We start from the raw sequence: 57,671 nt of genomic DNA on the forward strand, positions 1-57,671 counted from the left end.
TGGCTTTTACCTTGGTAAGATTTGCGCCGTCGATGACGATCTTCTTTGCCTTAGAGCCGGAAGCTTTTGATCCGATCACAGTTACTGGCAGCTCTTTACCGCCTATCTTAACTGTTGCTGCAAATGTTGTCTTTTTCTTGTTGACTGCTTTAACAAGGGTTACGGATTTGCAGTCTTTTGAAGTCTTAACTGTTTCTCCGGAGTCACTTGTGTATGATTTGCCGCCTTCTACTGTAATCTCTGTCTCAGTTCCGCTTTCTGTGGTAGTTCCTGTCTTGGACTCGTTTTCTGTTTTATTGTCCTTTTCATTGTCTTTGGACTTTTCCTTAACAGTAACTGTTGCTGATGCCTTAAGCTGAGTATTGTCTGCATATACAACGCTTACTGTAAGTGTCTTTGCGCTTTCATCTGCAGCAACTGTAAGGACTCCATCATCGCTTATCCTGGTGCCTTTACTTGATGCTCCTTCAACGCTCCAGATAAATTTGCTCTCGTTTTGAGTAATTGTTCCGCTCGTAACTTCCTGCTCTACAGAAGCATAATTGATGTCACTGTTTACAGATACTGTTTCCGTAGATTCTTCATTTGATGAATCGGAAGAAAGACTTTCACCTGCTGCATTGCCATTTTCTGATGAACCATCACCCCCTTTGTCTTCTTCGGAAGCAGTATTATCAGAAGGTTCTGCATTATCAGGTGTTTCAGGAGTATCTTCTTTCTGCTCACTGTTTTCTGAAGGCTGACCTTGTGCATTATCCGGATTTTCACCTGAGTTATCACCCTGCTGAGCATCAGGATTTTCTTCGGGAGCTGCATCAGGATCTGCTTCCGGATCTTTGTTTTCTTCTCCATTTTGCGTTTCTTCAGGAGTAGCATCGGGATTCTGCTCGGGAGTTGTTTCAGGAGTTACTTCAGGATCTGTTTCATCTCCGTTCTTATCTGCTTCATCTGCATCATCTGTTTCTATCGGATCTGACCACGTATCAACGTAGCAACTTGTTGAGAATTCCTGTCCGCTCTCTTTGTCCTTAGCTTTGACATTGACACCATATGAACTCTCATTTTTGGAAATATGCAGTAATCCGTTTTCATCTATTTTTGTTTCTGAATCAAGAGTGCCTCCCCAAAGACCTGAGATAGTCCAGTCAAACTTAGTTCCTTCTACCGCTTCATTAGTTTTCTTATTTACAACTGCAAACTGAACTTTTTCACCTCGTCTATGATCATCCCAGCCCTGCGGTGTAATCTGGTAAAGATCCTCTACTTTAACTGTCTTTTCAAAGCGTGCTCCGCTCTCATCAACCGCAGTTACCTTAAGATTTGTATTCTGCTCTGCAGCATCTACTGTAAGAATGCCCTGTTCTGAAACCTGTGTGTTTGCTCCAAGGTCTTTCAAATCACCATAGTAATACGCTCTTTCTGCTGCAACGCTCCATGTAAACCCTGCCGCATCAAGTTTTTCACTGGTTAAGTTATTCTTTACATAGAACTGAGTCTGTTCTCCCTTATATACACTTTCGCTTTCTGCTTCAAGAGTGTACATGGGAACAATAGCTATCTCTACTTCGCCATATGTCTTTTTGTCTGTTGCAAGAGAAGCTCTTACTTTTATGCTCTGTGCAGTTTCTTTTTCACTTACTGTAAGAAGACCAGTCTCGTCAATCTTAGTATTTTCTTTGTCACTTGAACCTGAGACGCTCCAAACAACAGCATTTTCTTCTTCATTTTCAGAACCATTGCTTACTTTTGCAGTAAAGCTAATGCTTCCGCCTGCTGCCACCTGCTTTTCACTGCACTCTACTTTGATGGTCGTCCTGTTTCCTATTACTACTTCTTCAGACATATTTCCGGCATAGTCTTCAAGCACAACTGCAATCTTGTCCACATCATCGCCTATAGTCTGGAAAACAGACCAGTCATTGTTAAGTTCGCCGTGGCTCTTTTTGCCTCTTGTGTAGGTGCCTTCTTCGCCTCTTGTCTCATTTCCTTCATCGTCAACATCTATATACCAGTAATGAAGGACGTACCAGTCTCTTGAAGACGGGCCTGTAAAGCACTTTCTCTCGGGATCGACTTTTCCGTCATAAGGAGCGCTGTAGCTATCATCAAGTCTTCCCTGATAATTTGTAAATGAACTGCCATTTGATATAGTCAGCTTATATCTTGCGCCGTCAGCTTCTTTTCCTGATGCAACAGCTATGTCACAGCTTCCATCGCCGGAGCCTGTCCAGGTGCGAGGCTCTTCCTCACAACTTGTTGTAACGGTTACATCCCCATATCCGCCATCCCATGTAACATGGAGATTACCGTCAGTAGCTTCAACTGACACATTAGAGGGCGCATTTACAAAATCGTGAGAAGCTTTTGCACCGGCACTTTCTAAGCCGTCTTTTCCAACTGCGCAAACTTCGATAGTAACTTTTCCTGCTTCGATATCCTCTACAAGTTCCTTTGCTGAAAAAGCTATGCTGCCGCCTTTCTCAACTTCTGCCTGAGCGGGAGTAATCTCAATTCCTGTGACTGCAGCTCCGTTTTCAGAAGCCATGCCCTCAGTATCCTTAACGTAAAAGATGTCATCATAGGTTCCGCCAAGCCAGATTTTTTTGCCATCCTTATTAGCATAGATGTTATATTCCTGAACCTGATCGTAAGGAGCGATGTCCCATGTTACCACCATTTCTCCTGTGTCATAAGCTTCTTTTACACTTACTCCTGTGGGAGCATCGGGTGCAACGGCGCTTCCATTTGAAAGTCTCAGCTTACCGATGTTTATCTGGTAATCATCTGCTTCACCAGTAACTTTCAATCCGATACTTGCGATACTTCTTCCAGCATGATCTGAGAGGGAAATCTTAGCTGTATTCCAGTCGCCCTTTTCGTCACTTCCTTCTACAGGGATATCTACTGTTTCCTCCGGATTGTCCTTAAACACAAGCGAAAGCATAAGTTTTGCCGCATCCTCGGAGGATTTTTTGTAAGTGATCTCCATGTCAGATGATGCCTGAACCGAAAGGTCTGTCTTATAGAGCCTTACGTAGTTTTCGCTGTCAACTTTTCCGAAGAGGACAAGTGAGCTTCCGCCATCATAAGCGCCAACCTGATCATAGGAAAGTTCATGGGCTGACCCGTCTGTCTTTTTCCAGTTGGCTACGCCGTAGTCAAAATCTGCGCCTATCTCATTTCCGCTCTCTGAGGTGATCCACCACTGCCATGTAGGAAGATAGTCCTGCACGTTAATGTTTGACCACTCAGCACTGCTTGAAACAGTTCCGTTTTTCCTGTATTCAAGACCATGTCCGGTATTAAAATCTGTTTCAAAAACATCGCCATTTATTGCAGAGCGCTCAGCGATATAATTTGCTACGCCCTTGAAGCTGCCGTTTGATGCGTCGAGGTCAGATCTTCCTGCATCGGATACCGACTGTGTTACCGTAGGATCAAATGAAGGTCCTGTCCACCACATGCGCTCTCTGTCAAATGCTATCCACTGATATTCATCTTCTTCGCGCTGCATTGTGTTTTCATAAAAGCCTGTCTGCACGAAGTCTGTTCCAAGTGATGCAATTGACATGACCATATTTCCGCTTGAATCAAGGAACTTGTCATAATTGTTGTTCCATCTGTTTCCGCCGGCTTCGATTCCGCCAAAAACAGCTTTATACGGATCAAGTCCTACTTTTTTTGCATTGTCTGCGGCATCCTGACTCCAGTTATAGTCAAGGAAAACAGACTGTGCTCTCATCTGTGCATCTTCTGTGTTGCCCTCAGTTGCTGATGTAAGAAGAGGCGCGGTATTTGAAAGAGAAAATGAACCGTCCGCTGTATACCACTGTATGTAAAGTCCTTCATTTCTCATCTGAGCAAAGAACCTGCCAAGAAGCTCTCTTTGCTCATCGCTTATGCTTCTTCCTTCCATGTTGAAGAACCAGCCATCGAATCCAAAATATCTGCAGATTTCCACAAGCTTATCTGCGCAAGGGAAATTGCCGTCCTCATCCTGTACAAGAAGAGTGTCAAAATGCTGATATGCTCTTGGCTGGAAAATACATCCAATAGAAAGAACGCCGTTTTTATGCGCTGCATTGGTATATCCGGGATTTGGAAGATTCATCATTCCAAACTCAAAGCTTCTTTGCTGCCAGTCCGATGTTCCATTTCTCTCTCCATCAGAATTATAGAGTCTCTGCGGAACTTCCTCTGTCGGCATACCGTGCCATGATCCGTAATAATCTACATATTGCCAGAAATTGAAAAGATGCTGGCTGAATTCATTTGTATAAGGATAACTGTCAAAGAAAGCGTTGCCGTAATCACCTGTAAGTGTGAAATATTCAGGTGCTGTGCTCAGATTCGGATGTGCCTGCGTTGCAGCAAAAGCCTCATTCCTGTTCTGAAGCGGCACTCTTGCTCTTAAGAGTTCAGCATAAGGATCTGTCTTATAAGACCAGCTTAATAAGTCTTCTCCTCTGTAGCCATGCTGATATGGCTGGTTTACACCACGTGCACTCTTGCCCTGATAGGGAAGAGTATCTCCCGCGTATACTTTGATGGAATTATCAAACGCCATTCCCCCAATTACCATTGACGCTGACAAAACACCGGCGAGAGTTTTTGTTAACACTTTTTTACCCCTAAACCTTTTCATCATATACCCTCTTTCATAAAATTGTGTTGTTGTGACATATTTAACTTTATATTTACTGAAATATCCAGTCAATATGCATAAATATTTTCTATTTTGTGCACAATTTTATGTTAACATTTTTATATATAATGATGTTAAAAGTTAAATTCGTGTTAAATTTAGATGGTTTTAATTAATTCATCAAGAACAAAGAGTCGCATCCATAGCGGAGCGTTTTTTGTTGAATAGGTATTTCTGAGAAATTTCCTATTCAACAAAAATGCCTGCCACGGCATCAATTGCTATGGCAGGCTTTATTACAATATCTTTTTAAATTCAGGTTAAGCATTAACTGCTTTCTTAAGCTCCTCTACTTTATCTGTTTTCTCCCAAGGAAGGTTAAGATCATTGCGACCAAAGTGTCCATAAGCTGCTGTCTGCTTGTAGATAGGACGACGAAGGTCGAGCATCTTGATGATTCCTGCAGGGCGAAGATCAAATACCTTACGAACAGCCTCTGTAAGCTTCTCATCAGAAACCTTACCTGTGCCGAATGTATCAACAAGGATTGATGTGGGCTGTGCAACACCGATAGCATATGAAAGCTGGATTTCAGCCTTGTCAGCAAGACCTGCAGCTACAATATTCTTTGCAACGTAGCGGGCTGCATATGCACCTGAACGGTCAACCTTAGTGCAATCCTTACCTGAAAATGCGCCGCCGCCGTGACGAGCAGCTCCGCCATAAGTATCAACGATGATCTTACGACCTGTAAGACCTGCATCACCCTGAGGTCCGCCGATTACAAAACGGCCTGTGGGATTGATGTAAATCTTGGTATTTTCATCAACCATAGCTGCATCTACAACTGCATCAATAACATATTTTCTGATGTCTGTGTGGATTTGCTCCTGAGTAACCTTCTCATCATGCTGAGTTGAAACAACGATAGCTTCAAGTCTAACTGGCTTACCATTCTCATCATACTCAACAGAAACCTGGCTCTTACCATCAGCTCTAAGATAAGGAAGAGTTCCGTTCTTACGAACCTCTGTGAGCTTTCTTGTAAGCTTGTGTGCAAGAGATATAGCGTAAGGCATAAGCTCCTCTGTCTCATTTGTAGCATAACCGAACATCATACCCTGATCTCCGGCACCGATTGCCTCGATCTCCTCATCAGTCATCTTGTTCTCTCTAGCCTCAATAGCCTTGTCAACACCCATAGCGATGTCAGCTGACTGCTGATCAAGAGCTACCATAATTGCACATGTGTTACCATCAAAGCCCTTCTCTGAGCTGTCATAACCGATCTCACAGATAGTCTGTCTTGCAATCTTAGCATAATCAACAACAGCCTTGGTTGTGATCTCACCTGTGATAAGTGCAAAACCTGTGCAAGCAGCTGTCTCACAAGCAACACGGCTCATAGGATCCTGCTCAAGGCAAGCATCAAGGATAGCATCAGAGATGTTATCGCAAATTTTATCGGGGTGTCCCTCAGTAACTGACTCAGAAGTAAAAATAAACTTTTCTGCCATTTTAAAAATCCTTTCTGCGCTCTTAGCGCAATCAAAACTAAATTCAAGATTTGTTTGTAAATCTTGCGCACAACTGCGAAATTGCAGTGCAATCTTCCTCTCTGCAGTTCGTGCATACTACGTAGTGCTATCTATTCCTTTTGGAACAAATAGAAAAGTCCGCTTAGCGACGCCAAGCGGACCTGATATCAGATAATCAAATCCTCTTATTGCTCGCAGATCCTGCCGCTAATATAAAAGCAATGCGGCACTTGATCACTTACTCACTACGCTCAGGTTGGCACCTTCCGGATGTCCGGGGTTGCCGTGGCTTCACAGATCCTATGTATCTCCACCACTCTGAATAAGAGAAATGTCACAATATGGAATTGTCATATCTTTAAGATACACTACTATATAAATTTCATTCTTGCAAGATGTTTTAACAAAAATTTATAAATCTTCCAGTTTTTTCATTCCTCGGGCGCTTGCTTCAAAAGCAAAAAAGCAACAAGTACCCCCGTTTTCATGCCAACTTGGGGCTTTTTCATTCCACGGACGCACGTTCCAAAAGCGAAAAAGCAACAAGTACCCCTGTTTTCATGCCGACTTGGGGCTTTTTCATTCCACGGACGCCCGCTCCAAGAGCGAAAAAGCAACAAGTACCCCCGTTTTCATGCCGACTTGGGGCTTTTTCATTCCCCAGACGTATGCTCCAAAAGCGAAAATGCAACAAGTACCCCTGTTTTCATGCCGACTTGGGGCTTTTTCATTCCACGGACGCCCGCTCCAAGAGCGAAAAAGCAACAAGTACCCCCGTTTTCATGCCGACTTGGGGCTTTTTCATTCCTCAGACGTCTGCTTCAGAAGCGAAAATGCAACAAGTACCCCTGTTTTCATGCCGACTTGGGGCTTTTTCATTCCTCAGACGTCTGCTTCAGAAGCGAAAATGCAACAAGTACCCCTGTTTTCATGCCGACTTGGGGCTTTTTCATTCCACAGACGTCTGCTTCAAAAGCGAAAATGCAACAAGTACCCCTGTTCTCATGCCGACTTGGGGCTTTTTCATTCCCCGGGCGCCCCCTCCAAATACGCATGAAGAATTCTTACTGTCAGCGCATCTTCACTTATTTCTTTATCTTCATTGTGAGGCCGATCCTCTGCTTCTTCACATCTACTTCGAGGACCTGGACATCAACGATGTCTCCGACGCTTACAGCATCGAGGGGATGCTTGATGTAGCGGTCTGTGATCTGAGAGATGTGAACAAGGCCGTCCTGGTGGACACCTATGTCAACGAACGCACCGAAGTCTACGATGTTTCTGACCGTTCCCTTAAGAACCATTCCGGGCTTTAAGTCCTTCATGTCCATGACATCGCTTCTAAGAATAGGAGCGGGCATGCTCTCTCTGGGGTCACGGGAAGGCTTCTCAAGCTCTGAGAGGATGTCTGTAAGAGTTATCTCACCAACTCCAAGTTCCTCAGCGAGTTTCTTCTTGTCGCCTACCTTCTTAAGGAGGCTTCCGCCTGCAAGAGCTGAATTTATATCACCTGCTGCATTCTTACCACTGTTTGATGCGGAATTCTTGCCATTACCGAAATCTCCGCCTTTTCCTGAAGCTGACCCGGAAGATCCATTATCTGCACTAAGAGTTACTCCGCCAAGTGCTGCTGCAAGAGCTGCTCCCATAGCTGTGCCGGTATTTTTGACAACAAATGTTTTTTCCTTCTTAGGATTCTTTCCTTTGTTTCTATCAGCAGAGCCCTTAGTTTCTGCCTTCCTGGCATCAGCCTTAGCCTTGGCGCTCTTCTTCTGAGCTTCCCTTACATCATCCATGGTAAGACCGAGCTTATCCATAAGCTTCTCTGCTGCTTCGTAGGATTCAGGATGTACACTTGTATCATCAAGAGCATTCTTACCATCATGGATCCTTAAAAATCCTGCGCACTGCTCATAAGCCTTGGGCCCGAGCTTTGGAACCTTAAGAAGTTCATCTCTGCTCTGGAACTTGCCGTTTGCTTCTCTGTATTCAACGATGTTTTTAGCAATTACCTTGCTGATACCTGAAATATATGTAAGGAGCGGAGCTGATGCTGTATTAAGATCAACACCTACCTTGTTAACACAGTCTTCTACCACGCCTGAAAGGGCTTCACCAAGCTTCTTCTGATTCATGTCGTGCTGATACTGACCAACACCGATACTCTGGGGATCGATCTTAACAAGCTCTGCAAGAGGATCCTGAAGACGTCTTGCGATTGATGCTGCACTTCTTTGTCCCACGTCAAACTGAGGGAATTCCTCAGTAGCAAGCTTACTTGCAGAATATACTGAAGCTCCTGCCTCGTTAACAATTACATACTGAACGGGTTTATCAAGCTCCTTAATAAGCTCTACGATCACCTGCTCAGACTCTCTTGAAGCAGTACCGTTTCCTACTGAAATAAGGTCAACATCATATTTCTTGATAAGCTTTTTGAGTTCTGCCTTTGCTTCCTCAACCTTGTTCTGAGGAGCTGTGGGATAAATAACCTTGGTATCAAGGACTTTTCCTGTTGCATCAACGACAGCAAGCTTGCAGCCTGTTCTGAATGCAGGGTCCCATCCAAGTACGGTCTTTCCTGCGATAGGAGGCTGCATAAGAAGCTGCTCAAGGTTCTTGCCAAATACGCCTATAGCACTGTCTTCTGCCTTCTCAGTGAGTTCATTTCTAATGTCACGTTCGATTGCAGGTGCGATAAGTCTGTCATAAGCATCCTTGCACACATTCTGAAGAATGGGAGTAGTCTCCGCATTGTCCTTAGTAATGACTTTTGTCTCAAGGAATCTGATAATCTGCTCTTCGGGAGCTGTTACCTTAACAGTAAGGAATTTCTCAGCTTCGCCGCGGTTAAGAGCAAGTACTCTGTGTCCGAGGATCTTATTTACAGGCTCCTCGAAGTTGTAGTACATCTCATATACGCTCTCTGCCTTTTCATCCTTGGCAGTAGATGTTACAAATCCCTGGTTCCAGGTCTCCTCACGGATATATGTGCGGAAGTCGGCATTATCAGAGATTTCCTCAGCGATGATATCCATAGCGCCCTGGATTGCTTCCTGTATGTTCTTAACTTCCTTCTCTGCATTGACATAAGGAGCTGCTTCCTCAACAAGAGACTTTGTGGTCTCCTGCGCTCTTATGATATCTGCAAGTCCGTCAAGTCCCTTTTCCTTTGCGACCGAAGCTCTTGTTTTTCTCTTAGGTCTGTAAGGTCTGTATAAATCATCAACCGCTACCATCGTCTCGGCAGCGATAATCTTCTCTTTCAGTTCGTCTGTAAGCTTGCCCTGCTCCTCGATGCTGGCAAGGACCTGCTCCTTCTTTTCCTCAAGGCCTCTTAAATAGGTAAGGCGTTCGCCGAGGTTTCGAAGCTGTTCGTCATTAAGTGAACCGGTCACTTCCTTACGGTATCTGGAAATAAAGGGTATGGTGTTGCCTTCGTCAATAAGCTTGACTGCTGCCTCAACCTGCCATTTCTCAACCGCCAGTTCCTCTTTGATCTTCTGAATGATATCCATAGAAATGAAAACTCCCTTGATATTTTGAAAAATGATAGTCGCAGAAAAGTCTGCAACGTCTTAAGTATACCCTATATTTCACCAAAAATTAATACACTTTGTGCTCTGTTTGCGGTACACTTATATTGAAGTATTAGAATTTTTTGACAAAAGGAGGAACTTTTTAGCATCTTATGATAGAAAGTTATGAATATAACAAGACCCACAATCCTCTAAATCCAAACGTAGTAATGGCTACGGCAGCTTCAACAGTAGGTCTTATCTCAGTGGCGCTTCTGCTGACGGTATATTTATCGATAATACTCGGAGGAATCGCCGTTGTACTTGCACTTTTATCCAGAGGATCTGATAAGAAACTCCTTCCCCAGGCAAAAAGGGGAATCATCTTTGGAACTATCGGAATGGCGATCGGCTACTTTTTACTTGTTCAGGCATTTGTGACATTTTTCACTGATCCTGAAGCGAGGACCATAGTAAACAAGTATTCCGAAGCAATTAGCGGACAGAGCCTTGATGACTCATTAAAAGAGCTTAAGGACTCTTTTGGTATCACATTTGAATAGTTTTGCTTAGCAGAGTGGGGAACTGCATAAGTACTGTCTTTCGGGACAGATCATCCCGGAGAAAGGATGGGCTTATGAGTGGAATAAGTGGTATAGGTTTTAGTGGTTTTAATCCATTTCAATACGGAGCGGCTACGGCTCAGGGTGCTGGCGCGCAGAGCACAGACAGCGCAGGAAAAGTCACCCTTAATCCCGGCGAGTCCGTAGAAAAAAAGCCAGGAATGCGTTCATCACCGGCTGAATGTGAGACCTGCAAAAACAGGAAATATCAAGACGGCTCTGATGAGAACGTTTCATTTAAGTCGGCTCAGCACATATCTCCCGAGGCTGCACCTGCAAGAGTAAGGGGTCACGAGCAGGAGCACGTTGCAAATGCATATAAAAAGGCTGCACAGGAAGACGGCAAAGTCATTCAGGCATCCGTAAAAATACAAACCGCAGTATGTCCGGAATGTGGCAGGACATACGTAGCAGGCGGTCTTACTACGACACAAATAATGTATAAAAATGAAGATAATCCATATTCCAAGGCACAGAAAGGAAGGGACGCAGCAAGCGGACTTGTCGGTGCAAATGTTGATTTCGCCGTATAGATTATCTTGAAAGGAAAACATGAGACAACCCAAAAATTCAGCGCTTATCAAGGCTACTGCAAGAGAAAGACTTCTTGGACAATACGGTACCCTCATAGGCGCTACTATTTTGTACAAAGTCATTGAATTATTCGTAAATAACTTTATCTCGCTGGCTGTAATGCCGGAGAGCATCATCACCCTCATCATCTTTTTTGTGCTGGCATTTCTTGTTTCTCTCCTTCTTAGCATATTTGAATCGGGATTCGCATATCTTTACATGAACGTGATCTATGCACAGCCAGTTTCCGTAAATGATATCTTCCACGGATTCAGGCATCACCCGGACAAGGCGCTCCTTATAAAGCTTCCTTTTGCAATCTGCTCCATAGCAGTATCGGGGCTTTTAATGGGCATAAGATATCTGGAACTTCACAGAATGACACAAAGCCCGCTTTTTATCGGCATTATCGCAGCATTTACAGTAGTTGTTCTTATCTACTTTTTTATGTATCTTAACTTTTCACAGGCATATTACATCCTGCAGGATTTCCCGGACAAATCTCCCATCGAGATCCTGAAAATGAGCACAATGATCATGAAGGGCAATAAATTCAAATTCTTCCTTTTGATTCTCAGTTTTATTCCACTTTATCTGTTTGGAATAATCGCGCTGTTTGTACCGCTTCTATGGATAAGCGTGTATATGAGCGCTTCATTTGCAGCATTCTATCAGGACAGAGTAGCACTTTTCCATCAAAACAAAGAAAGAGCAAACACAAATGGACTTAATTGACGCAATAAAAGCTATAGACAAATCTCATGAGGACGATGTCCTGCACAGACTCACAACGGTTTGGGGCGATTCCCTGAAAAAAGAAAACGTTTTACAGGAATACCCCCGTCCGCAATTTGAGAGAAAAAGCTATGAAAACCTAAACGGAGTCTGGGACTACGCGATCACCAAAAACGACGTGATACCCGCAAAGTTCCAGGGCAAGATCCTTGTTCCTTTTTCTCCGGAGGCTATACTTTCGGGAGTTGAAAAGCAGCTAAAACCCGGACAATACCTGTATTACAAGCGCTCCATCTCTCCTTCTTTTGATGAAAATAAAGAGAGAGTCCTTCTTCATTTTGGAGCAGTTGATCAGAGCGCCGTGGTATTTGTAAACGATCACCACATAGGTTCTCACAACGGCGGATACCTGCCTTTTACCATGGATATCACTAATGCCTTAAAGAAAGGCGATTCCGAAAACACACTTATCGTGCGCGTTCAGGATGACAGTGACTCTTCTTTCCACAGCAGGGGCAAACAGACCCTTAAAAGAGGCGGCATGTACTACACCGCACAGAGTGGAATCTGGCAGACCGTCTGGTACGAGGTAGTTCCGAAGGCTCACATCACAGCCTACAGAATTTTCCCAAGCACTGACCTTAAGCACGTTGAAATAAGCATTTATTCAAATGCGGCGCTTCCGGTTTCACTCAAGGTTCTTGATATGGATGGCAAAAATGTCATCGCTGAAACAGAAGGTGAAACTTCAAAAGGCGGAGAGATGCGCTATTCTCCAAGCCTAGAGCAGAAGTATTCCTCGCAGTATGTTTACACCGCAAAGATACTTATTCCAAAGCCCAACCTCTGGACCCCGGAGTCTCCGTATCTGTATAACCTCGAGATATCCGCGGGTGATGACAAGGCTCATTCCTACTTTGCGATGCGCTCATTTACAAGGCAGCTTGATAAAAACGGAACTCCTCTTTTTTATCTGAACAACAGTCCGTACTTTTTAAACGGAATCCTCGACCAGGGCTACTGGCCGGACGGACTCTACACCGCGCCTAGCGATGAGGCATTTATTTTCGACATCAAAGAGATGAAAAGACTGGGCTTTAACATGCTCAGAAAACATATAAAAATTGAAGCTGAAAGATGGTATTACCACTGCGACAGACTGGGAATGATCGTATGGCAGGATATGGTAAGCGGCGGCTCATCCTACGCAAAGCCCGTTGTAAGCTACCTTCCCACTCTTTTCCCGAATGTATTTGGTCATATGCCTGACGGCCCGATCAACTACCGCATGTTTTCAAGGCATTCAGCGCAAGGAAGACGTGAGTGGACTCATGAACTGAAAGAAACTATCCAGCACCTCATAAACGTTCCGAGCATCTCGGTGTGGGTTCTGTTTAATGAAGGCTGGGGACAGTTCAACGCATCTGCAGCTACGATAATTGCCAGAAACTTCCACGATAACAGGCTTATCGACCAGGCAAGCGGATGGTTTGACGAAAACGGCGGCGACTTTAGAAGCGTCCACAACTACTTCAGAAAGCTCGAAGTAATAAAAGATAAAAAGAAACGTGCCTTCGTAATATCCGAGTTTGGCGGATTTACCTGCTACATAAAAGGGCACTCAAGCGTAGACAGGATCTACGGTTACAAGAAATATGACACTCCCAAAGAATTCGCAGCTGCCTACAGAGATCTCATGGATAAGACGATTGCCTCCCTCAAAAAGAAGGGACTTGCAGGCTGCGTCTACACTCAGCTTAGCGACGTCGAGGAAGAAGTAAACGGAATCCTCACATACGACAGACGCCACAACAAGCTCGAGATGGCGGGAGAGAATAAATAATCGGAGTTTTTATGCAGTTAAATAAAAATAAGTTATCGCCTGATGATGCGAATTTTGATCACCACAGCATAGATGACCTTGGAAAAAGAAGAGACTATCTTACAGAAAAACTAGGTGATGATCCCTATCCAGACACCAAAAGAGCGCTTGAAATCTTTGATCTTCGCTTTAAGAAAAACGGCGATAAATGGACAGACAATTTCATGCTCGCACTTATGATGCTTTTATCTGAGGATAGCGGATCCACTTTTTCACTTTTTAAAAATAGCGGAAAAAAGAGGGTCATTACATATCTAAATAGTCTCCTCTTATGTGACAAGAGTGGAAATAAGCTTGAGCCCGATGAAGAGTTAAAATCTGAGCTTTTGGATCTTGGCGCAAGGTATCTGTATTCATGCGCAGATTCTAAAACCTACGGCTCGACTTTGTTTGGGATGATCCCGATGAAGGATAAGCAGGTCGCCATGAAAATCTATCTGGATATTAAAAAGATATCTGTAGATGTTCCTTCAAAATACGGACTTTCAGATATCGCACTTCCCCTTAAAGAAGCGCTCGAAGCATCCTTTGCAAGCCTTATTGAAAACGGGGCAGATATATTAAATTTATCGTGATATAATGGAGATACATTTTTTCGGTGGCAAAAGATGCCGCCAAACCAGTGATAATTTGTTTTTTACACCAGGTAGTGTAAAGCTGGTTATGAAAACAGTAAACCTTGGAGGAACACAATATGGAGAACAAAAAGGCAGTAGTGTCTCTGGGTCATGAGGCACTTGGATATACCACTCTTGAGCAGATGGAAGCAGTTAAGCTTACCGCAAAAGCACTCGCAGATCTTGCAGAGGCAGGCTATCAGCTCAACATCACACACAGTAATGGTCCACAGGTCAGCATGATCCACAAGGCTATGACCGAGCTGCGCAGAATCTACATCGATTACACACCCGCTCCCATGAGCGTCTGCAGCGCAATGAGTCAGGGCTACGTTGGTTACGACCTTCAGAATTCACTTAAGAGTGAGCTCACAAGCCGCGGAATATCCACACCTGTGTGCACGATCTTAACTCAGGTTGTAGTTGATCCTTACGACGAAGCCTTCTATTCTCCGACCAAGGTCATCGGCAGATACATGTCCAAGGAAGATGCTGACAACGAGATAAAGAAGGGCAATTTCGTAAAGGAAGTTCCCGGAAAAGGCTATCTTCGTATCGTTGCAGCTCCAGCTCCGCTTGAAATTGTTGAGCTTGATACTATCAAAACTCTTTCAGATGCAGGCCAGATTGTAATCGCATGCGGCGGTGGCGGAATACCTGTAATCCAGCAAAAGCACGTATTAAAGGGTGCTTCCGCAGTTATCGAGAAGGACGCAATTGCAGGAAAACTTGCTTCTGACTTATGCGCAGACAAGCTTATCATCCTTACATCCGTTCCCTGCGTTTACACTAACTTTGAAAAAGAAGATCAGGCACCTATCGAGAAGATGGATGTTGCCACTTGTGAAAAGTACATCGAAGAAAATCAGTTTGGTGAGACAAATATGCTTCCCAAGATCGAGGCAGCAATCTCATTCCTTAAGACTAATCCTCAAGGCAGCGTTCTTATCACTTCTATCGCAAAGGTATCCGATGCGCTTAAAGGTAAGGCAGGTACACTTATTACTGCGTAATGTAAATTATTATGCGCAAGCTAAACTTAAACGCATAGTTGATATGAAAAATGATTTTAGGAAAGCATTTTCCTAATGATAAAAACCGGAAGCTTATGAATTTTGTCTAGCTTCCGGTTTTATATTGTCTATTTTATCCTTGAAGACTGCAAATGCAAAACCATCCATGCATCGAATCCATTTCAGAGATGTGCTTTTAATAATCACACCTCAGTAAAATCTTCCTTCATGGGAATTGCCTTTGGCACCTCTTCACTTCTTATCTCGATCATAGGGCCGCCCTTACCTCTTATGTAGTCTCCTGTGATAGTGACGTGACCTATATTCTCATCCTTTGGAATCTCATACATAATATCAAGCATGAATTCCTCTATGATAGCGCGCAGAGCTCTTGCTCCGGTGTCTTTTTCCATGGCTTTTTCTGCGATGGCATAGAGTGCGTCATCATCAAAATCAAGCTTAACTTCATCAAGCGCAAGAAGCTTCTGGTACTGTTTAAGAATAGCATTCTTGGGCTCTTTTAATATCTCAACAAGCATATCCTTGGAAAGCCCCTGAAGCGTGCAGATGATAGGAAGTCTTCCGAGGAATTCAGGGATCATTCCAAACTTCTTAAGGTCGTCCACAGTAACCTTGGTGATAAGATCAGGATCCTTGTCCCACTTATCCTTAAGGTCAGCATCAAAACCTATGGAAGTCTGCTTGTTCAGTCTCTGCTTTATGATCTCCTCCATATCCGGGAAAGCACCACCGCAGATAAAGAGAATATTTCTTGTATTTACTGTCGTAAGCGGAACCATTGCGTTTTTGCTGCTTGCGCCGACAGGAACTTCAACATCAGCTCCCTCAAGGAGTTTGAGCATACCCTGCTGAACAGATTCGCCGCTTACATCCCTTGACGTGGTGTTCTTCTTTTTTGCGATCTTATCTATCTCGTCTATGAAGATAATTCCCTGCTCAGCTTTTTCAATGTCATTATCTGCTGCCGCAAGAAGCTTACTAACTACGCTCTCGATATCATCGCCTATATATCCGGCCTCAGTTAGAGATGTCGCATCCGTTATGGCAAGCGGCACATCAAGGAGCCTTGCAAGTGTCTTTACCAGATAGGTCTTACCACTACCTGTAGGTCCTATCATTAGAATGTTGGATTTCTCAATCTCTATGTCATCCATAGTGCCTGTCGCAACTCTCTTATAGTGGTTGTAGACAGCAACGGATATTATCTTCTTGGCCTTTTCCTGACCTACAACATAATCATCCAGCTTAGCCTTGATCTTGTGAGGTGCGGGAATGTTATGGATATCAAATTCGGGCTTTACCTTCTCCTCTTTTTCCTTCTTCTTTTTGATCTTCTGAGAGTTGGGGATTCCGCCCGTGTTCTGCATATCTCCGAAATCCATAAATCCAAATCCCGGCATGTTGGTATGCTTGTTAAGCTCGTTCATCAGAGTCGGGTTATTAAGTAGATTTTGATAATCATACTGACTTACAGTATCCATCGTCTTGTGCATACAGTCATCGCACACGCATATCCCGTTAGGAAGGTGGAACATCTTGCCAGCCTTGCTCTCAGGTCTTCTGCACATAAAGCAGACATCTTCGTACTCAGGCTTTTTTTCATCCTTGTTATCATTATTATCTTCGTTATTTATATCCTTGTTTTCAAGTTCATCATTATTCTCGTAATTATCGCTCATATTCTTCTCCAAATGTTTAGATTACTCGTACACAATTTATTATATGCATGCCCTACTCTATCATCAAGTTAAGAAAAAATAAATTAGCGCTGCATATTTTCCGGATCTGACTATATAAAAAATTAAACGAAAAAGGGAGCCGGCGCTCATATGTATGAAAACGTCTGCTCCCTAAAATCTACTGTTTTATATTAGTTGCCAAATCCAAAGGGGAATCCGAATCCGTTGTCATCGCTGAAAGGATCATAGAATCCCTGCTGCTGATCCTGGCCTTCTTCCTGCTTTGCATCTTCGTTGGGCTCACCTTCGTAAGTATCTGAGCTGTTCTCCTCAGCTGACTGAACTGTCTGCTTGCTGCCAAGAGTTACCTCAACGTCATGCTCCTGATAGCCGTTATCTGACTGTCTCATAACTGTGATGGTTACTGTCTCGCCTACTGTGTAATATGCAAGTCTGTTCTGAAGATCGTCTTTTGATGAGATCTCGTTGCCATCAAACTTGGTAATGATATCGCCTTCCTGGATACCTGCTGCCTGTGCACCGCCGTCAGCGGAAACACCTGCTACATATACGCCAAGAGGAAGTCCGTACATCTCTGAAACTTCTGAAGTTACGCTTACGATTGATACTCCAAGATAACCTCTTTCCTCATCAGATACCTTTGAACGAGTCTTTTCAGTCATCAGTTTTTCGATGATAGGCTTAGCTGTTGAGATCGGGATTGCATAACCCATACCTTCGATTGCTTCGCCGCCAATCTTGTTAGAGTTGATACCGATTACTTCGCCGCTTATGTTAAGAAGTGCACCACCTGAGTTACCGGGGTTGATAGCTGCACTTGTCTGGATGAATGTGCCCTGTTTTGAATCGCTTAAATCAATAACACGATTTACTGCGCTTATTACACCTGTTGTTACTGACTGACCATAGCCAAGAGCGTTACCTATTGCAATTGCGGGCTCGCCGAGTACCAGTGAATCTGAATCACCAAGTGTTGCTACTGCGATAGCGCCCTTAGTGTCGTCTGTGAGTGCTGTAAGCTGAACTGCGATAACTGCAAGGTCCATGTTTGAATCTGTACCCTTAACTTCTGCTGATGCTGTTGATTCATCAACGAAAGTAACTTCAAGGGAATCAGCACCTTCTATTACGTGGTAGTTAGTTGCAATCAAAAGCTCTGTATCATTTGTGCCTACAATAAAGCCTGAACCTGATGCTGTCTGCTCCTGAGAGTAGTTCTGTCCAAAGTAGTTATAGGACTCTGTAAAGTTGTTATTTATAGAAACCATTGCGGGCATTGCTGCTGCAACGACTTCTGTAACATCTGTAACTACTGTATGATCTTTTTCCATTGTCTCAGTCTTAGCTATTCCATCTGAGCTGTTTGATCCTACAGCCTCTTCAGAAGTGTTATCTTCTGCTGAAGTGCTGTCCTCTGCTGAAGCTACATCTTCATTCTGAGTTGTTTCCTCTGTCTGTTTGTCATCATTGGAAGCTATAAGCTTTCCTGCTCTTGTGATCCTTGAGTAGCTGTAGTACACACCACCTGCAAGGAGTGCTACTACTGCAACTGCTGCAACCGCGATTGCGATCACTTTGCCGGCGCCGCCTTTCTTTGGACCATTTCCGCCGTTGCCCTGAGGCATTCCACTATATGAACCATACTGGTATGAACCATAAGTTGTGCCATTTGGATTAGAGTAATTACCTGTATTTGAATTGTTGTAGTTATTTGCGTTATAGCTTGTGTAATTACCCTGGTTGTATGTCTGTGAATAATTTCCCTGAGATGAGCCTGTCTGACTATAGCTACCTGTTGTTCCGGTATGAGTTGTTCCTGCTCCCTGATAGCTTCCTGTTGCACCGTTATAGCTGCCTGTCTGATTATAGCTGCTATTTTGTGCTGAGTAACTGCCGGTTGTCTGGGAGCTGTTTCCCGTGTAGGAAGTCTGACCTGTATAGCCGGTATTCTGAACCGATGAATATGTACTTCCGGTTCCTGTGTATCCGGCATTTGTGTTACTGCTCTGACTTGTCTGATCGTCTGTGTGCTTTACAGCATCGTTTTCATTTTCATACATGAAGCATCCCTCTCTTCTATAATAAAATAATGATTTTAAAAATTTTGATTTTGAGACATAAAGTTTTTTGCAATTAACTTTCTTATCAACTTATGTTACACAGTATAAAATCAGTTTGTGACTAAATTGTGATAAAAGTATCAAAAAAATATTTCTCTAACCTAAAACGAAATTAAAAATAAAAATCGTCCTCTTCTATCACTTGGATTTCCATATAGTCAAAGGGAATCTCTTCTATGAATGCATCTTTTGTGAATCTGCATTTGTTATGCACCTGAAAATCATGAACCGTGGATTTAAGCCAGATTGGCTTTTGAAGATCCAGCTCGTAACAAGCTTTTTCGATCGCATTCATTACCTTGTGCGTCCTGGTATCCTGAGTGTCATCCTCGATCACCAGGTCGTTTTGCAGATGATTATCTTTTACAAGTCTTATCCAAAGTCTGAACATAAACTATCTCCGTTTTGCTTAAGGGAATTGTGTTTTCTATAAAAATATGTCCCGGAAAATTTTTACACTTAAAAGTATTTTATACCGGAAAAAAATGGCGGCCCATCGGACCGCCAAAATATATATCAGTCATCATAACCGTTGGGGTTATTGCTCTGCCATCTCCAGGAATCTTCGCACATTTCCCTGATTCCGTACTGAGCTTTCCAGCCAAGTTCTTTCTCAGCCTTAGCTGCACTTGAATAGCAGGTAGCGATATCGCCGGGGCGTCTTGCCTGTATTTCATAAGGAATCTTTACGCCGTTTGCTTCTTCGAAGTTCTTAACGATATCAAGAACGCTGTAACCAACGCCTGTTCCAAGGTTGTAAATTGAAAGACCGCTTCCGGGCTCGAGCTTCTTAAGAGCCTTAACATGACCAATTGCAAGGTCAACAACGTGGATATAATCGCGCACGCCTGTTCCATCAGGTGTATCGTAGTCGTTACCGAATACGTTGAGCTTGGGAAGACGACCAACTGCAACTTGTGTTATGTAAGGCATAAGGTTGTTCGGAATTCCGTTAGGGTTCTCACCTATTGTTCCGCTCTTGTGAGCACCTATAGGATTGAAGTATCTAAGAAGAACTACGTTCCATTCAGGATCAGCATGCTGCATGTCTGAAAGAACCTGCTCAAGCATTGACTTTGTCCATCCGTAAGGATTGGTACACTGTCCCTTAGGGCACTCCTCTGTGATCGGGATGATAGCGGGATCACCGTAAACTGTAGCAGATGAAGAGAAGATGATGTTCTTGCATCCATGCTTTCTCATTACATCAACGAGTATGAGTGTACCGCCGATATTGTTTTCATAATATTCCCAAGGCTTCTGAACTGATTCGCCAACAGCCTTAAGACCTGCAAAGTGAATTACCGAATCAATCTTTTCCTTAGAAAAAATCTCCTCAAGTCCTTCTCTGTCACGAATATCTGTCTTATAAAAAGGAACCTTTTTACCTGTTATTGCTTCAACGCGAGCAAGAACCTTCTCGCTGGCATTTGCAAGGTTATCCATAACTACTACATCGTAGCCTGCGTTCTGAAGTTCAACTACTGTATGGCTACCAATGTATCCTGCACCACCTGTAACTAAAATTGCCATTTTGCACCTCCGATAGCTTTTTGATTGTATTACCGGAAAACACGCTATGTGCTTCCTGTTTAATAATGCATTGATTCCATCTTAGTTCTAAAAACGAAGATTTTCAATAAAAAAAGCTTCTTTTTGATAATCCGACAGCAATATTTGCAAGTCGCATCCCAAAATGAACAGTCTATCAGAGCTCAATTCCGTTCTTTTTGCAGAGCTCTCTTGCAGATTCAACTGAATCAACGCCTGTCTTATTTTTGATGGGAGCAAACTCATGCTCTCTTACAACCTCAAAAGGAAGGCAGCTGTCGAGCTCATGGATCATATCAAGAACAAGCTGTTCAAACTTGCATCCGTTAGGTTTTTCAGGCTTAACGGGCTCTCCGTTTTCATCGATATAAGGAATCTTCTTTTCAACGACATGGAGCGGAAGCTCTTTTCTTGCAATTCTCTCAAGTGCAGGCTCGTTGAAGAGGTAGTTTAAGATTACACCGTAGTTGTATGCGGGATCTCCTGCCTCGTCCTTCGCATCCATCATCTCCTGTGAAAGCTCGTAGTACTCGACAATTGAAGGCTTGCCATCTTCAAGGCACATAACACCAACTGATTCGTTTGGAGCATTCTTTTTAACAACCTTGGATCCAACCTCAGCGCCTGCAAGGATAGTAGCGCCAACAAAGCAAGGATCGCAGATTCTCTGAAGCACGTTATCTACTGCAAAGATGTTGATCCACTCGATTCCCTCAGCATGAAGAGTCTCATCAAGACCTGCCTTGAGCATAGAAGAAAACCAACCTGCATTTCCGTTGGGAGATGTGGACATTCTGCCCTTTTCTTCCATGTAAACCTTTCCGTCGTAATCTGATGCGGGAGCCATGTCCTGCTTGAAAAATGTTACCTTGTCTGCCTTGTAGCCAAAGAAGTTCTTCTCTGTAAGGAACTCAACTGTCTTTTCATGATTCTTCTCGCTTGTCATAATGAAAAGATGGATCCATGTATCTGTTGCCTTGACCACATCAAGAAGGTTCTCGATAATTCTCTGGAAAATGAATACGTCCTTTGTAAGACCTATGTTATACATTCCCTTGGGATCGTCTGAGCCAAGTCTTGTTCCCATTCCGCCTGCAAGAAGACATGCTGCTACCTTGCCTGCTTTAATAGCTTCAACACCTGCTTTGGTGAATTCGTCTCTTCTTTTTTCAATCTCGCTAAGCTGAGTAGCAGCAAGAGGTGCGAACTTTCCTCTCTCTGAACCTTTTCCGAGATTCTTTGCATTTTTAAGGATCTCAAAATCAGTCTCTTCGATCTGAGTAAGAAGTGCCTGCTTCTGTGCATCATCAAGTTCATCATAGTATTTAAGGACATGCATCTGTCCATTCTTTTCAAGTTTTTCTTTTGCCTGTTCTAAGTTCATTTCTATCTCCCTTTTCCTATAACTTTTCCTAAAAAATGAAAAAAACGTCTTTATAATAATAGTCGATTAGGAGAAATATTTCCACCTTGGCATGAAACCTACTGCTTCTTTGAAAATTTTAATTTACTATATTTCTGTCTTCGCCCCTTTTATAAGCCTCGATATTTTTTGCAACTTCGTTCACACACCTTGTTCTTGCTTCGACACTCGCCCATGCCATGTGGGGTGTGATGTATAGTCTCTTGCTATCCTGAATTTTAAGAAGAGGGCTGTCTTTTTTCATGGGCTCTACCGATAGAACGTCAAGCCCAGCTCCCATTATTTCTTCATTTAGAAGTGCTTCATAGAGATCATCCTCATTTACGACAGGGCCTCGCGCAACATTTATCAGGTAGGCAGTACTCTTCATTTTCATGAGAGCCACCTTGTCTATGAGATTCCTTGTCTTGTCGGTAAGTGGGCAGTGGAGTGACAATACATCGCTTCTTTCAAGGAGTTCGTCGAATGATACCATCTCGTATTCACCATCGTACTCCGTATAGGTTTTCCTTCCTGAAGCGGGATAGAAGATTACATGTGCGCCAAACGTTGTGGCTATGCTGGCTACGCTCCTTCCGATGTTGCCCATTCCGATTATTCCCCAGGTCATATTTTCAAGTTCATGAAACGGAATATCTATCTTGCTAAAATGCGTCTGAGCCGCATATTCTCCGCTTTTTACAAATTCATCATAGTCTTTTAAGCTCTCCATGAGATAAAAGAGCATCGCGAACGTATGCTGCGTAACTGAGGCGGTCGAATAGCCTGCAACATTTGCTACTTTTATTCCGCGCTCAGCGCATGCCTTGATATCCACGTTGTCAAAACCTGTTGCAAACTCGCAGATAAGCTTAAGATCCGGAGCCTGTTCTATAATGTCTGTCGTGATCTTGGACTTATTGATGCAAAGAACTTCTGCACCTGCAAGACGCTCTGCCGCATTCTCTGCTGTTACCTTATCTTTGTAATATGTAACATCTCCAGTTTTTGTCAGGGAGCTGTAATCTATATCATTACCCACACTGTCTATTTCTGCCGCTACTATTTTCATGGTTTGCTTATCCTTTCCTTGCCGTTTCTATCTTGCCGTTCCTTCCTTGGGGTTCCTTCCTAGTACATCATTTCTTAAATACCTAGATCGTTTTTTGCTTGTGCGCAATCTTTTGCTATGCCACCCATTTTATCATGTTCGCGAATTTTTTGAATGTATTTAGTTCATAGTTTTTGTTTTTCTTAGGAAAAAAGTTAATCTGTGATTTCTTGCGGGCAAAAGCCCCAAGTATATAGAAAAACAGTAAGACTTGTTGTCTTTACACTTTCTGCTCCTGCGTTGCGGAGCGGTAAAAGCCACAAGTTGCCTTGAAATCACGGGGACTTGGGGCTTTTGAGGAATTCGAAGATGCGGTGACTGAACGAATTCTTCTTGTGACATGGACGAAAAGCCACAAGTATATAGGAAATCAGCAAGACTTGTTGCTTTTGCTCTTTCGGCTCTTACGTCGCGGAGCGGAAAAAGCAACAAGTCGCCTTGAAATCATGGGTACTTGGGGCTTTTGAGGAATTCGAAGATGCGATGACTGAACGAATTCCTCTTGTGGCAAGGGCAAAAAGCCACAAGTATATAGGAAAACGGACATACTTGTTGCTTTTGTTCTTTCTGCCACATCGTCACGGAGCGGAAAAAGCAACAAGTTGCCTCGAAATCACCGGGACTTGGGGCTTTTGAGGAATTCGGAGATGCGGTGACTGAACGAATTCTTCTTCTGACAAGGGCGAAAAGCCACAAGTATATGGAAAAATAGGGATACTTGTTGCTTTTGCTCTTTCGGCTCTTACGTCTCGGAGCGGAAAAAGCAACAAGTTGCCACGAAATCACGGGGACTTGGGGCTTTTGAGGAATTCGAAGATGCGATGACTGAACGAATTCTTCTTCTGACAAGGGCAAAAAGCCCCAAGTATATAGGAAATCAGCAAGACTTGTTGCTTTTGAGGAATAAAACAAAGCGCCTCCCGAAAAAAGTCTCGGAAGGCGCTTAAATTCTAAATTCTTATTTTTTTGTAAAGCAGTCCCTACTAATTAAGCGAAAGGATTCTCTGTAGGATAAGGAAGTGATACGGGCTGGTTGTAGCCGATTACTTCAGCGCCTACATACTTGAATACCTCAAAGAGTGCCTTGCCATAGTGACCGAATGCAACGGCACCGTGGTGAGGGAAGTTGTGCTGGATGAGGATGTGTCTGTAGAAACGTCCCATCTCAGGAATAGCGAATACGCCGATGCCACCAAATGACATTGTGTCTGTAGGAAGTACTTCACCCTGTGCAACGTATGCCTTAAGGTGATTGTCAGCTGTGCTCTGCAGTCTGTAGAATGTGATATCACCGGGAACGATGTTTCCTTCAAGTGTACCCTGTGTAACTTCCTCAGGAAGGTTTCTAGCCATGATCTTCTGGTACTTCATTGTGCACTCAGTAAGCTTGCTTGAGCATGTATTTCCGCAGTGGAAGCCCATGAATGTATCTGTGTGCTTGTAGTTGAACTTGCCCTTGATGCTCTGCTCATACATATCTGCAGGTACAGAGTTGTTGATGTCAAGGAGTGTTACAACATCGTTACTTACGCATGTTCCGATGAACTCAGAAAGTGCACCGTAGATATCTACTTCGCAAGATACCGGAATTCCGCGTCCTGTGAGACGGCTGTTTACATAGCAGGGAACAAATCCAAACTGTGTCTGGAATGCAGGCCAGCACTTACCAGCGATAGTAACATATTTTCTGTAGCCTCTGTGCTCCTCAATCCAGTCAAGAAGTGTAAGCTCATACTGAGCAAGCTTTGCAAGGATCTCAGGCTTCTTGTTGCCCTTGCCAAGTTCTTTTTCCATGTCAGCAACAACTTCAGGAATTCTCTTGTCATCCTTGTGCTTGTTGAATGCTTCGAAAAGGTCAAGCTCTGAGTTCTCTTCGATCTCAACACCAAGGTTGTAAAGCTGCTGGATAGGAGCGTTACAAGCAAGGAAGTTAAGCGGACGAGGACCAAAAGAGATAACCTTGAGATTTGCAAGACCTACAAGTGCTCTTGCAATCGGAACGAACTCGTTGATCATCTTTGCACACTCATCAGCTGTACCTACAGGATACTCAGGGATGTAAGCCTTAACACCGCGAAGCTTTAAGTTGTAGCTTGCGTTAAGCATTCCGCAGTAAGCATCGCCTCTGCCATCCTGAAGGTCATTCTGTGACTCCTCAGCAGCAGCGCAGAACATTACAGGGCCATCAAAGTGCTTAGCAAGAAGTGTCTCTGAAATCTCGGGACCGAAGTTTCCAAGATATACGCAAAGGGCATTGCAGCCTTCCTTCTTGATATCCTCAAGTGCTTCTACCATCTGAGTCTCTGACTCGATGATGCAAACAGGGCACTCATATACATCTACATCGTTGTAAAGCTTCTTATAGCTGTCGATAAGAGCCTTTCTGCGATTGATTGCAAGTGATGCCGGGAAACAGTCACGGCTGACTGCTACCAAACCAATTTTTACCTGGGGTATGTTGTTCATTTTCATTCCTCCTACCTTTAAAAAAAATAAAATCTTTATTCTGTAAGCAGTTTTTATAAAAACTGCAAAAAAGCAATTTGTTATTCAGCCCGGAGCTAAGATATATTTATGTTCCGCTTTATTCTTTCTTCCGGTAACCCAATATAGATATTAAATATTCTGCTCGATGTGAATGCTCAGTTCCGTGTAATTAACTTTCTTTGGAACAGTGCCGTATGCAAGATAGTTAAAGAGTATCTCAAGTGATAACTTTCCCTGTTTTTCAGGCTCCTGACAGATTGTTGCGGTGATCATCTTTTTCTTGAACATCTCGTATTCGATATCTACGAGGTCGTTGGTGATAACCTTTATTTTCCTGTTCTTGTCCTGCTCTGCGATAAGTCTGCAGATGTCGTAATCTCTGGGATTTATGACGTATACCACATTTGTCTGCGGATACTTTTCAAACATCTCTTTTACTGCTTTTTTGTTTTCCTTTTTATCAAGTGAGATCGACCATCTGCCAAGGAGCTTCATGTTCGGATATCGCTCTTTCATCTCATCCGTAAAGCCCTGTATTCTTGCAGTTGCGCTCTCTTTGATATCGCCAAACTCCGTGAAAAAACAGATATTTGCCTTTTCTCCGCCGGCTATTGCAGCAAGCCCTGCAGCAAGTTTTCCTGATGCGGGATAGTTGCAGCCAACATAGGATAAGTGCTCCACGTCGTCAAGTCTGCTGTTATAAAATACAAGCGGAATGTTTCTCTTTTTTTGCTCCTCAATGATAAATACGTTAACCTGAGAGCTAGTTCCGGTTATGCAGATCCCGTCGTACTCACCGATATGTTTTTTAAGCTTCTTTAAGAGCTTTTCTTCATCCTTTTTGTTGTCGGGATACTCGATGATATCGGTGGTTGCCGCATAGGTTTCAAGGGATTTTGCCTTCTTTTCGGCGCTTTCCCTAACCGGGATGAAAAACGGACTGTATTTAGTTTTGGGTATCATGAAAAGAAATTTTAGTTTCTTTTTCCTAACTGCAAGGCCCTGGGCGACTTTGTTTGGTACGTAGTTTAGTTCCTTGCACGCTTTTTCAACGCGCTCCTTGGTTTCTTCCTTAACATATCCTCTGTTGTGAAGAACCCTGTCTACGGTGCCGATTGAGACGCCCGCAAGCTTTGCTATCTCGTTAATTGTTGCCATTTTCCCTCATATCTTGACATGCCTTTTTATGTGAAAACATGAGCTCACTTAGGTGGGCAGATCATGTTTTAGCGGCAGGTCTTTTTAGATAAGAGATGCGATGTCGATGTTCTCTCCAAAGAGACCTTCGTATGCGCCATCTGCGATCTCTGATGCTTCCTTGTGTGCAAGAAGCCATTTGTTTGTAGCAAAAAGTGTTCTGTCATCAAGGTTTTTGCCAGCAGTCTGAGTAGTGCCGACATTTGTTCCCTTGGGAAGTGCGATGAGCACCTTGAAGCCCTTTGATGCATCTGCGTGGCAAGGAGCATAGTGAAGTGTTGAAGCATATACTTCTACAAGAACTCCCTTGGGAACCTTGAATGCTACAACTTTTGCTGTGTCAAGCTTGCCATCTTCTATATCTGAAAGCTTAGCGATAAGAAGAACGAAATCCTCTGTGCCAAGGTTAAACTCGCTGTCTCTGTGATACTCAAGGCAGTTGAGCTTTGTATTATGTCCATTGCAGTAACCAAACTGGAAAGGCATTCCGCCAAAAAGACTTGTACCAAGATCCCTGGTCTGAGATGTGTTCTGAAGCTTCTCATCTTCAGCAACATAGACTACGTTCTCCGGAAGGGGAGTGTCGTTTTCAAGAACTTTTAAGATCTCAGAAACCTCGTACCCCTCAACAATTCTGCCATATTCTTTAAATTCTTTGTCATATACGCTTTTGATTTCCATACTTTCCTACCCCTGTCTGTGTACGTTCACACATTTTCTGTTAACGTACACATTATATGTTATAGAACCACCAAACTCAATAATTAATCTTGTACAAATTAAAGGAGGGATTTTAGGTATAAATGCTTAGAATATCTTCGGTTGGGGGAAAGCCATTTTCTATGATATAAAAAAATCCACTGAGAATTTTTCCTTATTATGGAAATATTCTCAGTGGTATATTGATCTTGAGATATTACTCGGCCTTGAATTCGTCCTTGCCTACGCCGCAGAGAGGACAAACAAAATCTGCCGGAAGATCGTCCCATTTTGTTCCCGGTGCAATGCCGTTATCCGGATCACCTGCTGCCTCATCATAAACGTAACCACATACTCCGCATACGTACTTCATAGAAAACTCCTTTCCTGTGAAAATGCCATTATGTCAACATAATAATTATATCACGGAAAACTCGCGGATTATATTAACGAAATATAAAATCAATAACAGGGCAAAAATGCACCAATACTTCTCAAACTCCGCACAAGCTCAAAAATGTACAAATGCTTCTCAAGCTCCGCACAGGCAAAAAGCTGCAATCACAGCTCGAACTTATGCTTATCATCAACCGAAATCTCAGAGCCAAGCTGAACTTCGATAAGCTGAAGCTCTTCGTCACTATTGTTTATGATAGTGTGCTTTTCTCCTGCTCTCATGGAGATGACGTCGCCAACATGGACGCTGCGCTCTACACCGTCTACAACCGATCTGCCTGTTCCGCGGACGATGCTCCACACTTCGTCGCGACGGTCATGACTGTGATAGTTCATGGAATGACCGGGATTAAGCGTAACCTTGATCGTCATTGAATCCTTCTCGATATCTATAACGCGGTAACTTCCCCATGACTTTTCTGCGAACATTACAGGCTGCTCAATCTTTTCAACAAAAGGCTTGATATATGAGCTCTGCTCCTTGTCCGATACAAGGATTCCCTCGGGTGAAACAGCAATTATCGCATTCTTTATTCCCATCGCAATAACAGGAACATTCATGTCATTTATTACATGCAGATTCTCGCAGTTTTCGTTGAGCTCTGCGGGACCTATCACGTTCTCATCCATCGCCTCTGTCAAAGTGTTCCAGGTTCCAAGATCTTTCCAGAGACCGTTAAATCTCATAACGCTAATGTCTGATTCCTTCTCAACAACCGCGTAGTCAAAAGAAATCTTGGTAAGAGTCTCATACTTTGCAAACAGATCGTCATAGTCTGAAAAATCGATGAGTTCATGTGCCTTATCCAAAAGATATGACAGCTTGTACGCGAAAATTCCGCCATTCCACAAAGCGCCCTTTGAGATGTAGTCCTTTGCGGTCTCTACGTCAGGCTTTTCCTTAAAAGCGGTTACTTTCGATACATCGTCCTTGTTTTCCGGAATAATGTAGCCGTACTTTTCAGAAGGATATGTTGGATCGATGCCCATAAGTGTAAGGTTTGCTTCGCCAGCCTGTGCAAGGTCAGAAAGCTTTTTAAGAGCCTCGAAATATTCCTTGTCAACGTAAGGGTCTACAGGGCAGACAACAACTGCCTCATCAAGACCTACTCCCTGCTTGTCATGAAGATATGCGCTCGCAAGGGCAATTGCAGGGAATGTATCTCTTCTGCAAGGCTCTATGGATATTCCAACCTCAGAGCCAAGCTGATTGTTTATCGCTGAAACCTGAGTCTTGCTGGTTGCGATAGTCACATTCGCATCTGTGTCGATCTCGCGGATCTGCCTGTACACGCGCTGAACCATGGACTCATACTCGCCATCTTCGCCTTTGAAAATCTTGATAAACTGTTTTGATCTTACATCATTTGATAAAGGCCAAAGACGCTGTCCGGAACCACCGGATAATAGAATAATGTTCATTACTTACTCCAGAAAATTGTTTTATTTTACAACACCCTTTTCAAGGTACTCAGCAAGATTAGTCTTGATATGCTCTCCGGCGCGCTCAACAGCAACCTTCTCCATATCGTGCTTTACCATGATCTCAACAAGTTCTTCAAAGCTTGTCTTTGTGGGATTCCAGCCAAGCTCTTTCTTTGCCTTGGTGGGATCTCCCCAGAGATTTACTACGTCTGTAGGTCTGTAAAAATCAGGGCTTACTTCAACAAGAACTTTTCCTGTTGCCTTATCGATACCCTTCTCATCAATTCCTTCGCCCTTCCACTCAAGCTCAATTCCTGCGTGGTGGAAAGCAAGTGTTGCAAACTCTCGTACTGAATGCTGAACACCTGTTGCGATAACGAAATCCTCAGGCTTGTCGTTCTGAAGGATCAGCCACATGCACTCAACATAGTCCTTGGCATAACCCCAGTCGCGAAGAGAATCGAGGTTTCCAAGATAGAGCTTGTCCTGTTTTCCCTGAGCAATACGAGCTGCGGCAAGAGTTATCTTTCTTGTAACAAAAGTCTCGCCTCTTCTCTCTGACTCATGGTTAAACAAGATACCGGAGCAGCAGAACATGTTGTAAGCTTCTCTGTATTCTTTAACAATCCAGAAACCATACTGCTTTGCCACAGCATAAGGACTGTAAGGATGGAAAGGAGTATTCTCGTTCTGAGGAACCTCCTCAACTTTTCCGTAAAGCTCTGAAGTTGATGCCTGATAAATACGGCAAGTATCAGCAAGACCGCAAAGGCGAACCGCCTCAAGCACGCGAAGCACACCTGTAGCATCAACGTCTGCGGTAAATTCAGGTGAATCAAAAGAAACCTGAACATGGCTCTGCGCAGCAAGGTTATAGATCTCATCAGGTCTTACTTTACTTACAACCTGCATAATACTCATTGAATCTCCGAGGTCTCCGTAATGAAGGTGGAAGCCTTCTTTTCCCTCAAGATGTGCGATCCTCTCTCTGAAATCAACAGATGAACGCCTTATCACGCCGTGAACCTCATAACCTTTTTCAAGCAAAAGCTCTGCAAGATATGATCCGTCCTGTCCTGTAACACCTGTAATTAACGCTTTCTTTGCCATTATCTAAATCCTTTCTATGGTCAAATAAATGTTGTCTCTTATTTTTTCAATATCTGATATAAATGTCAGCTCTCCATTATAACACAAAATAATCATTTGTGCTTAGATGCTCTATGATCCTACTTACAGCATTAGTAGACTCATCACTTCACAAAATCAAGAATCTGCTTTCTTGTAAATTCCTTCATATCCTCCCCATCATTCCATGCCTCATACCAAGCTACAGTTTCCCTAATAGCTTCATCTACATGCCATACAGGTTCCCAGCCAAAAGTCTCCCTGGCCTTAGAACAGTCAAGCTTTAGAAAACTTGCTTCGTGCGGCGCATGAGCTTCAGACATATTTGTCCAATTTGCATTATCTCCCCAGTACTTTACGAAAAAGTCAGCGAGATCGCCTGTATTTATGCAGTCCTCGTCGCGTGGACCGATATTGTAATATCCGGCATATTTTTTATCAAGCGCCTGCTCCATAGCAATCATAAGATAGGCAAAGAGAGGATCCAGCACATGCTGATATGGCCTTGTGGAATAGGGATTTCGCAGAGGTATGCTCTCGCCCTTTATACTTGCGCGGACGCAATCAGGGATTATACGGTCTTTTGCAAAGTCTCCGCCGCCAATTACGTTACCCGCTCTGGCTGTTGAGATGGCAGGAATCACATCCGCGCATCCGCCATTTGCCTGCGTGCTTTTGCCTGCTGCAGCGCCGGCATTAAAAAATGACTTTTTATATGCGTGCGTCACAAGCTCAGAGCAGCTCTTTGAATTAGAATAAGGGTCATAGCCATCGAGCTTCTCATCTTCTTTGAAGGCATGGTTTTCCAGATCGTTGTTTTCATAAACCTTGTCAGTCGTCACGTTAAGGAATGACAAAGCTCCGGGGTGGTTTCTCATGCACTCTAAGATATTCACAGTTCCCATCACATTGGTCTCGTAGGTATACCTTGGATTCTTATAGGAGTCACGCACGATAGGCTGCGCAGCAAGATGAAAGACTACATCGGGATTTGCTTCAACGTATGCTCTCTCAAGTGCATCTATATCCCTGATATCGCCAATTGTATGATGTATCTCGCCTGCAAGGTTCAGGATGTTAAACAGATTTGGACCTGCACCCGGTTCAAGTGCATAGCCATATACCTCTGCCCCAAGCATCTTAAGCATCACGCTAAGCCAGCTCCCCTTAAAGCCCGTGTGACCTGTTACAAAAACGCGTTTCCCTTTATAAAATTCCTGCATCTTACCAAAATCCATCTATATCACCACCGCAAAATCTTAGTCATATTACGCTCTGCAATATTTTTATCTATATCATGAAATCCCTGCATTTACCGGATTTCTATTTATTCCCCAAAAGGCAATGAGCAATCACTTTATCGCTTCAAGAATAATCCTCGCCATATATTTAAGCTTCTCATCAGTCATTCCGGGGTATACACCAACCCAGAAACTACTTGCCATGATCCTTTCTGTGTTCGCAAGATCACCTACCACTCTGTAGCCCTCGCCCGCCTCTCTCATTTCGTCAAAACACGGATGCTTTATAAGATTCCCTGCAAAAAGCATTCGCGTCTGGATTCCATGGCTTTCTACATAGTCCACGATTTTTGGTCTACTAACCCCGTCCCGGGGGGTCATTATGAAGCCAAACCAGCTGGGGTCTGAATGCTCGGTAGCTACAGGTAGGATCAGTTTCTCCTCTGCGCCGCCACATATGAGGAGATCTTTTAAAAATTTGAAATTGTACTTTCTTCTCTCTACAAATGAGGGGAATTTATCTAGCTGGGCACAACCAATAGATGCCTGAAGGTCTGTTGCCTTGAGGTTGTAGCCAAAGTGAGAATATACATATTTGTGATCATAGCCAAGAGGCAGCTCACCATACTGCTTGTCAAAACGGTGTCCGCAGAGATTATCACATCCTGATGGGCATACGCAGTCGCGTCCCCAATCGCGGAAGGACCTTATTATCTTATTAAGAAGCGCATCATCTGTGTAAACAGCGCCGCCCTCTCCCATTGTCATGTGGTGAGGAGGATAGAAGCTGCTTGTTCCGATGTCGCCGATAGTGCCGGTATATCTCCATACTCCGTCAAGCTTGTACCTGCTTCCTAAGGCATCGCAGTTATCCTCAATAAGCCAGAGACCATGCCTATCGCAGAACTCCTTAACACTCTTTAGATCAAAAGGATTGCCCAGAGTATGCGCGATCATAACCGCCTTAGTCTTATCTGAGTAAGCCTTATCAAGCTCATTAACATCTATATTATATCCGGGAATTGTGACATCGACAAACACAGGAACTGCGCCATACTGAATGATAGGCGTCACAGTCGTTGGAAAACCTGCTGCCACAGTAATGACCTCATCCCCGCGCCTTATTCTCCTATCACCAAGAAGAGGTGATGTAAGTGCCATAAATGCCACAAGATTAGCAGAGGATCCTGAATTAACAAGTGCGCAGTATTTTACTCCAAGATAGTCAGATAGCTTTTTCTCGAATTCATCTGTGTACCTGCCCGATGTAAGCCAGAATTCGAGCGCACTGTCCACTAGATTAACCATCTCCTTCTCATCATACACGCGCGATGCGTAGGAGATGCGGTCACCCTCATGGAACTCCTTATTCTGATCATGGTAAGTCTTAGCATAATCAGCTACTAAGTCCAGTATCTGTTTCTTTGCTTCTTCTTTCGAACCCTTTTGTGATTGCATTTGATCCCCCTCTACAAAACACGATAATTGCAATTTTTTATAACCAAAATGCTATTTTTTCTATCCATCATGTTTTTAAACCTACAACCAATCATTTCTCAATAACAAAAACATTCTTTTCTTTTAATTTCCCATCTCCGACAATTCTCTAGCCCGTCTTCTGATCTTATCTTCAATTACCTTCAATCTATAATTATCCCAGTTGTACCTAGAATGCTTTTTGAAAGTGAAATTGTATAGACTGCGTAGCTGCTTTCGTTGTCTGTCAGTAATCAGTTCCTTAACACTATTATCAAAGGAATTGAACAATGCCGGGGCTCTTGATGATGCATATGAATCTATGCTCTCCAAATCATCTTTCATACCGTAGCAAAATAATGATAATCCATGATCAAACAATGGAACGCATTTCAATATCTTGTTCGAATGGCTGTCAATCAGGAACCCAAAATTGCCGAGATGCCTGTCCTCATTATAAATAAGCGCGTCAAATACAACCATATCTACAAAATCTTCATAAAACTTCTCTCCCAGCTTCTTGTAGAAGCTGATAAGTTCATCTATTCCCTTCTCCTGCACCAACCTTCCGGCAGAAACAAAAGCAGTATCTTTATCTGTAAAAAGCTCACACGTTGAACAAAGACGCCCTTTCCATTTGGACAGGTTATACGGAACTGCACTAAGCCCCATCTCTGAAGCTATTTGATATGCATAGAACTCAGAATATGGCTCAAGTCCTGAATTAGCAAATCCTTCTGTACCGGATTTATAAAGCAATACTTTCCCATCCTCTCGTCTCCAGCATTTAGCCAACATTCCGTTCGTTGTAAACTCAGGTGATGATCTAAATGTCGATCTGGTGTAGCTTCCTGTTCCGGTAAAGGCAATGAGAGATAATACTCTACTGAATTTATTATCATATAAATTATAGTCACTAAACTTACCTTCAAAGTTCGAATCAACAACCCAGTAGCAGTCATTAAGAGAAAGCCCCTTGCACACATCTATAATGCCCATGGTATCTTTCTCGTTAAGTCCTGTCCTTGCAAGGAAATTCTGAACGTAGGCTCTGTTTGCCGGAATAACTCTATGCTTAAGCCATTTTCTCAGAGACTCTCCATCTCCATTGCAATCAGGTGGAAGCAGATGCTTCTTTTTATCGTCCAACTCAGTTACTTCCACTCTAAATCCATCAAGTTTGTCCACTATATTAAATTTTAGCAGTGTGTCATCATACAGTTTTAATGAATAGCTCATGTTTTCTCTCGTCATTTCTCCAATGGGAATAATCCCCCATAATCTATTTAAATTCAACCCTCACCACATTTCCAGAAACGGACAAACTATATAGCGAATTCTCAACTCTCGCCGCACCTGGTCCCATCATCTCATCCGATACCTCATCCTGCAAAGGAGTAATATTTTGCGGCAAATAATACTTCAGATAAGTAATCCCTATCCAATTTTCATTATACATATATCTTGGAACTATGTTATTAAACTGCGGATATTTTTTACACATATTCGCAACCTGTGGAGAATATGGCATCTCTCCCTCAATCCTTATTGAATCGACTACTCTATCAGGATCAAGACTCTCTATATCGCGTGCTAAATTCTGAACAACATAGGTCTCATAGTCCTTCTGGCTCTCCATCGCATTGCCATAAGCATACGAATATGTATAGCTTCTAAGCACGATTATTCCAAGCAGCACCAAAGTTACAAGGCGCAGCTTCCCCTTAGAATAATTTGCACATACAGAAACAAAGAACAGCGCCGCACTTACTGCAATAAGAACCCTGTCAGAAATACCATAATTGGGCAAAAATAGAAGCGGACAAACAGGTAATATGCATATTGCAAAAAAGACAACAAGTGCCCCTAAGCATCCAAGTACATAATCACTTATTCCGGCCACATCTTTTGATTCAGCCACTCTTAAAGCGCCCTGCCACGCAAAACAAGACAAAGCAATGAGCAAAAGCGCACATACAACAACTGTAAAGAGCCCATTATATCCGTCCAAATACAGCTTTATTATTCTGCCTATCTCCAGCGCTTTCTCCTTTATCTGAATAGCTGATATCCCGATAGACGAAGCATTAGCTCTCCAACCATCCTTGTCCACGAACAATTTACTTATAACCAGCATATATATCAAAAACGAACAGATGGCAGCAAGCAAGTGATGAAGTTTACTCTTTACTATTTCTATAATTCGAGCCTTGCCTTCACTACAATAATCCAGCCATGTATCCATCAGAAAAAGTGATGCCCAGGCTCCCACCACAGGTTGATACAAACACAAAACGCATAGCAGCAATACAAGCTTCATAAAGAAGTCCAATATTCGATTCTTTGCTTCAATTGAAAACATCAAAAAAGCTGTTGCCAAGGGCAGCAACATAGAAAAACTATCGAATTTATATGCCAGATTGCATAAGAGAAATGGATTGCCAATTACAAGTAATTCGCAAAAAAACTGCATCAGTAATCCATCTCTGTTTATGCTTATTTTCTGAAGGTAAAGCGTCACACAATAAGCTAAAATAACGCATCCCAGAATAAGCGGCATCGGAGATATATCTATTATCGGATACCCATCACAGAGAAAACGCAAAACATATTCCGTAACAGGTCTTCCATCCCCGGCCCAGCCAGTAAGCCCATAGAGAGCTCTGCTTAAGTCATCGTTATAATACCTGTCTGCCAGTATAATGGGCAAAACATATAAAACATACATAAAAGCCGAAAGAAAAAACAATATCCTATATTTCTTATCAAGCTTTAAACTCTCATACATTCATGAGTTCCTCCGACTTTTATAAATTATATTCCCCACGCATTTTAGCTTTTACCAAAAATCATGATACTACTTGCTTTACCTAACTATCTTCTCAAAGTCTGCCTTAGGATGCTTGCAGATAGGGCAGATGAAATCATCGGGAAGTTCCTCTCCAACCCATTCATATCCGCAGATCCTGCAGCGCCATACAGTTTCACCCTTAGGGGTTGTACCAACCTTCTCAGGCCTTGGCTTAATATTGTTCTGATAATATTCGTATGTGCATGAAGATGTATCAGATAGCACCTCCATAGAAACAGGCTCACATATGAAAAGAGTGTGAGAGCCAAGGTCTACCGTCTGCTCAACCTTCAATGAAAAGTAAGCATTAGTTCCGGAAATAATATACGGGATACCATCCTCAGTGCACTTATATGAAATCTCTGTCCCTGCAATATTCTGCGCACTTCCTGCACCTACATTAGATGCGTCAAATCCCGCAAACTTATCCACATCTCTTCCAGACTGAAATCCAAAGTGCTTGAACAGATCAAAAGAAGCATCATTGCTTATGACAGACACATTGCAATGACCAGTTTCCATTACCATGTCATGAGTGTAATTAGCCTTGTTGATCGCTACTGAAATCCTGTTTGGTTCTGACGCAACCTGAATCGCAGTGTTGATAATACAGCCATTAAGCTTATCACCGCGCTTTGCTGTGCATACAAACAGTCCGTAAGATAACTTGTACATTGCCTTAGTGTTCATCTCTGCCATAACTTTTCTCCTTTCGTTAATGCTTAAAAATCACCTACTAATTTTTTAATTCTTATTCTCTTCGTATGATTCCTTTCTAGATAAATCAAGCATAGCCGCTGCCACAGGTATCGTAAACACCACTCCAATAATATACCTATGATGAAATGCAACAGGGGTGGCAATCATAATCGTTGCCCATAGTACATATCCCGGAACAAGTGGTATGACATTAGACTTCCTTATACCAACAATAATTAATCCCAAAAACAAATATAGCCACAAAAATATTGCACTGCTAACATAATGAACGGGTCTTAGCTTAGTAGATAGATCTATTCCCAATAAACTCTTTAGTGCATTATATTTAACATCTCCTAATTCTGACAGTCCCCAATTATCCAAAACCACATAGCCATGAGGATTCTGCTTTTCTATATCCCAAAATCCCATTGTCGCAAGCAAATAAGCTTCAACAGCCTTCTTAAAGTTCTTCGTGCACAAAGAAACATAACACTTACGAATAGTTCCAATATTATTATTAAAATACTCATGATCAAAATCCTCTGACCACTTTACACTGTCCACATCGGCTGGTGTATACACTTCTTTCCACTTATCGATAGATAGGATATTATTTAAAATCCCCCTCTCCTCTTGAGACATATTTGAACTATCATCTGAGATAATATATCCCATCTGTTGCAGCATTATCCCATAGGACTCTTCTCTATTATCAATATTCTTAAAACCAATAGCTCCATAAACAGGACCGGTAATAATGAAATATAGAATTATGCTAAATAATGTCACAGTTAGATATCGCTTTACAAATAACTTTTTACGAAGGCAATACCATAGACTTATAAGACTTGTTGCAATGACAATATATATTCCATTATTTCTTGTAAACATCATTAATACTGATGTTACAACGTATTTTATTATCCACTTCTTATTATTTATACATTCCGGTCTAAGGCTCAAATCTCCTATTATGCAAACGTAAATAATAAACACACATGCAAAAGGAGTATCTTTCCATAATGAAAGCGCATACAAAGGGAAATTATTAAACACGCATATATAAACAAGGCTAGCAGCGATTAAAACAATATGTACACCATTCTCATACATCCAAATCAGCATATAACTGCATGCAAATGATAACATAAGTGTTTGGATTATAACGTATGCTTCAGTGATCCAAATCCAGTCCAAATGCAATCTTGTACCAAAAAAATGTATTATGGCTTTCCAGGAAATAGTATACAGTATAGGATGATGATTTCTATAAGTATTTGCCAAACACTGAGCAATGCTATCAACAGTATCCGCCCAGATACCTCCCGGTATAAATGTAAGAAGGTAAGGCATCCAACAAAGGACTATTAAAATCATCAGCACAACATATGTAACCCAAGATGTGTTTCTATTATGCGTCGTATGAGCAAATCTAACCATGCAATTACGTGTTACAAGCATTAAGGCACTAAAAAGAATTGTGCTCACAAGAATAGCTATTATATCTTTAACTGAAATAGATATATCTATATATGTGTCATCTATATGTGATAGTGGTCCTCCATAAGAAGTCTTAGTTGAAACTATTGTTAGTAGTGAATATACTAGCGAAATCAAAAAGACTAAGCATATATAACTATTAACTTTTTTCTTATTCTCCATCAACTACTTCCTCAATCCTCGATAGTCTCCATCGAAAGCAATAACTCTATCAATCCTTCGAAGAATAGCCGCTCTGTTTATATCAACCGTGTCTGCCCAGACACCACCCGGTATAAATGTAAGAAGGTAAGGCATCCAACAAAATACTATCAATATCATCAGCACAGCATATATAACAAGCAAATCCTTTCTTGTCCTTCATTAAACATATGCTCAAACCTTATTCATACTAGAGTCTGCTAAGTGCTTGCCAATCCCTTTTTCTATAATAAGTTTAAGATATTCCATAGATGTATATATATATAGTGGCATGCCTATAAAAAAATATCTTTTATTAGATTCAAATAGTGCAATGAATAGCATTAAACCAATAATAGATATGAGTGCGACTCCACTAATATCTATTATTGTATCGTTATTTTGAAAACAGATAATACTTACAAAAGCCCCTACAAGCAAAATCAAAAGCATTAACATATATGTAAGTTGAATCAGCACCATTAAAACGTAATAGTTTTCTCCAGTATCTAACAGATAACTCTTCACTACTCGCTGAACCATGTTGTTATTGAGCGACTTCTCCTTAAATATTAAGCCTGTAGATGTCATATTTCCGTAGCTTATTGTATATTTATATTTGTTATGCAAATGTTTTATTATTCCTATTCCAAGTTCATTAATTCTATTATCAATTTTTCTTTTATTAAATTCTTTTTTTTCTGCATACCCCTGAATATTCATAGTTTCACTTACATCGTTTCCATTATATGCTCCACCAGATTCACTATTCAGTCCCATAGCAATAAAATGTTCCATTGGAATCTTGGTAGAATCAACATATTCTTTTGTCACTATAGAATACAACATCGAGTTTGATGCGTTCTTCATCACACACAAAAAAAGGCTGCAGAAAAACAAAAAAAACATTATCTTTCTTATATAATTCTTTATAAAAGATGCTCTTGTTGACTGTACCATCCAACTAAGTATCATAGCTACTAGAATAACAGCCACTTGAGGTTTGTTCCATACACCATATGCTATTGTTAATGCAGAAAACATTGCATACATCATTCGTATTATTCTACATTTACTTCTATCATCAGAGGTCTCCAAAAAATACAAAGTTGCTGGAATTGTCCATAAAGCAACGATATCTGTATATAACACTATTGTAGCTTCAGATAATACAATTAGCGGAATAATTAGAGCTAATGATATACATGCATATTTCATTCCAATTTTCTTTTTTATCAGTTTATAAGTAAATAAACATGCAAGAGCGGAAAAAAAGACAGATATTGTACAAGCAATATCATATGTATCAAACAAATCAGTTGGTTTCAAGAAGCGATATAACCATGATAATTGAAGTACCAAAGGTGAATTATTAGTATAGTGACATATATACTCTATATAAAATGGTTCACATTTTTGCAATTCGTTTCTTGAAAGAAAAAAAGCAATATAATTTACAACATATGCATCTGCTCCCAATGTAGATATACATCCATACTTGTATATAAAATATAATACAAAAACTCCTATCATGAAAAGAACGCTACATATCTTCAACAATTTATTATTCATTTTTAACAACAAGTTAACGAATACTAGTATAACAATCGCATCAATGACAAGAAGGCCTAAATGTGATTTAGCTAGAATTATCAAGTTGTCTTTAACTAAATATAAAATATAGATGATTGAAATTATAGCCATGCACAAATATATTTTAACTAAAATCTTATACAGAGCCTTCAATTCACATTTTCCCTTCTTCGAACAAATACTTATTTAACTATTTCTTATCAAAAACCAAATCCTTATAAACTATCTTCCGTATTGTTTATAAACAAGCCTTTCTTCTTTATATGGCATTTCTTACGTAAGTCTATCTGTTGATAACATAAATTATTAAATATATTATTCTTCTTCATAGGTACGTTCACTAATAATATATCTAGGTCTATGCTTAACCTCTAAATATATTTTCCCAACATACTCACCTATCACTCCTAGTGAAATAAGCTGAATTCCGCCAATAAAACATACCACACAGACTGTACTAGACCATCCGGATACTGTATTCCCAATAACACTTTCAATCACCGCCCACAAAATACCCAAAAAGCTTATGCAAGCGACAATTATACCCATACCTGTTATCATTCGTATCGGTTTTATAGATAAACTAGTTATCCCATCTATAGCTAAAGCGATCATCTTTTTCAATGGATAATGTGATTCTCCAGCTACTCTCACGTTTCTTTTGTAATATACAGCTGTACTCTTAAATCCGACTAGAGGTACCATTCCTCTTAAAAACAAGTTAACTTCCTTAAATTTTGAGAATTCCTGAAGCACTTTTGATGAAATCAATCTGTAATCAGCATGGTTATATACTGATTCCACCCCCATTTTATTTAATAATTTGTAAAACGATTGAGCCGTAAATCTTTTAAAGAAAGAGTCAGTATCCCTGTTGTCTCTTACTCCGTAAACAATCTCTGCCCCATTCTCATATTCTGAAATCATTTCATCAATTGCATTTATATCATCTTGACCATCACAATCTATAGATACAGTAATATCGCACATATCCTTAGATTCCATCAAGCCCGCTAATACTGCATTTTGATGTCCACGGTTTCTGCTTTGAGAAATACCGATAAAATGCTCCTCATCATGAGCTAGCTTTAATATATAATCCCATGTCCTATCACTTGATCCATCATTCACAAACATTATCCTGCTATTATTTGCTATTCTATTTGTGTCTATCAAATTCTTCATTTTCTTTAAGAAAACCGGTGCTGTAACTGGAAGTACTTTTTCTTCGTTATAGCATGGGATAATTATGTACAATACTGGTTTCATTTTTTCATTCTCTCCATTCAAAAATTAGTTATTATTGCCACTCAATAACAATATTTTGCGGAATTTCATAATAATACTTCATCCAAACCTGTCCACCCTCGAAGCCTTCTTGATAGGGCATCACACATGCATATCTATCATCAAATAATTTTTTTAATACAATTTTTTCTATATTTGTTCCCTCTTGTATCTCTCTACTTGCAATTCTAAGCTGATTATCGTTGTAAATATTTATACTATTATTTAAATAGTATCCATAAGTTACTCTTGATGATAAAATAATTCCTATTAACAAAATCGTTATTGGCGCAATAATTGAATAAATCCCCCAACTATTCTCTACAGTAGTTGTAATAATATCTGTACTAATAACAATTAAAACTATTGCAAATATTATCCTTACCCTGTAATTTAATTGCGGTGCAACAAGAAGCATTCCCTGCGATAATAGTCCACCTAAATACATAGCAAAGAAATACTTATGCTTTTCAATATAATAGTAAACCAAAATATTACATGAAAAGGTAATTGCCCATACAATCTCAATAATCAGCTGATACTTAGTGAGTAAAAATCCATTCCTCGTAAGAAAAAAAGCTATATCTATCATTACATAAAAAAGTATAAAAATAGTTTTCCTGCTATTGTTTACATACTTACTGACATTTAGCACAAATAGAACAAACACTATCATATATATCAGTGTCATTGCATATGAATCATCGAAATTCATATGCAATATTGTTGGCAAATTATGCATAGCCTTCTCATAAACAGTCATAGAATTAAAATCTTCGTATCCCACTGAACGAACAAAATTTCCAGGAGCTAAAATACATATTAGTCCACATACAGTAGGCACAGATAAATTCAAAAAGCATAAAAGAGATTTTTTACCTTCCAAAATGTTTAATATCTCTACAGCTACAACATACATAATTACTGCTACTGATGTTTGTTCATGAATAATAGCTGCTAATGAAATAAACAATAAATACGAAATATAATTTCCTATAGTGTTATTGTTTTCATAGCGAATATGAAAGAAAATACCTACTACCCAAAAACCTACTGACCATACATATAGAACAGATGCAGTAAACCAATACACTCCCCAATTCAATGTACTTAGCCCCAGTAAAAGATACATTCCAGTAAATACAATTCCTACAAGGAGTTCGTTTTTTTTCAACCTTATGCATACACTTTTAGTACCACATAAAATCATTGCAAACACAATTATGCTTTGCACAATTCTCATAAACCATATCGAATGCTTTAGGCATATTATTTCAAAGAAGAAACCAACAACTCTTCCACCCCAATTATAGTAATGATATTTAAGAAAAGATACCAATTCTACTATCGAAAAGTTTGTCCCGCCATTAGGATTAAATTGATTACCCAAATAGGTAATCGAAGCATATCCATAATCATCAAAATACATCCATACAAATGCATGCTGTATAATAATATATAAAAAAACCAATAACCAAAAAATGTGCAAAATCACTTTATATGTTTTATTATTTTTCATTTCAAAACTTCTTTCCATATATCTTTTATCGCTCAGCCCTTATGTTACAAATTCTGGCATAAAGGTTCTGAACAAGTGAATAGTTAGTCCTTACACGATAAGATTTTTCTATTTTATATTAAGCACTTTCCAAGCTTGCACGGCATCCCATAGTTGCTTGAAAAACTCAAGCGCTATCCGGCTATTTTTCTCAGATCACACTTAAAACTTAACATATATAAACGGATTATATGAAAGCCCTGACAAGTATATTATACCTAGAGCAAACAACACTAAATACCCTGCGTAGGATATAACTTGTGGAATTTTGTAATTCGTAATTTTTCTATAGATAGGACATGCCAAAACAACTGCAACCATAAGCATAAAACAATACCATGTATTAAGCTTCATTACAACAGATTCAACTGCAAAATTATCAAATCTAAAAGCAAACATGTTCTGTATATAATTAACCGCTATGCTTATATTATCTGCTCTAAAGAAGACCCATCCTATCACTACAATAACAAGCGCATACACATGGCCAATAACTTTAGGAACCCTCTTTAACAATTTTCCAAGTCCCAGCCTTTCAATAAACATAAACAGACCATGATATAGCCCCCATATTATGAATTGCCATGCTGCTCCGTGCCAAATTCCTGTCAATAAAAATACAGTCCAAAGATTAACATATGTCCTTATCCTCCCTTTACGGTTTCCTCCAAGTGGTATATAAACATAATCCCTGAACCAACTTGACAATGATATATGCCATCTACGCCAAAACTCTTGAATACTTGAAGAGATATAAGGATAATTAAAGTTCTCGCTAAAATGAAATCCAAATACAAGCCCCAGACCAATCGCCATGTCTGAATAACCAGAAAAGTCATAATATATCTGCAATGTATACGACAAAGCACCCAGCCATGCATAAGCAGTGTTAAATCCACCGTTCAATGCGAACACAGCATCTGCCATTTCTCCCATTGCATTTGCCAAAAATACTTTTTTGGCAAATCCCATAATAAATCTTTTAATTCCCAACTCTATCATTTCCAGACTAGTGGCTCGGTCTTCTATTTCTCTGTTAACATCGTTATATCTAACAATGGGACCAGCCATCATACGTGGAAACATCATAACGTAAAGTGCGAACTTCAATATATTCTTTTGTGGTTCCACTTGTCCCTTGTATACATCTATAACATACGACATAATCTGAAATGTAAAAAACGATATTCCTATTGGCAATGCCAATTGCGGCATGTCTAACGAGCACTCTGTCCCACTTATCTTTGTTATTATTCCCTCCACGCTTGATACAAGAAATGATAAATATTTAAAAATAACAAGATTTAAAACATCTACTAAAAGGGCAAATATCAACAGAACTCTTCGTTTACCTGTAGCTTGTGAATAGACAACATCACCTATGGCAATTCCACAAAAGTAATTTACTATTATTAAACAAAACAGCAATAGTAGGTATCTTACTCCTCCCCAAGAGTAAAAAACAACTGATGCAATGAGCACAACAGCATTTTTAAATTTCATACTATTTGATTTCTCCGCAAATATATATAATAAAAATACCAACGGAAAAAAATAAAACAAAAAAGGTATAGATGAAAAACCCATATAAGTCCTCTCTCAATATATAATTATTAATAACATCACTGCAGTAACTGCGAATTTTCCAAGAGATAATCTATAAATTCCCAACTCATGTTAGGTGTTGCTGCCTCATTTACTTCAAGAATAATAATATCTGATTTACCAAGATACTCTCCTATATTATCAAACTCTGAATATGCATCAAAACCTGAAAGTGTTATTGTCTCAGAATAATTATTTATAAAACAGTAATTATTTTCAAAATGAGCTGTCGTATTCCATACCCCAGCTCTTCCAAGTGCGCCAAGACTCTGTCCCATGAAACTTCCGCCCCGCAAAAATACATTAGGGCAACTACTTTCTCCCTCAAGTTTAATTTTCGACTTATAGTAGTCATCATTATCGGGCTTAACAAAAAGATTAAGACTATCATATAAGTCTGAATCCGGATTGGTAGGCTCATTATTCTTCTTTTTCTTCACCTTTTGTGCGATCGTTCCCAAATTATATTTCCCACTAGCAGTGATTAAATCGGCTAATTCTATAGCACATTTATTTCCCCATGGGTGAGACCAATGTATCCCTGTTGAATAGAATATCGGAGCCTCTATTTCGTCTTCATGATTGCATATATAATCATGAGAATCAAAAAACTTCAGATCACTATCCTTAATATGTCTTATAAATCTTTGATAATTATTTTCTCCATCATTCCCAAGGCTATAATACTTCTCAGGTATCATGTCCTTACAGAAAAAGGCCTTACTGGGAGTAACAAATATGTATAACTCCTTGCCATTCTCCTTACATAGACTCTGAAGAGATTCAAGTTTTGAAATCAATTCATCAAAATAATCATCTCCTGCAGGAGGATATATATTAAGCTCCTTATATATATACTCAGGCTCAAACAAATATTGTTTTTTTCCTATTACCACATTTTTGTTTGGAGAACTGTTAAATCCCGAATACAATAATTGAGAACGCATTTTTATTAGTAAATTGCGTCCTCCAAAGTGATTTTCTATATATGTGCCAAAATTTTCCTGAAATGTCCCATCCAAAACATTTGAAATACTGGGATGAGATAATTCTGTTGTCTCTGTTACTCCATTCAGAGAAACATATTTGTCAGCATAATGGCCACAAACTGGAAATATAAGCATAAGCAAGAAACAAAATATAAAAAGTTTCTCTCTTCTCATTTTCTTATTGCCTCCTTAAACGCCATAGAAGAATACTTTTCGAGTAATAATATCATGATTGCAACCATCTGAATAATGAAAAATACCTGCTCTTATGAAGAATAAGAACAATGCCTTTACACTTAGCATTGTCCTTTTACACAAAACGTGTATCTATCAAATTATACTAAAAAATCGATGAATAACAACTGCCCCAAGAATCTTAACTTCAAACTTACTACAGAGTTCTATTTCTTTAGCAATGTCCTAATATGCTGAGTGCCCAATGCGCTCTACTAAAATCACTGCATCCGATTCTGATAATTCCTTCATTGATACAGCATCATTAACCGCAGAAGTACCAGCCTTAACACTCTTCAATGTATCATCGGTCTTTATTCCATCTCTAATAAGGTTTCTGTATTTCACAGATATCTCATCATCAGAAGCGCCCATCAGATAAGCACTTGCTGCAGTAAGTTTTTCTGCGCGAATAGCAGCACTCTGACAAATGATATCCATATTAGAGGCATCTCTCATTTTGGCTACCGAGAGTTAATTATCGCGGAAGTTCACATTCAGATTTTTAGGTTACCCTTTACGTATGCCATGTATGTCCTCGGTCATGCGAATCCTCCCCTTGGACAAGATAATTATCTCTGAGGTATCACACTACCACAACTACCCCCAGCACTTTCGTTCCAAGAACTCTACAGAGTTCCAATTCTCTTGCAATATCCTCGTATTTTGATAAACCTATTTTCTCTATCAATATTACTGCATCTGAATTTGTTACTGCCTCTACTGAATCAGAATCGGATATGATACTGCCTTCCTTAATGATCTTAATACTCTCTCCGTGAGTTCGATTAATAAGCTCATCTTTTATTAATTCATTGTCAGATCCTTCTACACTACCGCTCAGTACTATTGTATTAGCAGCAGCTTTTTTTCCAGCACCAAGAATATTCGATGTCACTATACTCACATCCATATTTCCACTTACCAGCCCCAGTACAGGAAGTTCAAAAGCCACTTTAATATCATCCACAGTTTTTAATGTGGGGCTCATAATATATTGAAGTACTATTATTAGTATAATTACAAATGCTCCCATCAATAATCCCAAGAACGTATGTTTAGCGCTAAAACTACGAACAACTACAACATCGTCTACCGGTGATAGTTCAGAAATAATTGCAGTAGCATATGTATAATCATCCTCTCCAATACTACTCAACCATTCGTCTACCTTCGTAAAGCCACCCTCATGCATAAGCCTATTTACTTCAGCATAAAGCGCCTGAAAGTATGTTCTCTCTGTAGTTGTCAAATTTTGATAATTTGAATTATCAATTAGTGCCAGGTTAGTGAAGTCATTGCTAAAATTATCTCTTCGCAAATAAGAACTCATAAATTCTTTATATCTTAGCATTATGATTATATTCTCCTCAACCCACACAGCACTAGCATCTGTCAGTGATTCCCTTGCAGGAATAACCCTATACTGATCCTTTGATTGTTCAAGTTCATGTGTCACAGTATTGTATTCCCTTCCAGAAGACACATATCCAAATAGCCCACCTATTATCGCGCCTATAAATGCAAAAAACAAAATAGCTTTCCATTTTTTTAACACTATCTTAATTAAATCAAGTAAATCAACTTCTAATCTCTCTTTATAATCCATTGTATCTATTCCTTTTGTAATTTTTTATGAATCGTTTGCAATATTACAATTTATTATTGTTTTGACTTAAGCCATTCCGTATCCTGATATTCCATTTTCTCTGGTTGCCAGTATTAGTACTGCCTCACTTGCCGATTATAATATTCCTTTATCTTCATCCGTTGTCAGTACCGGTACTCTCCATAAAATATAAGTACTTTTACTTATATCATAGCGAGCAAAAAGCTTTACCGAATACATTTGTTGTTCACATTTAAGTACCATTTGCACCTTTCCTGACTTTTAATTCCATCACACCTCCCCTTAGGAAAAGGCTCTGTGCAATCAAATTATATATCTCATCCTGCTTCATCACCAAACTTTATACTTTTTTATCTCTCAGCCCTAATAGGATTATTCGGAAAATCCTCATAAGCTAATCGTATTCCATCTTCAAGTTCAGCCTTATATGTCCATCCAAGCTTTGTCGCCTTACTAACATTAAGAAGCTTCCTCGACGTACCATTTTGCTTCCTAGGATCCCATTCTATCTTTCCAGTGTATCCAGCAACTTTTGCCACGAGTTCCGTAAGTTGCTTTATGGTAAGTTCCTTACCTGTTCCGGCATTGACCGTTTCATTTCCACTGTAATTATTCATTAAGAACACACAGAGATTCGCAAGATCATCAACATATATGAATTCTCTTAATGGGCTTCCATCGTCCCAGCAGGTAACGGTATCCAATCCAGCTTCCTTTGCCTCGTGAAATCTCCTGATCAAGGAAGGTAATACATGGCTATGCTCTGGATGATAGTTATCATTAGGACCATATAGGTTTGTGGGCATAACAAAAATATAATCTGTGCCATATTGCCCATTCAAATACTCACAATACTTAGACCCACTGATTTTTGCCGATGCATAAGCTTCATTGGTCTCTTCAAGGCTGCTTGTCAACAGACAGGATTCCGGCATAGGCTGTAGAGCCTTGCGCGGATAAATACAGCTGCTTCCCAGAAACTCCAATTTCTTGCAGCTATTTTTCTAGGCACTATGTATCACATTCATTTCCAGAATCATGTTGACGTACATAAAATCAGCCTTTGCTATGGCATTTCCCATTATACCGCCGACCTTTGCCGCTGCAAAAAATACATACTCCGACTTCTCTTCTTCGAAAAACTCTTCAACCTGATTCTGTCTGGTTAAATCCAATTCTTTGTGAGTGCGGAGAGCAATGTTATGATAACCTTGCTTTTCCAGCTCTCTTACAATAGCAGAGCCAACCATGCCGCGATGACCTGCTATATATATTTTTTGCATCTTTTTCCATCATCTTTATTCTTCTCTCTTATGGCTCAAATTCGCCAATTACATATCACTTCACAACACCCTTCTCAAGATACTCAGCAAGATTCATCTTGATATGCTCCTCTGCACGTTCGACGGCAACCTTCTCCATATCATGTTTAACCATTATTTCAACAAGCTCTTCAAAACTTGTCTTTGTCGGATTCCATCCCAACTCATTCTTTGCTTTGGAAGGATCTCCCCAAAGATCTATAACATCTGTAGGTCTGTAAAAATCAGGGCTTACTTCAACAAGAATCTTTCCTGTAGTCTTGTTAACGCCCTTCTCATCTATCCCCTCACCTTTCCATTCAAGTTCAATACCAGCATGATGAAATGCAAGTGTTGCAAATTCACGTACCGAATGTTGTACCCCCGTAGCAATAACAAAATCCTCTGGCTTGTCATTCTGAAGAATGAGCCACATACACTCAACATAATCCTTAGCATATCCCCAGTCTCTTAATGAATCGAGATTACCGAGATAAAGCTTATCTTGCTTGCCTTGAGCTATACGTGCTGCGGCAAGCGTTATCTTTCTTGTTACAAATGTCTCTCCTCTGCGCTCAGATTCATGATTAAAAAGAATACCCGAGCAGCAAAACATGTTATAAGCCTCCCTATATTCCTTCACAATCCAAAAACCATACTGTTTTGCAACAGCATATGGACTGTACGGATGGAATGGAGTGTTCTCATTTTGAGGTACTTCCTCGACCTTACCATATAATTCCGAAGTAGAAGCCTGATAGATTCGACAGCTATCCGTAAGTCCGCAGAGACGGACTGCCTCCAATACCCTGAGAACCCCTGTCGCATCAACATCAGCTGTAAACTCAGGTGAGTCAAAAGAGACCTGTACATGACTCTGCGCAGCCAAATTATATATTTCATTTGGTCTCACCAGACTCACAACCTGCAGAATACTCATAGAATCCCCCATGTCTCCATAATGAAGATGAAAATACTTAACACCTTCTAGATGCGCGATTCTTTCTCTAAAATCCACAGATGATCTTCTAATAATTCCGTGAACTTCATATCCTTTTTCCAATAGAAATTCTGCAAGATATGAACCATCTTGCCCTGTTATCCCTGTAATTAGTGCTTTTTTCATGTTTATAATCTCCATCTAATAATCAGTTACTAAATAACAAAATATGAATATAAATCACCAATGATGTACTCCTGAAACGTATTCTCAGATAACGCAATACATAAAACATTTTTCATTTATCGTTTAGTTTTCTTGCAACAAGTTTCAGAAATTCATTCAGTAATTTATCTCTAAAAGCATATAACACAATGCCATAACAAATAATTCCAATTAGAATTTGAATTATTAGCTTAAATAGCGTCACGTTAATCGGTAAAATGTCCACAAATCTTACCGCTATAGCCATAATTAGAGCTGAAACTATATACAAATATATACAATTTATTATAGTCTTAACCTTTACTACATCTTTAATACTATAAACTATCATTGTGAGTAATATTGCCTCTGACAAAGCCGATGCCACAACAGCACCCATACTTTTAAACATTGTTATCAAAACACAGTTTAAGCAAATGTTAATAAGAGTGCTTATAACGATCAATATATTAAGCTTTCGTTGCTGTCCTCTTGCAACCATACATGAATTACTTAATATACTATTAAAACTAGTAAATATTAGTATACATGAAAAGACTTGCAATAACGGAACACATTTTTCATAACCATCTCCCATAAATATATTTACAAAATTTCTCGATACTGTAATCAATCCAAATGCAACTGGAAAAGCAATTAATCCTGTGTAACTTATTGCTTTATATATTATTCCTTTTACTTCACTTTCATCTTTACTATCAGAATTCCAATAATTTGCAACCCTAGGCAATATAACCACAGTCGTTGATGTTATCAATGCTATTAACAAATTGTATATTTTACTAGCTTGCTCATAATATCCATTTTCATTCATCGTAGTTGACATTATGCCTAACATTAGCTTATCGAAAGAAGCAAATACTATTGACGCAATAGATGGTATAAAATAAATTAAGTTTTTTTTGACTGTTTCTCTTATATCCTTAATAGCAACAGGGCATAATGCAACATATTTCCTAGCTTTAATACACAATAATATATTTTTTATCAAAGTGCTTCCCTGAATAAGTAAAACATATAAATATAAATCTGTACTATCTTTTACAAATACAAAAATGCAAGCAACTGATCCGATTTTTATTATTGTATTTAGAAGCGAAATGGTACCAAACTCTTCCAGGCCTTGAAACAACCATGTAATATCAAATAGCTGCGCTATAAGAAATGTTAATAAAACAAAATACATTTTCTTAAAATCACAGCTAACCATAATAAACAATAGGTACATCAGTATCGCAGGAATCATCGTAAAACACTTAGCAAATACAATTTTCGAAAAAGTATAACAAATCTCGCCTGCGCCATTTCTGCTTTTTGATACTTCAAGTTGTCCATGCGTACCTACACCTAATGCGCCAATATCTGCAAAATATACTGCTATTGCCAGTGTATAGCTATAAATTCCTATCCCCTCTACCCCTATAGTTCTCGAAATATAAGGCGTAACTATAACTGGTGTAAATAACAAGACAAATTGATATATTAAATTATACAGATAATTCTTTTTTAGACTTTTTTTTTGTACCATATTTTGCTTATCAATTCGCTTTCTTAATGAACCTTGCCGGATTACCTGCCCATACTTCCCCATCAGGTATATTCTTTGTTACCACACTTCCAGCACCAACAATACTATTCTCTCCTATAACAACTCCCTTAAGTATAATCGAATGAGCCCCAATAAAGGCACCTCTTTTTATTAAGACGGGTCGTGCAATTATATTTCCACACGGATTTGTTGATCTTATAATAGAATTAATTGAATGAAAGTCATTATCATAGATAATGACCCCTCCACCAATTAGAACTCCATCCTCTATTACAATCTTATCCATGGCAACCAATGCTGCATTCGATATCCCTACATTATTTCCAATGATTATATTTCCAGCTTCAATAGTCCTAAATATGCTACATGTGTTTCCACCTATAAGATTCGTTGTTATTCCAGAATTAATTGAAACATTATCTCCGATGTAAATTCTCCCATTACAAGTTTTACCCCCTGATATATATCCACTATGAAAAATAGCTTTCCCATTCAAAATAAAGTTCTTGCCATACTTCACTTTGTATTTTCGTAACTGTTTATAATTTGCTATTATTCCCTTAACAATTTTGAGTTTATATTTGATTTTTATATAAATATTTTTGTCATAACCCATCTTATATATATTCCCATCCTTCAATACTAAAAAAGGGTTTTCTCTCATTTCCTTTTTCAGTAATCCATATATAATGTGTTTTTGGCGCAACAACTATACCTTGTTTCCGCCTTAAATATGCTCCCCAAAAACTGAAAGTGCTATTTGCAATAATACTATTTTGGCAAAGCGTCATAATATATAATTCTTCATAGTCTTTATACCCACTTATAAAATAGAATTCTTTCTTTTCACCAAACTTCTCTCTTGCATAGGTAATGTCATCGCTAAATACTATAAATAACGGATTTTCTATTTTACTTCTCATTATTTCAATAGCAGTATCATAATAGTTATCGTCACAGATATTATAAAAATATCTAGGCACAATAGTTGATTCGCTTTCCTTTACATAATCCGTCCTTCTTATATGAATACTTACTATATTTTTTTGTGAAATAATTCTATTCAATTCACCATCTAATTTAATAGGTTTAAATGTAAAAGCATTTCTAACTATATCAACATCTTTTGGCAAATATCTTATATCTTCCCAATATCCATCAAATAAATAGTTATTATCATCGTCTTTTATAGCGTCTAACAATTTCAGATACTTATCAGTAGACTCTAATTGATTATCCTCCTTTACTATAATCAAATTTGAAGGCTTTATCATAATAGAATTGAGCTTTCTAATTAATCTTACAATAACATTCTTTTCATTTCCCTGCTGTATCCTATTAATATAAAGAAAACGTCCACAGATACGTCTAACATCCTTGTTTCGCGCTGTTTTATAGTTCCCAACAAAAAGATCATTTATGCTATAATACGTCCTTTCACCCTGCTTTAGAGGTTGATCCGAATAATCAAAAAGAACTTCTGCCTGGCTTTTCATTTTCTCTTGTACTAATATCCCAAACCAGTAAATAAACAACTGATTCCCTAGCCCATTAGATACTTTTATCAATATTTTTTTTCTCATTCACCACGTTCCTTATTGCTTCTAAATAATCATACCCTTTATAATCTGGTTCTAGGTATGCCCCTTCTCCCCACTCATTCCATGCAGTCAAGAAAACATATTCCTTATTTTGAGCTTCTGAAATCCTAAGTAATTTTCTCAGGTAAATTTCAAATTTTCTAGGAGAAGCGCCAACCACCACTTTTCCTTTCATTCCTCTTCTAGGCGAATCATCATATGATACAAATCCACTTAAGTACACATCCCTTTCAGATTTTCGTGCATTATGCAATATCCTTTTCCAAACCAAATCATAATTATACTTCATCGGAATATTCAATTTTTCTTGAAGAAATACCTTAACCTTATTACTTATTTTTTTTACTACAGTATTGGGAATCCACCCGCTCCATATCGGTTCATAATAAAATTCTTTAGCTGTTACTTTACAGTTTTGATTGTTATATCTTCCAATAACTTCAATGCCGTCAAATCCTGCTTTTATAGCCATTTTCTCCCAAAAATCAATCATTCTTTTCAACACTTCTGGATGATTTGTTTGGTTAAAAACTCCAAAAACTGGTTTCCCATCAATTTTTATATATCGTTCATCCTTAAAGTACTGAAGAAGATAATCAAAATGCTCTTTCCATCTATTTTCATCCCCATATTCCAGTTTAATTAGGTATCCATCCTGATCTGGCAGTGCTTTATTGTCAAATTGTGGTGCCCAATCATTTGAGCAATCTTTTATATTTGACCAAGTTCTCCTCCAAGATGCATTATCCCAAATAAACATATAGTGGATATCTAAGTCTGCCATTTTTAATAATTGTTCAGAAGGTTTTCTTAGCATTACATTATCGTTATCAAACCAATAATGATATATTCCAAACCCATATATCCCATATTTTTTAGCCAGATCTACTTGCCATTTTATTGATTCAGAATTGCTTAAATCATAGTAATAGTCATCAAGTGGCCTTTTAGGTTGATCATGCCCCCTAAACAATGGCTTTGCCCTCTTTACGGCCGTCCAATCTGTATAGCCCTTCCCCCACCAAATATTGTTCTCTTTTGTTTCATGAAATTGCGGTAAATAATTTGCTATTATTCTTGCCATAATTCTCCTTTTGAAAAAAATCGCAAATCTATTTCATTGCTTCTTCTACTATTTTCTTCAACTTTTCTTCAAATTGCACTTGCAAGAAATATTGAGACCCCTCAACTGCTTTTTCTCTCATTTCTAACGCTAAGTCATCATTATTAATAACTTCAATTGTATAATCCAATAACTCAACCTCTGTATTCCAAAGATATCCATTAATTTTATGTTTGACAATTTCCTTCTGACCTGCTTTATTGATAACAATTGGTATACACCCTTTTGCCATTGCCTCCACAGTCGTCATACCAAAATGCTCCATATTTATCGGATCATCGTCTTGTACCTTGTACCCTTTTGCATGCCAAAATATTGATGCCTTTTCATACCACCTATCCAACTCAGAATTACTAACATTAGTATAAACTTGTATACTATCATTACACCGTTTCTTTATATCATTATAATATCCTTCATAACGTGTATCTTTGTTCCCTATAATCACTAATTTGTAATCGCACCCAAATTTATGCCTCAAACTTTCATACATTTTTATCATTTCCAATACTTTTTTATCTGGCACTAATCTATCAACAGCTAAAATAATCTTCTCTTTCTTTTCCAGTCCATTCTTTTCTATTGGTTTTGTGAAAATAGGCGGATTGAGTTTGTCACAACTAACTCCCCATAATTGCTCTACATAAAATCTTGTAAATTCAGAATTTGCCACTAAAGCCTGGTATGAACTTAGATATTTTGCTTTATATTTTTCCCCTTGAATAATACCTAAAAAACTTGATCGGGGATCAGCCGGAAAATGAATTATATGTATGGACTTTACATTCTTTGGACCACACATCATTCCATACGTGCAATTAATAAATAAATCTATCTCGTTTCCTAAAATTTTTTTTATGGATTTTGCTCCTGTGTAATTCTCTAAATCTTTCAACAATGGATGTTTTGTTCTATAGTATTCAACATATCTCGTTTCAAATAACTGGACCCCATATTTTTTGTAAATGTCCTCAATATTTATTTTTTTATTTTTACGCGTTATTATAATAATATGGTTATCTTTTCCAAGTACTTCTGCCATGCGCAGCCCATATACTTCCGCTCCTCCACTCACACCTGATAAATTTGGTAAAAAAATCGCTATTTTCATTTCTATCCCTCTTTGAAAAGCATTTTAATGCAATCTTGGATTTTTAACCTTTTCTTGTTTATTACAGTCCGCATAGACTAGCAGCAAACCAAGTAAAGGAGTAGCCGCATTATACATTGCCAATCCATTTGTGAAAATAATTGAAAAGAGAATTAATATGATTGCTATCCGCAATGTACTTTGTTTTATTCTTTTAGTAAATTCGAAATGATAATAAATCAGTACTAGTAACCCAATTACACCAAATCCACACAGAATATTTATATAATCATTGTGAGCATGTATTGCCACTTTGACTATACTATCATTTAACAAAGCACCCCTAACTCCATCTATTCCAATCCCCAATAATTTTTCAATTAAACCAGAATTGTTAACAAAATAATCAAAAACAACTTTCCAAAAACGAGTTCTATTATTAGATATTGAACCTTCTGCAATGTTTGTTATTGTTTTTTGTATAACAGCAATTTTCGATATATTTTTTCCAAGTAATGATAAAAAGAGTAGGACTCCAACAGATATATACGCTATACCTACCTTTACAATTTTTTTTCTAATTGAACAATAATCAATTACCATTACAATAATCAATGCCAAAAAAGCACTTCTAACGCCAGTCATCATGACTGAAATACAAAATAATCCCTTAAAAAACAGATATAATGCACTACCGGTCTGTAAATAACAAACCGCAGCGAGACAATACAATAGCGTTAACTGATATGCTAAGACATGGGGAATTGTAAATGGACCGTATAATGTGTAGCCCGATTCCCCAGAGTAAATAAGCCCATTTTTTAACATGATTGAAGTAAACAATATAACTACATAAGATAATATTGCCAATAAACATTGCCTTTTATGCGTCTTTATATATATCTCGAATTTCGAAGTGTTATTCTCATAAGAAAAGAAACCGCAAATAAAAACCAATCCTATATAGTCATAAAAATCTGCATGGAATAATTGAATCCACTTCCCAACCGTCATATAATATATAATATAGATTATAAGCAATAAATTCCCTGTTAATACTTTTTTACTCCTTCTTCTGACCAACTGTCCGTTGTAATATAAATAAATCATCATAAAAAATATTAGAAAAAATTTATTTATCATGGATGGTAAAATGAGAGCAAGGAATGCCGTAATAGTTGCATACCATATGAATAATATAAATAATAAATCTCTATAAGTAAGTCTTTTAATCATTTTTCACCCAAATATAGTGTAATTGTTATTCATTTCCTAAGATTCTGAACCCAGTTTTCAATATCAATCAACATATCAAATATGAATTTTTGTGTGCATGCCAGTTTGGAATAAATCTTCATTTTTCCGTGTAGATATCTATTATTTCCCAAATTCACAATTCTAGAAAATAATTGATATTCCAATCCCTTGTTCCATCTCGATCCCCTTAAATCCATATATGTCTTTACATATTGTGAAAACATACGACTCTCGCACTTCTTTTTCAACTCAGGGAAAACACTTGCAATATCATTGCACATTTCTTGCATATTATATATTGCATCCATTCTTTTTTCACTAAAGCTTCTTTTGGTAATGGAACCATTTCTACATAGATAGACATATAGCGACCTTTCACCATATGCCACCTTTTGTGTATTCAATAATATTTTATATGTAACTGAAATATCTTCGTACAATTTTCCTAATGGATATCTAATATTATCAAATAAAGAAGCTCTATATAGCTTCATACTTGCGGAAGTATTTATCTCATTTCCTTCTAACAAGAGTGAAACTGCATCTTTTTGATTTAAAACTCTTTCTTTTCCGTCATCAATAACCTTATTCAAAAGAATACCCTTTTCATTTACATACTTAAAATTACATATTGATAATTCAACATTATATTTTTCAATCAAATAGTATAAATATGAAATGTAGTTTTTCTCTATGTAGTCATCGGAATCTATATATGTAACATAATCACCATGCATGGCGTCTATCGCGGTATTTCTTGCATCTGATAATCCACCATTTTCTTTATGTATAACTATTATTCTTGGGTCTACTTTTGATAATTCATCACATATGGCACCTGAATGGTCTGTTGAGCCATCATCTATAAGCATTATTTCTAAGTTAAAATAATCCTGGTCTAGTATGCTGTCAACACACTTTTTTACATACTTCTCGACATTATATACTGGAACGATAACTGTTATTAGTGGCTGTTTTAATATTCCCATATGCTTGTACTAATATGCCTTTCATTGTATCTATAAAATTAATTCTCCATAAAAAAATTCTTATATCCCAACAATATGCCTAATAAATGTATCCTTCATCATATCCTGTTCTTCTATACACTTATAACTCAACTTGTGAAACGGAGTCTGTTTCTTAACCGCTTCCCAAACTCGTTCATCATATTGTTCAAACAATCTCAATAACAGTATATGTGGTGTTGCATTATCCCTGGGAACTATTTTATTCCATTCATTTGGATACTTATCAAGTACTATTGACAAAAAATCATGCAAAAGAAAATAATCATT

At 39.4% G+C, this 57,671-nt stretch carries 43 protein-coding genes, 1 pseudogene and 1 riboswitch (2 of these 45 cut by a window edge); of the genes and pseudogenes, 6 read left to right on the plus strand and 38 right to left on the minus strand.

The window, feature by feature from the left end; translation table 11 throughout:
• The 3 genes from T543_RS14960 to T543_RS01960 all read right to left on the minus strand — a co-directional run.
• On the minus strand, positions 1–4,621 hold the 5' portion of the coding sequence (locus tag T543_RS14960) for an endo-beta-N-acetylglucosaminidase (protein ID WP_197023911.1). Its footprint begins 143 nt before the window's first position; the window shows 4,621 of its 4,764 coding nt (coding positions 1–4,621); it begins with the start codon at positions 4,619–4,621; its stop codon lies off the left edge, out of view.
• Positions 4,622–4,965: 344 nt separating this feature from the next.
• The gene (gene metK / locus T543_RS01945) at positions 4,966–6,162 is read right to left on the minus strand and encodes a methionine adenosyltransferase (protein WP_035765146.1); all 1,197 of its coding nucleotides are present in this window, start codon (positions 6,160–6,162) and stop codon (positions 4,966–4,968) included.
• Positions 6,163–6,418: 256 nt separating this feature from the next.
• Positions 6,419–6,512: riboswitch (SAM riboswitch) on the minus strand.
• A gap of 756 nt (positions 6,513–7,268) precedes the next feature.
• Complete coding sequence (locus T543_RS01960) at positions 7,269–9,701, minus strand: Tex family protein (protein ID WP_035765152.1); 2,433 nt, start codon at positions 9,699–9,701, stop codon at positions 7,269–7,271.
• A gap of 173 nt (positions 9,702–9,874) precedes the next feature.
• On the opposite strand from T543_RS01960, the gene T543_RS01965 reads away from it, so the two are divergent.
• The 6 genes from T543_RS01965 to arcC all read left to right on the plus strand — a co-directional run bounded on the left by T543_RS01965 (position 9,875) and on the right by arcC (position 15,144).
• A complete protein-coding gene (locus T543_RS01965) occupies positions 9,875–10,264 on the plus strand; it encodes a hypothetical protein (RefSeq protein ID WP_035765155.1) in 390 nt (129 codons plus the stop codon).
• Positions 10,265–10,338: 74 nt separating this feature from the next.
• Positions 10,339–10,857 (plus strand): hypothetical protein, encoded by a 519-nt coding sequence (locus T543_RS01970; RefSeq protein WP_035765159.1) that lies wholly within the window; start codon positions 10,339–10,341, stop codon positions 10,855–10,857.
• Between the two features lie 19 nt (positions 10,858–10,876).
• On the plus strand, positions 10,877–11,632 hold the full coding sequence (locus tag T543_RS15550) for a DUF975 family protein (protein WP_081829912.1): 756 nt from the start codon (positions 10,877–10,879) through the stop codon (positions 11,630–11,632).
• Positions 11,619–13,475, plus strand: a complete 1,857-nt coding sequence (locus T543_RS01980) for a glycoside hydrolase family 2 protein (protein WP_035765163.1) — start codon at positions 11,619–11,621, stop codon at positions 13,473–13,475. Before T543_RS15550 ends, T543_RS01980 begins: the two co-directional genes overlap by 14 nt.
• A gap of 11 nt (positions 13,476–13,486) precedes the next feature.
• On the plus strand, positions 13,487–14,089 hold the full coding sequence (locus T543_RS14965) for a DUF6553 family protein (protein WP_051638464.1): 603 nt from the start codon (positions 13,487–13,489) through the stop codon (positions 14,087–14,089).
• 119 nt (positions 14,090–14,208) lie between these two features.
• A complete protein-coding gene (gene arcC / locus T543_RS01990) occupies positions 14,209–15,144 on the plus strand; it encodes a carbamate kinase (protein WP_035765166.1) in 936 nt (311 codons plus the stop codon).
• Between the two features lie 203 nt (positions 15,145–15,347).
• Here arcC and clpX read toward each other — a convergent pair whose 3' ends face one another.
• The 35 genes and pseudogenes from clpX to T543_RS02165 all read right to left on the minus strand — a co-directional run.
• The gene (clpX, locus tag T543_RS01995; RefSeq protein ID WP_035765169.1) at positions 15,348–16,844 is read right to left on the minus strand and encodes an ATP-dependent Clp protease ATP-binding subunit ClpX; all 1,497 of its coding nucleotides are present in this window, start codon (positions 16,842–16,844) and stop codon (positions 15,348–15,350) included.
• Between the two features lie 191 nt (positions 16,845–17,035).
• Complete coding sequence (locus T543_RS14970; RefSeq protein WP_051638465.1) at positions 17,036–18,925, minus strand: S1C family serine protease; 1,890 nt, start codon at positions 18,923–18,925, stop codon at positions 17,036–17,038.
• A 172-nt stretch (positions 18,926–19,097) separates the two neighbouring features.
• Entirely contained in the window at positions 19,098–19,376 is a 279-nt protein-coding gene (locus T543_RS02005) for a hypothetical protein (protein ID WP_035765170.1), read from the minus strand.
• A gap of 125 nt (positions 19,377–19,501) precedes the next feature.
• A complete protein-coding gene (galE, locus tag T543_RS02010) occupies positions 19,502–20,518 on the minus strand; it encodes a UDP-glucose 4-epimerase GalE (RefSeq protein ID WP_035765172.1) in 1,017 nt (338 codons plus the stop codon).
• Positions 20,519–20,693: 175 nt separating this feature from the next.
• A complete protein-coding gene (locus tag T543_RS02015; RefSeq protein WP_035765173.1) occupies positions 20,694–21,920 on the minus strand; it encodes a UTP--glucose-1-phosphate uridylyltransferase in 1,227 nt (408 codons plus the stop codon).
• A 118-nt stretch (positions 21,921–22,038) separates the two neighbouring features.
• On the minus strand, positions 22,039–23,010 hold the full coding sequence (locus tag T543_RS02020; RefSeq protein ID WP_035765175.1) for an NAD(P)-dependent oxidoreductase: 972 nt from the start codon (positions 23,008–23,010) through the stop codon (positions 22,039–22,041).
• A 1,026-nt stretch (positions 23,011–24,036) separates the two neighbouring features.
• On the minus strand, positions 24,037–25,515 hold the full coding sequence (locus tag T543_RS02025) for an L-fucose/L-arabinose isomerase family protein (protein ID WP_035765176.1): 1,479 nt from the start codon (positions 25,513–25,515) through the stop codon (positions 24,037–24,039).
• 150 nt (positions 25,516–25,665) lie between these two features.
• A complete protein-coding gene (locus T543_RS02030; RefSeq protein ID WP_035765179.1) occupies positions 25,666–26,694 on the minus strand; it encodes a LacI family DNA-binding transcriptional regulator in 1,029 nt (342 codons plus the stop codon).
• An 84-nt stretch (positions 26,695–26,778) separates the two neighbouring features.
• Positions 26,779–27,414, minus strand: coding sequence for a DUF4867 family protein (locus tag T543_RS02035; protein ID WP_035765182.1), 636 nt, complete (start codon positions 27,412–27,414; stop codon positions 26,779–26,781).
• Positions 27,415–27,649: 235 nt separating this feature from the next.
• Positions 27,650–27,805 (minus strand): rubredoxin, encoded by a 156-nt coding sequence (gene rd / locus T543_RS02040; protein ID WP_035765185.1) that lies wholly within the window; start codon positions 27,803–27,805, stop codon positions 27,650–27,652.
• A 188-nt stretch (positions 27,806–27,993) separates the two neighbouring features.
• Entirely contained in the window at positions 27,994–29,310 is a 1,317-nt protein-coding gene (locus tag T543_RS02045) for a sugar phosphate nucleotidyltransferase (protein ID WP_035765196.1), read from the minus strand.
• A gap of 21 nt (positions 29,311–29,331) precedes the next feature.
• Complete coding sequence (gmd, locus tag T543_RS02050) at positions 29,332–30,423, minus strand: GDP-mannose 4,6-dehydratase (RefSeq protein WP_051638466.1); 1,092 nt, start codon at positions 30,421–30,423, stop codon at positions 29,332–29,334.
• Between the two features lie 143 nt (positions 30,424–30,566).
• Positions 30,567–31,679: a CDP-glucose 4,6-dehydratase gene (rfbG, locus tag T543_RS02055; RefSeq protein ID WP_081829890.1), complete on the minus strand. Its 1,113-nt coding sequence runs from the start codon at positions 31,677–31,679 to the stop codon at positions 30,567–30,569.
• 114 nt (positions 31,680–31,793) lie between these two features.
• Positions 31,794–33,140 carry a lipopolysaccharide biosynthesis protein RfbH gene (gene rfbH, locus T543_RS02060; RefSeq protein ID WP_035765197.1) on the minus strand — a complete coding sequence of 449 codons (1,347 nt, stop codon included), beginning with the start codon at positions 33,138–33,140 and terminating at the stop codon, positions 31,794–31,796.
• Positions 33,141–33,263: 123 nt separating this feature from the next.
• Entirely contained in the window at positions 33,264–34,412 is a 1,149-nt protein-coding gene (locus tag T543_RS02065) for a HipA domain-containing protein (protein ID WP_035765199.1), read from the minus strand.
• 28 nt (positions 34,413–34,440) lie between these two features.
• A complete protein-coding gene (locus tag T543_RS02070) occupies positions 34,441–35,946 on the minus strand; it encodes a glucosyltransferase domain-containing protein (RefSeq protein ID WP_035765201.1) in 1,506 nt (501 codons plus the stop codon).
• Between the two features lie 78 nt (positions 35,947–36,024).
• On the minus strand, positions 36,025–36,699 hold the full coding sequence (locus T543_RS02075) for a flavin reductase (protein ID WP_035765867.1): 675 nt from the start codon (positions 36,697–36,699) through the stop codon (positions 36,025–36,027).
• 54 nt (positions 36,700–36,753) lie between these two features.
• A complete protein-coding gene (locus T543_RS02080) occupies positions 36,754–38,373 on the minus strand; it encodes a DUF6020 family protein (RefSeq protein ID WP_035765203.1) in 1,620 nt (539 codons plus the stop codon).
• A 213-nt stretch (positions 38,374–38,586) separates the two neighbouring features.
• Positions 38,587–39,870 (minus strand): glycosyltransferase family protein, encoded by a 1,284-nt coding sequence (locus T543_RS02085; protein WP_155843115.1) that lies wholly within the window; start codon positions 39,868–39,870, stop codon positions 38,587–38,589.
• Positions 39,871–40,299: 429 nt separating this feature from the next.
• On the minus strand, positions 40,300–41,253 hold the full coding sequence (locus T543_RS02090) for a glycosyltransferase family 2 protein (protein ID WP_035765208.1): 954 nt from the start codon (positions 41,251–41,253) through the stop codon (positions 40,300–40,302).
• 31 nt (positions 41,254–41,284) lie between these two features.
• The gene (locus T543_RS02095) at positions 41,285–42,790 is read right to left on the minus strand and encodes a DUF6056 family protein (protein ID WP_035765211.1); all 1,506 of its coding nucleotides are present in this window, start codon (positions 42,788–42,790) and stop codon (positions 41,285–41,287) included.
• 201 nt (positions 42,791–42,991) lie between these two features.
• The gene (locus T543_RS02100) at positions 42,992–44,332 is read right to left on the minus strand and encodes an MBOAT family O-acyltransferase (protein ID WP_242839442.1); all 1,341 of its coding nucleotides are present in this window, start codon (positions 44,330–44,332) and stop codon (positions 42,992–42,994) included.
• Between the two features lie 119 nt (positions 44,333–44,451).
• A complete protein-coding gene (locus T543_RS02105) occupies positions 44,452–45,597 on the minus strand; it encodes an alginate O-acetyltransferase AlgX-related protein (RefSeq protein WP_035765216.1) in 1,146 nt (381 codons plus the stop codon).
• A 246-nt stretch (positions 45,598–45,843) separates the two neighbouring features.
• Positions 45,844–46,098, minus strand: coding sequence for a hypothetical protein (locus tag T543_RS02110; protein ID WP_035765218.1), 255 nt, complete (start codon positions 46,096–46,098; stop codon positions 45,844–45,846).
• A gap of 145 nt (positions 46,099–46,243) precedes the next feature.
• Positions 46,244–47,266 (minus strand): YveK family protein, encoded by a 1,023-nt coding sequence (locus T543_RS02115; protein WP_035765221.1) that lies wholly within the window; start codon positions 47,264–47,266, stop codon positions 46,244–46,246.
• Between the two features lie 371 nt (positions 47,267–47,637).
• Positions 47,638–48,570: pseudogene (locus T543_RS02120) on the minus strand (GDP-L-fucose synthase family protein).
• Between the two features lie 55 nt (positions 48,571–48,625).
• Complete coding sequence (gene gmd, locus T543_RS02125) at positions 48,626–49,714, minus strand: GDP-mannose 4,6-dehydratase (RefSeq protein ID WP_035765223.1); 1,089 nt, start codon at positions 49,712–49,714, stop codon at positions 48,626–48,628.
• A gap of 112 nt (positions 49,715–49,826) precedes the next feature.
• Positions 49,827–51,344: an oligosaccharide flippase family protein gene (locus T543_RS02130; RefSeq protein ID WP_035765226.1), complete on the minus strand. Its 1,518-nt coding sequence runs from the start codon at positions 51,342–51,344 to the stop codon at positions 49,827–49,829.
• Entirely contained in the window at positions 51,292–51,918 is a 627-nt protein-coding gene (locus T543_RS16395) for an acyltransferase (protein WP_051638467.1), read from the minus strand. The genes T543_RS02130 and T543_RS16395 overlap by 53 nt, the downstream gene beginning before the upstream one ends.
• Position 51,919: 1 nt before the next feature.
• Positions 51,920–52,885 (minus strand): alpha-1,2-fucosyltransferase, encoded by a 966-nt coding sequence (locus tag T543_RS14975; protein WP_051638468.1) that lies wholly within the window; start codon positions 52,883–52,885, stop codon positions 51,920–51,922.
• Entirely contained in the window at positions 52,854–53,987 is a 1,134-nt protein-coding gene (locus T543_RS02145) for a glycoside hydrolase family 99-like domain-containing protein (RefSeq protein WP_035765228.1), read from the minus strand. Before T543_RS02145 ends, T543_RS14975 begins: the two co-directional genes overlap by 32 nt.
• 28 nt (positions 53,988–54,015) lie before the next feature.
• Positions 54,016–55,137, minus strand: coding sequence for a glycosyltransferase family 4 protein (locus T543_RS02150; protein WP_035765230.1), 1,122 nt, complete (start codon positions 55,135–55,137; stop codon positions 54,016–54,018).
• 24 nt (positions 55,138–55,161) lie between these two features.
• Positions 55,162–56,352 (minus strand): O-antigen ligase family protein, encoded by a 1,191-nt coding sequence (locus tag T543_RS02155; protein ID WP_035765232.1) that lies wholly within the window; start codon positions 56,350–56,352, stop codon positions 55,162–55,164.
• 29 nt (positions 56,353–56,381) lie between these two features.
• The gene (locus tag T543_RS02160; RefSeq protein ID WP_051638469.1) at positions 56,382–57,362 is read right to left on the minus strand and encodes a glycosyltransferase family 2 protein; all 981 of its coding nucleotides are present in this window, start codon (positions 57,360–57,362) and stop codon (positions 56,382–56,384) included.
• Between the two features lie 60 nt (positions 57,363–57,422).
• Positions 57,423–57,671, minus strand: the final stretch of a protein-coding gene (locus tag T543_RS02165; protein ID WP_035765235.1) for a capsular polysaccharide synthesis protein. The gene runs 702 nt beyond the window's last position; 249 of the gene's 951 nt are visible here — the last part of the coding sequence; its start codon lies off the right edge, out of view; the stop codon is at positions 57,423–57,425.

Source organism: Butyrivibrio sp. NC2002 (genome assembly GCF_000702265.1).
In the GTDB taxonomy this organism is placed as follows: Bacteria; Bacillota; Clostridia; order Lachnospirales; family Lachnospiraceae; genus Butyrivibrio.

Coding starts and splice junctions, on each gene's coding strand:
- metK (WP_035765146.1), bottom strand. CDS start 6,162: ATGGCAGAAAAGTTTATTTTTACTTCTGAGTCAGTTACTGAGGGACAC.
- T543_RS01960 (WP_035765152.1), bottom strand. CDS start 9,701: ATGGATATCATTCAGAAGATCAAAGAGGAACTGGCGGTTGAGAAATGG.
- T543_RS01965 (WP_035765155.1), top strand. CDS start 9,875: ATGATAGAAAGTTATGAATATAACAAGACCCACAATCCTCTAAATCCA.
- T543_RS01970 (WP_035765159.1), top strand. CDS start 10,339: ATGAGTGGAATAAGTGGTATAGGTTTTAGTGGTTTTAATCCATTTCAA.
- T543_RS15550 (WP_081829912.1), top strand. CDS start 10,877: ATGAGACAACCCAAAAATTCAGCGCTTATCAAGGCTACTGCAAGAGAA.
- T543_RS01980 (WP_035765163.1), top strand. CDS start 11,619: ATGGACTTAATTGACGCAATAAAAGCTATAGACAAATCTCATGAGGAC.
- T543_RS14965 (WP_051638464.1), top strand. CDS start 13,487: ATGCAGTTAAATAAAAATAAGTTATCGCCTGATGATGCGAATTTTGAT.
- arcC (WP_035765166.1), top strand. CDS start 14,209: ATGGAGAACAAAAAGGCAGTAGTGTCTCTGGGTCATGAGGCACTTGGA.
- clpX (WP_035765169.1), bottom strand. CDS start 16,844: ATGAGCGATAATTACGAGAATAATGATGAACTTGAAAACAAGGATATA.
- T543_RS14970 (WP_051638465.1), bottom strand. CDS start 18,925: ATGTATGAAAATGAAAACGATGCTGTAAAGCACACAGACGATCAGACA.
- T543_RS02005 (WP_035765170.1), bottom strand. CDS start 19,376: ATGTTCAGACTTTGGATAAGACTTGTAAAAGATAATCATCTGCAAAAC.
- galE (WP_035765172.1), bottom strand. CDS start 20,518: ATGGCAATTTTAGTTACAGGTGGTGCAGGATACATTGGTAGCCATACA.
- T543_RS02015 (WP_035765173.1), bottom strand. CDS start 21,920: ATGAACTTAGAACAGGCAAAAGAAAAACTTGAAAAGAATGGACAGATG.
- T543_RS02020 (WP_035765175.1), bottom strand. CDS start 23,010: ATGAAAATAGTAGCGGCAGAAATAGACAGTGTGGGTAATGATATAGAT.
- T543_RS02025 (WP_035765176.1), bottom strand. CDS start 25,515: ATGAACAACATACCCCAGGTAAAAATTGGTTTGGTAGCAGTCAGCCGT.
- T543_RS02030 (WP_035765179.1), bottom strand. CDS start 26,694: ATGGCAACAATTAACGAGATAGCAAAGCTTGCGGGCGTCTCAATCGGC.
- T543_RS02035 (WP_035765182.1), bottom strand. CDS start 27,414: ATGGAAATCAAAAGCGTATATGACAAAGAATTTAAAGAATATGGCAGA.
- rd (WP_035765185.1), bottom strand. CDS start 27,805: ATGAAGTACGTATGCGGAGTATGTGGTTACGTTTATGATGAGGCAGCA.
- T543_RS02045 (WP_035765196.1), bottom strand. CDS start 29,310: ATGAACATTATTCTATTATCCGGTGGTTCCGGACAGCGTCTTTGGCCT.
- gmd (WP_051638466.1), bottom strand. CDS start 30,423: ATGGCAAAGAAAGCGTTAATTACAGGTGTTACAGGACAGGACGGATCA.
- rfbG (WP_081829890.1), bottom strand. CDS start 31,679: ATGGATTTTGGTAAGATGCAGGAATTTTATAAAGGGAAACGCGTTTTT.
- rfbH (WP_035765197.1), bottom strand. CDS start 33,140: ATGCAATCACAAAAGGGTTCGAAAGAAGAAGCAAAGAAACAGATACTG.
- T543_RS02065 (WP_035765199.1), bottom strand. CDS start 34,412: ATGACGAGAGAAAACATGAGCTATTCATTAAAACTGTATGATGACACA.
- T543_RS02070 (WP_035765201.1), bottom strand. CDS start 35,946: ATGTATGAGAGTTTAAAGCTTGATAAGAAATATAGGATATTGTTTTTT.
- T543_RS02075 (WP_035765867.1), bottom strand. CDS start 36,699: ATGAACACTAAGGCAATGTACAAGTTATCTTACGGACTGTTTGTATGC.
- T543_RS02080 (WP_035765203.1), bottom strand. CDS start 38,373: ATGGAGAATAAGAAAAAAGTTAATAGTTATATATGCTTAGTCTTTTTG.
- T543_RS02090 (WP_035765208.1), bottom strand. CDS start 41,253: ATGAAACCAGTATTGTACATAATTATCCCATGCTATAACGAAGAAAAA.
- T543_RS02095 (WP_035765211.1), bottom strand. CDS start 42,790: ATGAAAAATAATAAAACATATAAAGTGATTTTGCACATTTTTTGGTTA.
- T543_RS02100 (WP_242839442.1), bottom strand. CDS start 44,332: ATGAAATTTAAAAATGCTGTTGTGCTCATTGCATCAGTTGTTTTTTAC.
- T543_RS02105 (WP_035765216.1), bottom strand. CDS start 45,597: ATGAGAAGAGAGAAACTTTTTATATTTTGTTTCTTGCTTATGCTTATA.
- T543_RS02110 (WP_035765218.1), bottom strand. CDS start 46,098: ATGGATATCATTTGTCAGAGTGCTGCTATTCGCGCAGAAAAACTTACT.
- T543_RS02115 (WP_035765221.1), bottom strand. CDS start 47,266: ATGGATTATAAAGAGAGATTAGAAGTTGATTTACTTGATTTAATTAAG.
- gmd (WP_035765223.1), bottom strand. CDS start 49,714: ATGAAAAAAGCACTAATTACAGGGATAACAGGGCAAGATGGTTCATAT.
- T543_RS02130 (WP_035765226.1), bottom strand. CDS start 51,344: ATGGGGAAGTATGGGCAGGTAATCCGGCAAGGTTCATTAAGAAAGCGA.
- T543_RS16395 (WP_051638467.1), bottom strand. CDS start 51,918: ATGGGTTATGACAAAAATATTTATATAAAAATCAAATATAAACTCAAA.
- T543_RS14975 (WP_051638468.1), bottom strand. CDS start 52,885: ATGAGAAAAAAAATATTGATAAAAGTATCTAATGGGCTAGGGAATCAG.
- T543_RS02145 (WP_035765228.1), bottom strand. CDS start 53,987: ATGGCAAGAATAATAGCAAATTATTTACCGCAATTTCATGAAACAAAA.
- T543_RS02150 (WP_035765230.1), bottom strand. CDS start 55,137: ATGAAAATAGCGATTTTTTTACCAAATTTATCAGGTGTGAGTGGAGGA.
- T543_RS02155 (WP_035765232.1), bottom strand. CDS start 56,352: ATGATTAAAAGACTTACTTATAGAGATTTATTATTTATATTATTCATA.
- T543_RS02160 (WP_051638469.1), bottom strand. CDS start 57,362: ATGGGAATATTAAAACAGCCACTAATAACAGTTATCGTTCCAGTATAT.